Below are 48,530 nucleotides of genomic sequence, written 5' to 3'. Positions count from 1 at the left end.
GGAACGAATCAACACCCACTAGGAGCGCCCCTGTACGTGAGAGTCGTCACGGGTGCCGAACATGATCGATGACCCGTTCGTTAATCAAGATCGGCACCCAAGTGCGCATCTGGTTACGCTTAACACCACAAATAAGCGATACCGACAATGCACCGGACTCGACGTAAAACGCGAAATGGGATCACTGTGCGGATGACCGACCGGGATCCCAGACCGGAATGACGGGAACAGCGAAGGGAAGGACGGTGACAGCGATGACAACGAGAAACAGCACGACGCAGCGTGTTCACGCACTGCCGCCCAGACCCTTGACCTCCCTATTTCCGTCTCTACTCCCTACCTTGCTCTCGTTTATCGGTCTGACCGCAGTGATCGTCGGGATCCTCGCCATGCACGTATGGATGGGCGGTCACGGGTCTACGGCCCACCACAGCGCCGGCCCGACCACCTTCAGCTCTACAGTGAGCTCCACTGACGCGCGGACAGTGTCCGCAGCGACCACCGCTGACCAAGCCCCGGTATCTCACGCAGCAACCTCACCAGATCACGCCCATGCCGGGCCTACTGGGCAGGTCCTGGCTGCAATAACTTCTCCGGTCGGTGATTCATCCGATCACACAGTGGCTGCAGGGTGCGGTGAGAACTGCGCAGATGAGATGGCGCTGAGCATGTGCGTGCTGGCAGTGGTCCTCGTGGGCATCGCCTGGCTCCTCACCCCGACCGCACGAGGCCTGATATCTTCGCTGATCCGGCGTGGACCACCCGTGACGTACTGGGCATCCCGACCAGCGCCCACCCCTTCACTGACTAACCTCTGCATCAGTCGCACCTAGAATCCGCGGCCCACACCCATCACAACCGGTGGCAAGGGCCAGCTTTCTCGCGTGCCCGCTGCGTCGCCTCGACATATCCAACCTGGATCGACGGCACAGCCGGCACTTGCTGCCCGCCCCTCACCTTTTTCGGGCGGAAGCGACTGACAGCACACCCATCTGAGCTTTGAAGGATCTGACTGATATGAAGCATTACCTGTCCCTTGCCGCCCTGAGCCTCACAACGGCCCTCACCCTCTCCGCCTGCGGCACCGACTCCGGCGACACCACCAGCACCAGCACTGACACCACCAGCACCGAAGCTGCAGCCCCTGCCTCGAGCGCGGCCGCTGAAACGTCCCCGTCCACTGACGCGTCGACAAGCACCAGTTCGGCCGCTGTATCTGAGGAGCACAATGACGCGGACGTCATGTTCGCGCAGATGATGATTCCCCATCACAAGCAGGCCGTGGAGATGAGCGACATGATGCTCGCCAAGGACGGCATCAGCCCCGACATCACGGCTCTCGCGACGAAGATCAAGGACGCCCAAGGACCTGAGATCGAGACCATGACCGGCTGGCTGGAGGCCTGGGGTGAGCCCATGGAGCCCGAAGGCGGCTCAGAGGGCCACTCCATGAGCACCATGGGATCGGGAATGGGATCCGACTCCGAATCAGACACTGACTCTGACTCCGCGTCCATGGGAAGCATGGAGGGAATGATGAGCGAGGACCAGATGTCCGAACTTGACTCCGCCGAAGGCACCGAGGCATCCCGCATGTTCCTCGACTCCATGACAGCCCACCACGAGGGCGCAATCGGCATGGCCCAGACCGAGATCACTGACGGCGAGAACCCGGAAGCGATCGAGCTGGCCGAAACCATCGTCGACACCCAGCAAGCCGAAATCGACGAGATGAAAGAGCTCCTCGCGGGCCTCTGACCATACCAGCTCCACTTCGCAGTCCATCCCTTGATTCAGACCCGAGAGGATTTGATCCAAGGGATGTGATTGCCCTCTGACAGGTGCCGGTGTGGGTGTCCCCGTTCCATCCGCACCGGCACCGTTTCGACCACTCACCAACTAATGAGCTTCGACCCATATAAGGACTGCCCGTTGTCTTCGTCCCTGTCCCGCACCGCACGCCTTGGCCTGACCGCAGCCCTTGCCGTGCTGCTCAGCGCCTGCACCACCACTACGACCTCCACATCGACTTCTGCACCGGATTCGATGTCGGCGGGCCCGACGGCCACGGCCGGGTACCCGTCCGGGCACATCCACGGAATGAGCGTCGACCCGGGTACCAACCGCATCCTGCTCGCCACACACGACGGACTGTTCAACGTCACCCAGTCTCCCGCCCAGCAGGTCGGCCCGTCGATCGACCTTATGGGTTTCACCAGCACCGGCGATGGAACCCTCTACGCGTCAGGGCATCCCGGACCAGGCACCGAGCTTCCCAACCCGGTCGGTCTCATCACGAGCACCGATGACGGCCGCACCTGGAAGCCTGTGTCCCGCCAAGGCGAAACGGACTTCCACTCCCTCGCTGCAACCAACGACGGTCTCATCGGTCACGAAGGCCAGATCCTCACAAGCCCTGACGGACATCACTGGACTGTCACCACGGATGAGGTACCTGCCTATAACCTCGCCGCCGCCAGCAGCGGAACCGTACTCGCCACCACCGAACAAGGCCTGTACCGGTCAGAGGACAACGGAACAACCTGGGAAACCGTGCCGGACGCTCCCCTCATGATCTTCACGACCTTTGCCGGCAATACCGCCATCGGCGTCACCCCCGACGGAACAATCCACACCAGCGTCGATGCCGGCCTCACCTGGGCACAGCGAGGCTCCATCCAGGGAGAACCGGCAGCCATCGCCGCAGCACACACCAACGACGACACACATCGCATCTGGGTCGCCACCGCCGAAGGAATCGAAGTTTCCAGCGACAACGGAGCTACCTTTACACCCCTCGCCGCACCCTAGGACTGGCCCAACCACCGACAAACAGGTCCGCCGGATCACCACCGGGTCGAGGGTCGACGCGCCTCCTGACCACAGGGGCACGGCAAAAGCTCCCCCACGCTCCGCTGCTTTTCCCGCACCCAAATGGACAGCAGGAACCAAGGGACCTCCTGCACACACCCACCTAAGTCACCGACACGGGGAAGCTCACCTCAAGCGAATGGTGGACGTGCACAGCCTCCATGAGCGCGGGGTTAGGACAGAGAAGCCAGAGAAGTACGCCGACCTGATTGTCGGCGCAATCTCGTACTGTCCGTGCGTGGGCCAGAACAAAAATCACGCCGTCTACTACGCCAAGCGGATGGACGAGCGGATCGAGGAGTTCGTCATGCGTGAGGAACTGATCATGCTCACCGCGGCCGAGCTCGACGTCGAGAACTGCCGACCCATTGACTTCCCCGAGCCACGCAGGGTGTACGCGTGGATTCGCTACCCATCAAAGGCAATCCGTATACAAGCCCACGCAATCGCGTACACCCACACGGCTGTGAAGATTCGATTCCTCGAACCTCTCATCAAGATTCAGCGCGAGGGCTGGGTATGGCTTAGTGCGGTTACACCCGCGCCACCTGAGGAGTAGGACAACGCGCGCTGGACTGAACTGCCTTGTTAATGGGTGGAAGCGAGACCGCACCACACGGTCTCGCTTCCGGGTTTTCCTCGTGACAAGGAAATCTATAGGGCTCCAGTACCGCCGGGAGCCGTGCGTGCATCGTATCCACCAGGCCGTGATCCTCCCCCACTGGGTGGACCACACTGGCCCCCTGATGTGAAGAGATCCAAGTGCGATTTCCCTACTGGTTCGTGACCGGGGGCAGGAGGTCGACTGGATAAGCGGTCCACTGAACGTCTAGCAGAGGGCGCAGGGTCCGCGCAGAGGCGGCAGGGCCTCGTGCCTTGCCGCCTCTGTCCCCCGCTCCCCCGTTACTCGGCGGTCTTGGTGTCCTTCATGGCGTGCTCGGTGATCAGGGACTCGACTTCGCTGAGGGTGTACCCCCACTCCTCGAGCTGAAAAAGGTAGTAGGCGGCCTGTGGGCCGGGGCGTCGCCATGATTCGCGGCTGAGGTCCGCCTCGTGCGCGGCGAGCATCATCGCCAGGACCGCCTTGTCAGGATTCGTGGTCGGCTTCTCCACCAGGGCCCGGTACGCCCGGTAGTCGGGGTCGGTGACACCCGCGAGGCTGGCGGCGAGTTCGTGCTTCTGCGCCGTCGCCCGGGCGATGCTGTTGCCGTAGTTGGCGAGCGTCGTGGCTGTGAACTGCGCCCAGCCCTTCGGCGGGGTCTTCCGCCCCAGCAGGGTCGTCAGCCATCCCTGCCTGACCTCGGTCGCGGCGTCCCACTTCTTATTGTTCTGGATCACCGTGCGGCGCTCCTCCTTCTGCGCGTCCGTCATCGGCCCTGACTGGCCTGCCGTGGGGCTCATACCGAGTCCTTCGCGGATCGTGAACCCATGGTCCCGGAAGTTCGCGATCACCGCGGTCACCTGAACCTCGTTCCGGTAGGTCGTGCTAATAACCACGGCATTCGCGTCGTCCTTCGTCGCTTTCTCGCCGTCTGCTCGCAGCAGCATGTGGGGGTGCTGGTGCTCCGGCATTCCGTACCCGGCACCATCGACGACGGTGTTGCCGAGGGCTTCCTGCTCGGTCGTGGCCGCCGCGATGAGGCGGGCGGTGCTGCGCTCGGCGCGGAGGTAGGCGACCTGGTGGTCGAACTGCTCGGGCTGGACCTCGAGGATGTGCTGCAGGCGCTTCACGGTCGCCTCCTCGTCACTGAACTCCTCCAGCGCCGCTGACTGCTCCAACGTCCACCCGGCTGTAAGAGCTTCGGTGGCCGTGGTGTTGGCGCGGACCTTCAGCGCGGTTTCCACGGTGGTCTTCTTCGTGCCGGTCTTCTTGGCGATCTGCGCGGCCGTGATGCCCATGAGGGACAGCTGGTGGAACGCTTCGGTGCGGTCCCGGTCGTTCAGGGCCAGGCGCTGGTCGTTCTCGACCATCTGTTGCACCAACCGGTCTGCTTCCGTCAGTGAGGCGACGACGTAGACGGGCATGGTGGGTTGGGCGGTTTCGACGGCGGCAAGGGTGCGCCGCTGCCCGTACAGGACGTGCACACCGGCCTCGGTGCGGTGGGCGACGACGGGCTGGAGGACGCCGTGCTGCTTGATGGAGGCAAGGAACTCAGGATCGAGCCGGACGTCGGCGCGCACGTTGGCGTCGATGGTGAGCTGGGTTGGGTCGAGGTGTTCGAGGACAGCTGTGGTGCTGGTCATGGTTGGTGCTCCTTCGGTCACGAGGTGGGGAGAGAGCCTGTGGTGAGCCAGCTGGTACTTGGCCCTTCCCCCGTTGTTTTTTGCCTGCTGGCGAACTCGCTCGCTCGTCCCCGACGGAGCAGTGTTCAACCCCGAAGGGCGGAGGCGGGTAGAAACCTCGAAGGAAATAAGCGACGCAGGAGCGCCGGAGAGGCTTTGTGGCCGGTGACGTCGGCGTAGCCGATTGATGGTGTGGAGCGGGGGCGCACAATCGGAAGGACAGCAGACAAAAAACATCCCGGCTCGGATGCGACGAAGGAGCAGCCGGGACGGTGACAGGCCGAAGCGAAGCGAAGGACCATTGCCCTGGTTGGAGCCTTCGCGGAAACCAGGGAAGCACGACAACCGCCGGCCGTCTACGGGTGCCGGCATGAAGAAGGGCGGCACAACCGGTGGTTGTGCCGCCCTAAATGGGGCTTGGTGTTGCTCGGGCGTATCTACCCGAAGAGATCCTTGTCTGCTGCCGGCGTCCAGGTGAGGTCCACGCGCACTGGGTGGGAGAACGTGACGGGCTCGGCCTTCAGGCGGTCCTCGAGCAGGTCCTCGGCGGTGGGGGTTGCGAGCTTAGGTGTGTGGAGGCTCAGGCTCTCGCTGAACGGCTTCGTCATGGTGATGCTCGAGGCCGGTTGCGCGATGTAGTCCGTGGGTCCCATAGGTGCCTCTTCCTCGTTGGTGGCTTGGTTGTCACTGTACGGGCCGGCCCTGTCAGTCCCGGCGGTGGTTCCCGGTCAGTGTTGTGCGGTAGGTGCAGCTCGTGGCTGGGTGTGGTGGTCGCGTCAGCGTGTCCGGCGGCGGCCGGGGGAGATGTTCCTATAGACAACCCCTTTGCTTGTTTTACATAAGAGTGCGCCAGTTAGCCGATGGCATTTCTAAGTTGGGCAAGGCTCGGTGCGCCTGCTGGCCCGTCGTCGGTCATATACATGCGGCAGGCAAGTGCCGCTGGAGCAGACGCATCACCGAAAGGGTCGATGCCGTCGATGAGGATGGTTGGAGAGCCGGGGAATCCGGCGCGCTCTGCCGCCTCAATTGTGTCGACGACCTGGCATCTCACAACGATGTCCGGGTGGTCCGTAGCAAGCAGCTGTAACCGCTCGTCAGCGGTCATCCAGTTCGGGCAACCATCAAAGTACTGCAGGGTGATATTCATGCATTCACGGTAAACCTTGCATCGGGGTACAAGGTCAAGCCGTAGGATCGAATCATGCTCATCGGGGAGGTATCCGCCGCCACGGGCGTAGACAGTCAAACCATTCGCTTCTACGAACGCCAACGACTACTGCCCGAGCCTCACCGCGCCGCCAACGGGTACCGGACCTACGACACCGCAGCTATTGATCGGCTGCGCTTCATCCGCGCAGCCCAAACCGCGGGCCTCACATTGGCTGACATTGCGCAGGTCCTCAACCTTCGGGATGCCGGCCAAGCGCCCTGCAGTCACGTATCACTGGTCCTCGAACAGAAACTTGCTGAGGTCCGGGCACGGCAACAAGAACTCGCTGACCTGGCAGTCGAGCTCGAGCAGCTCATCGAGATCAGCCACACCATGGACCCCGAGGATTGCGGGCCACAAGACATTTGCCGCATCATCTCGAGCACGTGAGGCCCGGAGAACAAGCACCTATCGTGCATCTGGGTCGCACTTCTAAACTGACCTATGACTCGGACCAGTGAGGCCACGGCAGCTTGTTCATGTTGTGGCCGGCATCTCGCTCTCAAAAAACTGTATACTTTGGCCGACGGTGCAGCCTATATTTGCCGGCCATGCGGGCTTTGGGTTGCGATCCGACGTCCCTAACGACCGAGGTTACTCGCCACCACGAGCGGCGGCCCGGGGAAATGTTCCGTTAGACAAGCCCAGCTCGAAAAGTCATCGCTGTGTGAGCCGAGACTAGAGTTATCTACGGAGTAGTTTCCCTATTCAGACCCCGACGACGGTGAGCCAGCCAGCCAGGGCGAGGAGGGTGATGATCAGGACCGGGATGGTCAGGACAATGCCGGTGCGGAAGTACTGGCCCCAGCCGATGTGGATGCCCTTGCGATCCAGGACGTGCAGCCAGAGCAGGGTCGCGAGGCTGCCGATGGGGGTGATCTTCGGGCCGAGATCGGAGCCGATGACGTTGGCGTAGATCATGGCTTCCTGCGTCAGCCCTGTTGCTCCCGCTGCTCCGATGGCGAGGGAGGCGATCAGGACGGTTGGCATGTTGTTCATCAGAGACGCTAGGACCGCGACAATAACGCCGACACCGAGGGCGGTGATGAGTACACCGTTGTTGCTGATGGCCGAGAACACCCCGGCGAGTTCGTCGGTGATGCCCTGGTTCCGCAGCCCGTAGACGACCAGGTACATGCCGATGGAGAACAGGACGATCTGCCAGGGCGCTTCCCGCAGAATCCGGGGTACCGAGATCCGTCCATCCGGAAGGACCGGCGTACCGCCACCAGCTGAGGAGAGGGTTGCGTCGTCGCCGTCCGCAGTGGATGTCTTCATATCGGCGGTGGAATGAGTGCCGTTCGCGTTGCCGCCGGTGGAGCGGTGCGCCGCGCTGACGGTTTCGTAGTCGAGGTCGGCCGCCCTGCCAGCTACATCAGTGTCAGACGTTGATCCCTGCACTACGGAAGTCAGCACCGAGGCTGTTGCCGGGACTGCGCTCCGGAGGAAGAGGAAGGCTGGTTTGCGGGATGCGACGAGCATGAGGACCACGGCGCCGAGACCGGCCACGGCAGACAGTGGAATGTGCAGTGGTTCCGCGGCGAAGTAGCCGATGAGCAGGACCCCGAGGATCACCCAGCCGGTCTTGAACGTGAGGGGGTCCGCAATCGCTGACTTGGGTGTCTCGAGGACGCTCATGTCGTAGTGGCGTGGGATGACCTTGCGGAAGAACAGGAGGAGGACGCCGAGGCTCGCGGCGACGGACACTATGCCGACCGGAACCATGACGGCGGCGTAGCGGGCGAAGCTGATGTCGAAGAAGTCGGCGGTGACGATGTTGACGAGGTTCGAGACGACCAGGGGCAGGCTGCCGGCGTCGGCGATGAAGCCGCAGGCGATGACGAACCCGAGGGACGCTTTGGCCGGGAACTTCAGGGCCAAAAGCATCTGGATGACGATCGGGGTGAGGATCAGCGCTGCGCCGTCGTTCGCGAACACCGCCGCGATCGCGGCGCCGAGCAGCACGATGAGCGTGAACAGGAGCCGCCCGTTGCCTCTGCCCCAGCGGGCGACGTGCAGGGCCGCCCATTTGAAGAAACCCGATTCGTCGAGGATCAGCGAAATGATCACGATCGCGACGAAAGCGAAGGTCGCATTCCACACGATGTCCCACACCACCGGTATGTCCGACAGGCTCACCACCGTAGTGAGAAGCGCGAGGACAGCGCCGCCGAGGGCGGACCAGCCGATGCCAAGGCCCTTGGGTTGCCAGATGACCAGGGTCAGGGTGGCAAGGAAGATCAGAACAGCGACCACGGTCATGGCAGTCATAGCAGCAGGGCTCCTAACAGGAGGGCAGGAAGAAACGCACCGACGAACTCACCGGCGAAGAGGTGGGGTTGGGGTTAGCGGGTGGTGAGGGTGGTGTGAAGTGTGGTGACGCGGTCGAGGATGTCGTCGCGGACCAGGCGCATCCGTTCGATCCCGTCGATGCCGCGTTCGCTGGGCTCGTCTGTCTCCCACCGCTCATACAGGGTGCCTTCGACCTCGTCGACCTGCGCTTCGGCGCCGAGGATGACGACAAGGTCCGCCTGCTCCTGGTCCTTGGCTGTAATCTGCCGGGGGACATTCTGACTGATGTCTACCCCGACCTCGGCCAGGACCTCAGCTGAGAGGCCGTTGACCGCGGACCCGGGCTTGGACCCGGCAGAGGCTGTGGTCACGGAGTCCCCGGCGACCTTGTTCATCAGGCCGGCAGCCATCTGGGACTTGCCCCCGTTCTTGACACACACGAACAGGACAGCGGGCCTGTCGGCCTTGAAACTCACAGGGGCACTCACTTCTTCTGGTCTGACGGGAGGAAAGCAGGGGGCAGGAAGGAACCAAGCAGGAAACGGGTAGGAACCGGGCAGGAACCGGGCAGGAACCGGAAGGGCTGCTGGGGGTGTTACTTGGGCTCGGCGAGGACGCCGGCGAGAGCGTCCAGGGCACCGGGCACGATGGAGAAGTACGCCCACACGCCGCGCTTCTCGCGGTGCAGGATCCCGGCGTCGACGAGGATCTTCAGGTGATGAGACACCGTGGGCTGCCCGAGGTTCAGCGGTTCGGTGAGATCACACACGCACGCCTCGTTCTTGGCGCTGGCCGAGATGAGGGAGACCAGACGCAACCGGTTCGGATCGGCGATCGCCTTGAACTGTTTGGACAGCTCCTCGGCCCGCTGCGCGCTCATCGCCGGCATCCCGGATGGCACGCAGCACCGACCCTCATCAGCCACCTCAGTGGTCGCGAGGTCCGTGTCTGCAGCCAGGATCCGAGGCTCGGAGATCGTCGTCATGCCCCCAGCATACCTGCACATTGACAATCGTCGATATAGATCCGCATACTCAATATCGAAGCCAGTCAATCTCTTGTCGGATGCCTGCGGAGGCAGTATCTGAGGAGCTGTTCGACTCCTATCCATCATTCACAAGGCCTGTCCGGATCACCGGGACAGCGCAAAAACCGAAGGATTCCCCATGACCACCGAAACAGCAGAAACCACCTCTGAGACGGACCCGACAGACACCTCGACTGAGAAGAAGCCGTCGGTCCTGTTCGTCTGCGTTCACAACGCAGGGCGGTCGCAGATGGCGGCCGCGTACCTGAATCACCTCTCCGAGGGACGAATTGAGGTCCTGTCCGCCGGCTCCCAGCCCGCCGATCAGATCAACCCATCAGCCGTGGAAGCGATGAAGGAAGAGGGTATCGACATCACCGCCGAGACCCCGAAGATCCTCACCACTGAGGCCGTGAAGGCCTCCGACGTCGTCGTCACCATGGGCTGCGGGGACGAGTGCCCGTACTTCCCTGGCAAGCGGTACGAGGACTGGGTCCTCGAAGACCCAGCCGGTAAGGGTGTCGAGTCCGTCCGCCCGATTCGCGACGAGATCAAGGGCCGTATCCAGCAGCTCATCAAGGAACTCCTGCCCACCGGTGCTGGCACAGGTACGCAGAGCACCTGACCCTCAGCTCTCCCCGTTCGTCGCTTCCAGGATTGAAAGGCACTGTCATGACAGACCTGCAGCAGGAGAAAATCATCATCGTCGGCTCAGGCCCTGCCGGGTATACGGCTGCGATCTATGCCACCCGGGCGGGTCTGACTCCGAGGGTCATCGCCGGCGCGGTGACAGCTGGTGGTGCGCTGATGAACACGACGGAGGTCGAGAACTTCCCCGGCTTCACCGATGGCATTCAGGGACCGGAGCTGATGGAGAACCTTCGCGGGCAGGCCGAACGCTTCGGCGCGGTCATCGAGTTTGATGACGCAGCCACGGTCGAGCTCACCGGGAACCTGAAGACCATCACCACCCTGAGTGGTGTCGCGTACCAGGCGCCGGCAGTCATCCTCGCGACCGGCTCCGCCTACAAGGAACTCGGGTTACCCGACGAGAAGCGCCTCACCGGCCGGGGCGTGTCGTGGTGCGCGACCTGCGACGGGTTCTTCTTCCGCAACCAGGACATCATCGTCGTCGGCGGCGGAGATTCGGCGATGGAGGAAGCCCTGTTCCTCACTCGCTTCGCGGCCACCGTCACCGTCGTCGTCCGCGGTCCGGCGTTGCGGGCGTCGAAGATCATGGCGCAGCGGGCTATGGACAACGAGAAGATCCGCTTCGAGTACACCAGCGCGATCACCACGATTCACGGGAATGAGAACGTCACCGGGGTAACGCTCACCAACACCGTCACCGGAGACACCCGGCAGCTTGATGCCACGGGGGTTTTCGTGGCCATCGGGCACCTTCCCCGCACTGACCTCGTCCAGGACCAGGTCACCCTCGACGCCGAGGGTTACATCGTCGTCGACGCACCCACTACCCTGACGAACCTGTCCGGCGTCTTCGCGTGCGGCGACGCCGTCGACCACCGCTACCGGCAAGCCATCACAGCCGCAGGATCCGGGTGCGCCGCAGCCCTGGATGCCGAACGGTACCTCGCAGCACTCGAGGACGCCCCCAGCATCGCTACCGCTCTCATCGAAGAGAACGCCCATGTCTGACACGACCACCTCCACCCGATCAGCTGCCCTTAGTAGCTCCACCGAGCTCACTGATCTGCCGATCGCTGTCATCGGTGCCGGACCGATCGGGCTGTCGGCGGCCGCGCATCTCCTCGAGCAGGGCCTGACCCCGATCGTGTTCGAGCAGGGAGACAGCGTCGGAGCGGCCGTCCGTCAGTGGGCGCACATCCGCCTCTTCTCGCCCTGGCAGTACAACATCGACCCCGCAGCCCGACGCCTTCTGGAGACCACCGGCTGGTTCGAGCCGCGCCAGACCGCCCTCCCATATGGGCGGGAGCTGGTGGAGTCCTATCTCGAACCCCTCGCCGCCCTCCCCGCCATCAAGGAAACTCTGCACCTCGAAAGCCGTGTCACCGCGGTCACCCGCCTCGGAATGGACAAGACCCGCACCAAGGGCCGCGACACTACCCCCTTCCTCGTCCGCGTCAGCGGCCCCGAGGGCACCGTCGATCACCTTGTGCGCGCCGTCATCGACGCCTCCGGCACCTGGAGCCAACCAAACCCCCTCGGCCAAGCCGGGCTGAAGGCTTCGGGTGAAGGCAAGGCAGCCCGATTCATCACCAAGCCGTTGCCCGACGTTGTCGGCACCGAACGTGGCCGCTTCGCCGGAAAGACCGTCATGGTCGTCGGTGCCGGCCACTCGGCCGCGAACACCCTCATCAACCTCGGCCAGGTCGCAAAGAACGAACCCGGCACCCGCATCCTCTGGGCCGTCCGCGGTAGCGGATCCGCGCAGCGCCTTTACGGTGGTGGGGACCTCGACGGATTGCCCGCCCGTGGAGCCCTCGGCAGCCGACTGAAGACTCTCGTAACTGACGGCGTGATCGAACTGGTCACGAACTTCACCATCACCAACCTCGACGCGACCGACACGGGCCTAGCCGTAACCGCGTCGACACCCGACGGACCCCGCACCATCGACGTGGACGTCCTCGTACCAGCCACCGGTTTCCGACCGAACCTCGACATCCTCCGCGAACTCCGTCTGGAACTGGACCCCGCGGTGGAGGCACCACGCGCGCTCGGTCCCCTCATCGACCCCGAGTTCCACTCCTGCGGAACAGTCCCCGCCCACGGAGCGGACGTTCTCGCCCACCCGGAGAAGGATTTCTATCTTGTCGGGATGAAGTCCTACGGGCGGGCACCGACCTTCCTGCTCGCCACCGGGTACGAGCAGGTCCGCTCCGTGACTGCCGCGATCGCCGGCGACCTCGAGGCCGCGTCCCGCCTGCAGCTCGAGCTCCCCGAAACAGGGGTCTGCAGCACCGACCTCGGCGGTTCCTGCGACGCACCGGCTGCAGTATCAGCCGACTCCCAAAATGCTCCGTCGACCTGCGGGACCGGCACACCGGAGAGCAGTAACACCTGCGGTACCAGTGACGCCGGTGACGTCGTTGAGGCTAGTGACCCGGTGGAAGCCAGTAGTGCTGATGCGGGAGGCTGCTGCTCCGCCCCGCAGCTGGTCTCCGTCGGCATCCCCGTCGGTTTCCCCACCGGCACAGCTCACGGCCGATCGGGCGACCCAGACTACTGACCACCGCCTTCTTCGGTGGGTCGGCGCACGCACGTGAGGTAGGACCCGGTAGGCGGACCCGTCTGCCGGTCAGCGCACCAGGAAGGACCGGATCATGAGCACGTCACCGACCGCCGACGCCCCCACGGGCACGCAAGAGCACGTCCTGCACTGCATCTCCGAGGAACTGTCTGCGACCTTCGACGGGGTGTTCGGACCCGACATGGTCGAACGCTACGTTTTCGAGTCCTACGCAGCTCTTGCCCGTACAGCGAAGATCAAAACTTACCTTCCGATCATCACCCGCCGCTTCGCGGTCGACCGGCTCAACGCCCTCGCCCACGCACAGGGCAAACGCCCCAGTGGTGTCCCCGAGGTCCTCTTCGTCTGCGTCCAGAACGCAGGCCGCTCCCAGATGGCCGCAGCCCTCTTGAGAGACCTCACCCAGGGCGCAGTGAATGTCCGCTCCGCCGGGTCCATGCCGGCCGAGCACCTCGACGAGAACGTCGTCGCCGCGATGAGCGAGATAGGTCTGAGCCTCGACGAACAGTTCCCTAAGCCCCTCACCGACGACGTCGTCCGGGCCGCGGACGTCGTCATCACAATGGGCTGCGGAGACACCTGCCCCATCTACCCGGGGAAAAAGTACGAGGACTGGAACATCAGCGACCCCGCCACCATGGACCTCGAGGGCGTACGTACTGTCCGCCAGGTACTGAAAACCCGGGTCACGAACCTCGCTTCGCAGCTCGTGAGCTGACCCCCTAGTTCTCCATCGGACTGAGGTCTCGTTTCATGGCGTAGTACAACTCACGGGCGACATAGCGTTTGAGGCTTCTGATCGCATCGGAGGTGGAGTGACCGAGCGCCTTCTTCCGATCCCGGTAGATCTGCGACCGCAGGTCGTATCGGAGTCGACAGATGACGATGAGGTAGATGATCTTGTTCGCCTGCCTGTTACCTCCCCTATGCAGGCGCATACGGTTCGTCTTTCCGGAGGACACAGGGATAGGAGCGACGCCGCACAGTCTGGCGAATGCGGCTTCGCTGGGGAACCGGTCGATATTCTGACCGGCAGCGACAAGCAGTTGGGCTGCGCTGACCGGCCCGACCTGAGGCAGGGCCATGAGCGTGAGTGCAACATCGTTCGCGAGGCGCGTGAGGTGCTTATCGGTCGCGTTGATCTCCGCCGTAAGATCGTAAATCCTCCGGCCAAGGTCCCGCAGCGCGTACTTCACCGCCTGCTCCGGCTCATGAAGCCGCTCCATGTCCGGGCGAAAGGACTTCGCCTGCATCGCCTTGGCTTGGAGAGTCTTGGCCGTCAACCGCTGACGCAGCTCATCTGGCGCTGTCACGAGGACATCGCGTAACTGCACCAGGGCCGCTGTCCTAGACTTCACCGCGGAATCGCGCACTAGGTGCAGGTTCCTGATCGCCTCCACAGCCCCGCTGGTGTCCTTCGCCGGTGAGGAGCACTCCCTCCGACATGACTTTCCGCGCGGCAGCCTCAGCATCGATCACGTCGCTCTTCCCGGAGCGGCTCCGCACCAAGGCATGACCGCGGTTCACTTCGACGACGCCAACACCAGCTGCAAGTAGATGACGGGTGAGGCCGGCCCCGTAGGAGCCGGTACATTCGATGCCCACCGTGTTAATGATCCCGAAGCTTGCCACCCAGTCCAGCAGCTCCTGGTAGCCGTGAGCATCCGTGGTGAAACGCCGCTCCCCCAGCATCGCCCCGCGCTCATCGAGCACCGCGGCGTGATGAACCTTTGAGTGGGTGTCCACGCCGACGGTAATTGTCCTAACAGGCTGTTCCATCATTGTTGTCATTGCTGTTGTCGTCATTCCTGCTCCTAACGGTTAGGCACAAGCGGAAGGCGACCACGGTTGACCGGGCCGCGCGGACAAAGCACTGAACAGCGAAAGTCGCACGTCCCTATCAAGTCACAACCCCGTCCGGCCCGGTCGCCCACGGTAAGCGGCAGGAGACGGAACACCGACAGATCTCCCCGTGGACCGAACCAGCTACTGCTGGCCGTCAGCTAGCGGCAAAGTCAGGAATCCCGTCTCCTGCCATGCGCCTATTCTCCTCAGTGCTGGCGGCGAGGCCGCCGCCCGCGCACCTGGGAAACGGTGCCCCGTCCCCTTATCTTCGCGGAACCCTAAGAGGATCGGACTCCCGTGGGGGTGGGTGTCCGATCCTCGGTCTAGGGTTCAGCTGGCCCCGTTACCGGGTGTGCCTGCAAGTGGGGGTAGGCGGTGCGTTCGTTCTGCGCGGCCAGCGGGAGGACTCCGCGTCCGATCAGTTCGCGCATCAGCCGCGAGTACTGGTGTCCGCGGTCGGCCTCGATGGCCTTGTCGAAGTAGGCGGCGGCGATGGATGCCTGGCCGCGGTACCAGCGCAGCCAGCCGAGGAAGCAGAACAGCGGGGCGCGGTCCTCGGTTGGCGTGTAGGCGAGGATCTTGACCAGCAGCGTTTCGGTGGCTTCCACGCGGGACCAGTCGGGCTGTCCCTCGTACTGGCCGGTGAGGACCTGCAGGTAGGTGGCCTCGTCGTCGGCGGGGCTGATGGCGTCGGCCATGATCCGGTCCCTGATGGGCTTGATGAACAGCCATCCGGCGAGGTCGCAGGCCTCGTTCTCCTCGTAGATGTCCCCGCCCACTTCCTCGTTCCACTGTGCTCGGGCGATGCGCATGCTCGCGTGGTCGAAGTCCAGTGCGTCCGGCGTCCCTCCCCCAAGCACGAAGCGGGTGAATTCGGTGATCGTGGTGTGCGCCTCGTCGGAACCGATGAACGCGGGGTCGGCGGTGAGCTTCATGGGGTCCTCCTGGGTGTTGTAGCCCCGGTAGATCATTTCGGCGTTGATCGCGCTGTCGCGGATCTCGTCGGAGGGGTTGAGGTCGCAGCACCCAAGGTCCTCGCAGAAATAGGGCATCCATCCCCTGTCGGTGACGAGCCAGCCGTTGCGGAGGCTGATGCCCACGTTCTCCAGCTCAGCCTCGATCGCCTGCGCATAGGCCATGTAGGGCTTGGCGTCGGGGTTCTCGCCGGTCCGTGCGGCGTCGGCCACCTCGTTGGTGTAGACGAACATCAGGACGCCATCGACGGCGGTGTCCGCGAGAAGGTAGTGCAGGGCAACCTTGGCGAAGTCGGCAGCGGGCGTGGTGTCGGCGGGGATACCGATGCGCAATGTCGCGCCGGTGGTGTTGCCGCGCAGGGTGACGAACGCGAAAGACTCACGCGGCTGGAAGCCGAGCGCGTTCGGGATGAAGGCGAGCATGTCAGCGGCCGTCGTCGCGGTCAGCTGGTGGTCGTTCGGGGTGTTCTCGTTCATGGTTGTTGCTCCTTGGGTCACGAGGTGGGGAGAGGGCCTGTGGTGAGCCAGCTGGTCTTGGCCCTTCCCCCGTTGTTTTTTGCCTGCTGGCGAGCTCGCTCGCTCGTCCCCGACGGAGCAGTGTTCAACCCGTAGGGCGGAGGCGGGTAGAAACCTCGAAGGAAATAAGCGACGCAGGAGCGCCGCAGAGGTTTATGGCCGGCTTGCGTCGGCGCAGCCGATTGACGCTGTGGAGCGGGGGCGCATAATCCGCAGGACAGCAGCAAAAACGTCGTAGACACAACAAGGTTCGGGTGGGACGAAGGAACGCCCCGGGCCTTATCAGGCCGGAGCGAAGCGAGAGGACCATTGCCCTGGTTGGAGCGCCAGCGACAATCCCGGGAAGCACTAAACCGCCGGCCACCCACGGCTAGCGGTACCCACATGGATCTTCACCTGCGAAGCGACAGCTGGAAGCGTGCTCGCCTTGAGGTGAGCTGCATGCGTGACCTCGCCGATTTCCTCGTGCAGCTCGGCCTCTTAGTCGGCCTGGCCTTGGTGGTCACGCTGGTCTTTGATCTGGGCACAGGCGGCCTGCTGGCTGGCTGCGGGGCGAGGTTGGGCCGCCGTCGCTTAGTACGTGAGGACCCGGAGGGATAGGCGGGCAACCGTTCACGGTGTCGGCAACCGGCTACCGGAGGGGGTTAAAGGGTGGAAGCGGGAGCTGCACCACCAGCTCCCGCTTCCGTTTCTTGCATTCCCCTGCATCGAGGAAATCTAAAGGGCCCGGTTCTTCTCTTCCTCGAGAGTCCGTCGGCCTGGCCGGAGGGCTCCCGGTGCTACCGGGTCCCACTTCCTGCCTTGGTTGTGCTTGCGCTGCAGGCGCTTTACTTCACGCATCACGGCTGCTTCGATCAAGTCTGTCACAGACCGGTACCCCTCGGCCTGCCCTGCGGCGAGGAACGCGGCCCGCACCTGGTCGGCGTCGGTTTGCGTGAAGTAGGGCGTGAATGACGCCGGTTTGTGCTTGCTCACCTGCTACTCCTCGTCGTCGAAAGCTCCTGCTGGTGGCGGCGGCTTGGGGTCCCCGGCCAACTCGCCCTTCTTGTAGATCCTGATGACGTCGCGCCAACCGTCGGGCATCCGCGGCCGGTGCAGCGGGCAGAGGGTGATTCCTGCGTCCGCGAGGTACGCCCAGCCTTCCGGCGTCCCGTCCCCGGTGAACGTCAGCGGAGACGTCGGGCCGCACTCGGCGCATTCGGCCACCTGGTCACGTGCTGGTCGATTCGCGGGCATCCGTTCAGTCTGTCAGGCACGGTGTCAGGGTCACGCTCTAGGCTTCCTATCGGCGTCCTGTCCTCAGATGCCCGTCGTACTCGACCTACCGTGCACCCTGGGCAGGACTTCATGCGTACTCCCCTGGCTTACCGGTAGCCCTGTCCGCTGATGGCGTTTTGCGCCTGTGCGAGCTCGGCTCCGAGCTGCTTGGCGAGATTGGCTGCGCGGGTCAGGTGATCGGTCGCTGTGGCGACCGACTAAACCGGGTCAAGGCCCTCGAACTCGTAGACGTCATGGGTGTCCAGGGACTTCCCGAGGCCGGCGGCGAGCTGGTTGAGCGCCTGCGCCAGCATGAACTCCACGCCTTTGAGGTTTCCCAGCACCTTGTAGGCGACCGGGGCCGGGATGGAGCTACCGGGCAGGCTGTGATGGCAGAGCGTGCGCAGCTCCTCATAAATCGTGTCTGCGGCCTCGACAATCACCGGTGTTTCGTCGTCCGTCATGTCGTCGCCTGTCATGTCGTCGTCTGTCATGCTGTGGTCCTTTCGCTCCGGTGCATCGAACGTACTCGGTCAATGGTTCGGGATGAAACGCTGGCGGCACCATAGGCCGACTACTGACATTCGTCAGGTGGTGCGGGACGGGTGGTCGGCTCTAGCCGGACACCCGTCCCACGCTTAGAACGGGGGTTCGCTCTCGGGGCCGTTCCCCCACCCGCCGGCACTGCCCGGACCAGCCGCTGCCGGGGTCCCGGCAGGCGCTCCCCACGGATCATCGGCGGGCTGCTGCTGCCATGCGGTGGCGCCCTGGTTGCTCTGTCCGCCTTGCTGCGCTCCCCCACCCTGGCCATTCGCACCGCTGCCTGAGCTGACACGCTGGGTGCGGGTGATCTTCGCGGAGGCGTAGCGCAGGCTCGGTCCGACCTCGTCGACCTCGAGTTCCATGACGGTGCGCTTCTCGCCTTCCTTGGTGTCGTAGCTGCGGGACTTCAAGCGTCCCTGGGCGATGACGCGGGTTCCCTTGGTCAGGGTTTCGGCGACGTTCTCTGCCGACTCGCGCCACACACTCGCGCGGAGGAACAGGGTTTCCCCGTCCTTCCAGTCGTTGGTCTGCCGGTCGAACGTGCGCGGCGTGCTCGCGATGGTGAAGTTCGCGACCGCTGACCCGCTGGGGGTGAAGCGGAGTTCGGGATCTGCGGTGAGGTTTCCGATGACGGTGATGACGGTTTCTCCGGCCATGATGCTCAACTGCCTTATCTATGGGTGCTGGTGTTGTCGTTGATTGCAGTACTTCTGTGTTTCCGTTTCTCCGTGTCCACGTACTTACAGACCTCGGTACTTCCGTGCTTACACGAGCGTTATTGCTGCGGTGTCGAAGGCGATCACCTGACTGATCTTGGTGGGGTTCAGGCCCGACCAGTGGTCCTCGCTGCCGTCCTTCTCGTACACCACGACGGGTGCCTGGCTGTAGCCGAGCTCGCCGGTGACGTAGGCCAGGGCCTGGTCGTTGGTGGTGATGTCCACGGCGGTGAACTGGACGCCCGCGGCGTCGAACAGTTCCTTGGTCTTCTTGCATCCGAAACAGCCCGACGGCTTCTCGTAAACGGTGATGGTCATTGCACTCAGTCCTTGGTTACGTATCGGTTCTAGTAAGAGTCAACTGCTGTGCTGCTGGTACCAATACTACCTTTTATTCATCTGAATAAACAGGATAAAACCGCATTGATAAGGGATTATTTGACTATGAATTGCTTGTGCCCTGCCTGCTGCGAGACAAGGTACAAACGGTAAATCCTCAGCAATTCCTCGTCGGGCGTAGGGCTGGTCTAGCGGTGGATGCACCCGTAGGGCTTGGTGTATTGCTCGGTCAGCTCCTCGGCCGATGCGGGGAGGTTGCTGGGGCCGTCGGCCTGTCCGTGCTTCCAGTACCAGAAGACCTCGGCGGTGATCGCCCGGTGGCAGGCATCTTCGGCGCGGTACCAGTGCGCGTAGGTGTCGCCTTCGACGTAGGTCCCGTACCCGTACAGGGTGCCTATCTCGTTTCGGTGGATGGCGGTGGCGAAGAAGACGTAGGGCCAGGACTCAGCGTCCCATCCATCGATCCCCCACGCGCCCATGACCTTCCACGGGCTACCGGTGAGATTGTCGAGCCAGTCGTACCCGTCGCCGGTGCGGTCATCGACCGGCAGGACCAGGGCGCCGACGGTCTCCTCGGTGTCCTTCGTGGTGGTGCCGACCAAAACTGCGGTATCAGTATTTAGAGAGTTCACGGTGGTGCTCCTTCAATGCAGGTGGTGAGGTCTGGAGGCCTTGGGTGACCAGCAGTGGCCCCTCTCCCCCGTTGTTTTTTGCCTGCTGGCGAGCTCGCTCGCTCGTCCCCGACTCAAGCAGCGCTCAACGCCGTAGGTGCGAGGGTGCGTCAGTCCTGGAAGGAAAAAAGCGACGCTAGGAGCGCCGGACAGGATTGGTGCGCCCGATGCCGGCGAAGCCGGTTGACGCTGCGGAGCGGGGACGCACAATCCGCAGGACAGCAGCAAAAACGGCGTAAACAGATCAGGACTGGATGCGACGAAGGAGCAGCCGTGCCTATTCAGGCCGAAGCGAAGCGAGAGGACCATTTCCATGGTTTGAGCGCCAGCGACAACCCTGGGCAAGCTTTGTATGTGAGTCACCAGTGGTGCCGGCATCATTAGCCGGTGGTTGCGGGGTTTTCCGGGTCGGTTCTAGGTGGTTCGAGCTGGTTCTACTGGGCTTTGACGACGGGTAGGTCGGTCCACTTGGTGGTGTAGTGGGGTGAGAGCATGTCGCGTTTCATGGTCCATTCCGACCCTGCCTTCAAGCCGGCGTGGCCGAGGCCGATGGATGAGCGCCCGAATTTCTGGCCGATCTCGTGCAGGAGTGGACCGGCATCCTTGCCGGGGGTTTGCCCGGTGTTCGCGCCGGAATCCAGGTCAAGGGTCAGAAGGGCGTCCTGTGTTCCGACGGGTTGAAGGTCGGTGATTATGACACCGGCCCGGATATAGGGCACGCCTTCTTCGATGAGTGGCAGGAGCTTGTGCGCGGCCCGGGTGAGATCCAGTGGGTTCGCTGTGTGCGCCGGGAGCGGGATGCAGATGCTGGGCGAGCTTTTGGTGCCGGTACTGAAGGGTGAGGTGCCGGCGAACGCGGTGAGCACCCTTCCCTGGAGGTTTTTGCGGGCCAGGCGTGAGGCAGCGCCCTGGGCGTAGACGCTCAAGGCTTGCTGCATTGCGTCCCTGCTATTGACGGGGTTGGCGAAGGAGCGGGAGAAGAAGACCTGTTCATTGCCGGTGGATTCGATCGAGGTAATGCAGGGTGTGCCCTGCAGTTCCAGAACGGTGCGCATAAGGACGACGGAGAACCGTTTCCGGATAAGCACAGGATCAGCAGCAGCCAGATCCCAGGCGGTATCGATGCCTATGGCGTTCAAGCGTGCCCCGTTCCTGGTGCCAACACCCCAGATATCGGTGACTTTCAGCCTGTGCAGCAGGGATTGCCGCTGGTCTTCCGGGACAAGATCCCAGTGGCAGACCCCGTCGAAGTTCGGGTTGCCCTTCGCCCACCGGTTGGCGAGTTTCGCCAGAGTCTTCGTCGGGGCGATGCCCACACACACGGGAAGCCCGGTGTTGCGCCGCACGGAGGCCTTGATGATCCTGCCCGTGACGTGCTGTTCCCCGTGGGTGCCGTCCAGGGTGAGGAACGCTTCGTCGATGCTGTAGATCTCGAGGTCGGTGGTGTATCGGCCGAGGACTTCCATGACGCGGGCGCTCATATCCCCGTACAGCTCATAGTTGCTCGAGCGGACCTGCAACCCCCAGGCCTTGGCTTGCTCGGCGATCTGGAACCAGGGTGCCCCCATCGGTATCCCGAGAGCTTTCGCCTCGGCGCTGCGGGTGATCACGCATCCGTCGTTGTTCGACAACACCACCAACGGGCGTCCCTCCAATGATGGGTCGAAGGCCCGCTCTGAGGAGACATAGAAGTTGTTGACGTCGACCAAAGCAACACCCGAGCTGAGAGGACTGGCTGCAGAACCGGGACCAGGCTGGGTAGGAGGTGCGGGGTCAGACATGGTGGAGGCATCGGGTGGCCACGCCCCAAATGACCAGGTCATCAGGATCCGGCACGGGGATGGGCGGGTAGGCGGAGCTGGCCGCGATCAGCGCGACGCTAGTACCTGTGCCTTCACCAGTACCCGCGGTGTTGGTGCTGGGGTCGGCGTTGGTGATGCGGAGTCGCCGGATGATGAGCTCACCGTCGAGGACCGCGATGACCACGGATCCGTCCCTGGGTTGCAGGGCTCGGTCGACGATCAGTTCGTCCCCGTCGGAAATACCCGCACCGTCCATGGCGTGTCCGGACACCCGCACGATGTAGGTGCTGGTGATGTCCTTGATGAGGTGTCGGTTCAGGTCGATGCGATCCTCGAACCAGTCCTGGGCAGGGGACGCGAATCCTGACGGCATGAGCCCCGCCCTGACAGCAGCTGGAGCAGGCCTGCCCAGAGCCGTACCGGATGCACCGAACTCGTCCATGACCTTCCGTTCCCTTCCGTCCTGGGTCGTTACGGCCCAAGCTATCGATCGTAGTCTGCACCGCCGACACGAAAGGGTGCCCGCCTTCCGAGCAACCACGGGGGCGGATCCTTCCGATGTCGCGAGCATTAGGTCATCCTCGAAACAACCCTGCGGTCGGAGTTGGGCCGATTGCGTCAGAAGAGGGTTGGTGCCTGAGGGTCGATGCCGGCCAGCAGGGGTCGAATAATCGGCTCGTTCCATCCGTACTCGAGGAGGGCCGAACGCAGCTCGACGGACTGGGCGCGGAACTGGGCGCGGCCCACGCCTCGCCATCGGAAGGTTGAGGCGTTCGCGTGCCGACCCTTTTGAGACCTGTCCAACATGTTCAATGCTTGGGTGCCGGGCAGCAGGTGGGTCTCTCCTCCTGCACTGGCGTGCACGCACAGCGGGACGTCGCAGACGTGCATGAGAGCTACGCCCGAGTGCAGGGTTTCCCCGGTGAAATGTTCATAGGCGTAGCGTTGCGGCCGCAGGGCGCGCTGCTCGCCGTCCCTTGCGACCCAAAATCGTCCGTATCCGTCATCGGCGACGGCACCGGTCCAAATCCAGCAGTCCTGCGGCCGCGGGCCCTTGACGACTTTCTCCCAGAACCGGTCAGCCTCTCCCCTGCGCAGCCTCATCGCCTGCTACTTCCGCCAGGACGTCATTGGGCCCGAGCAGACCGGCGGACGATCGGGCGGCGTCCCTCCATCTGCACGACACCGACGATGATCAGCGCGGCCATAGCAACGACCATGAGCTGTCCCCACCACAGGACGTCGGACACAACGACCAGAACGAACAAGCCAAGGAACCAGAACGCGACCGCCAGGGCGCCGGCGATCTGGTTATGGACGCGTGATGGGATGGGTAGCAGCATCAACGGCAGCCGGAGGATGGCGCGCACAAACAGATAGCTGTACCGAATGCTCGAGGTGAGCCACCAGCGAATAAGTCCGATCATGATGCGCTCCTGATCAACAGCGGTGTGGTCGAGTAAGTTTTGCCCTCATCATTTCAAGCATGATGGCAGATCACTCTGACGGTTTCACTCTCGGCCTTCGGCCCTTTGGTGGAGTCACCTGATTGCACTGGTGTCGACCAACACGCGATAACACCCGGCAGCGTTCAAGGCGTCGACCTGCAGAGCGGCGTCCTGATCGGTCGTTGACACTCGCGCATAACCAAAAGATGTCCTATGCCTTCGCTGTAGCGGAACTCACCTGCAAGGAGCAGAAGTGAAACATAGATTGTGGCACTGAGTATTGCTACAGGAAACGACCTGTTACGAGGGAATCGGTGGCTCCGGCGAATGGTGTAGCGAATACGTTCGTATTCGGCATACTGGTCCAGGACAACCAATACGTCCGAGACCAGCGGAGCCTGTACCAGTTAGGGCACCCCGGATTCTGTTGGTCGAAGCAACACCCATCTGAGGGGTTTCTTCGATGCATCAACAGTTCACTTCGCCTACGGGCGTCAGGTTTCTCGCTCTTATGCGGGAGGGCAAAGGTCTCAAACCTTCCGCCCGCGCGGTCGGGATCGATAAAGGGGTCGGGTACCGGTGGTTACGCGATGAATACCTTCGATTCCGCTCCGAAGGCCTAGACCATGGACAGGCTCAGGCCCAGCTCGGGTTCGCCTCGAGCAAAGCCGAGGAATGGAAAGAATGGTTCCTCACCCATGACGGACGGCATCATCTGCAATTAGATCTAACGGTAGAAGAACAGTTTTGGGCTTCGTATTCGACCGGTATGAGTCTCAAGGGCGCAGGGGCTTCAGTAGGGCTGAAGCATACGACCGTGTATCGGTGGGTCTACCGGCGGTTCGTGGAGCTACGGCGGCACTCTGCCTTGGGGCAGGTAACGAAGGATCTGCGCTTGTCCTTCAATACAGCCGCCAGGTGGGAGGCGCAGAACAAGAAGGAGATCGAGGCTGAGAAGGCCCGGGTGCAGCAGCTCGACAGGGACGCAATCCGCGCGGCTAGGGTCATCGCCGAACGAGTGGCAGCCCCATTGTCGCCGGCGCAGAAACGACGCGTTCTGCGCGAGGTGCGGTACTGGGATTTGGTGGGCTCTGGTGCTTCCAACGCTGCAGCTTGCAGGATGTTGGGCGTGAGCAGAACGATCGGGACAAGGTACCGGAGCCAAAGAGCAGCACGACCACGCGCTAGCACTAAACCACCGTCCGGGCGGTATCTGTGTTTGCGGGAGAGGCTGCAGATGGCGGACCTGCTGCGCATGGGGTGCTCTTTGCGGGCTATTGGGCGGGAGCTGGGCCGGCATCCCTCGACGATCAAGCGTGAGCTCGACCGGCATCGTGACATCAAGGGCCGGTACCTCCCCCACGTGGCTAATCATGATGCCAGCCGGCAACGTTTACGGCCAAGGGAACGCAAACTCTCCGCGAGTCCCCACCTTCGCTCCCTGGTGCAGGCCAAGCTCACCAGTCACTGGTCGCCGGAGCAGATCTGCGGGTGGCTCTCCCTTCGTTTCCCTACCAATCCGGGTCTGCGGCTGTGTCCGGAGACCATCTACCAGGCACTGCTGTTCCATGATCACGGCGGATTGCAGATGGAGGGTAAGCCGCGGCTGCGCACGGGGCGGAAGATCCGCAAACACCGATGGAGAACCGGCCCGGGCCGCGACCCAGTGGTGCAAAACATGACCATGATCAGCGACAGACCAGCGGTCGTCGAGACCAGAACGGAAGCTGGGCACTGGGAGGGCGACCTCATCATCGGACCCGGTTCAATATCGGCGATGGTGACGCTGCGTGAGCGGAAGACCCACTACGGAATCGTCATCAACCTCCCGTATGGACACACCGCGGCCCTGACCAACCACGCCATCATCACCGCCTTGGCGGGTTTACCCGCCCACTTGAAGCGGACCCTGACGTGGGACCAGGGCGTGGAAATGGCAAGGCATCAGGAACTAGCTCAAGCGACCGGACTGCAGATCTACTTCGCTGAACGCTCCAGCCCTTGGCAACGCGGCGCGAACGAGAATTTCAATGGACTGGTTCGCCAATTCTTTCCGAAGGGCACGGACCTCTCCGTCCACTCCGCCGACCGAGTTCGAGAGGTCTGCGGCGAGCTGAACACTCGTCCTCGTAAAAGCCTTGGTTACCGCACGCCCGCAGCCGTCCTGCACGCCGAGATGGAAGGTGTCAGTAGACTCCGAAGAGTGTGATCCTGAGGCTCTTCGAGCCCGACCTGCCGACTTCGAACCCAGAGAGCACCTGAGAAAGGGACATCATCGAGCAGGAAGCACCGCGCAAGAAACCATCAGCTATCCCCGCCATCCTTCCGGTGCCTATCCTCTTGGCGGGTCTGGCGGTCCTAATGCTCACCGATTATGAGGCACCCTGGGTATGGATCGTCTTAATCATTCAGGCTCTGGTACTCGTTGTTCTTATCGTCAACCTGCGTCGGTTCGTTCAGGGCCAACGTGATGACTATTGGAAAGAACGCGGACGCGACCCACGACACCCAGATCGACCTCTGTGACGACGACTGCCTGATTCCAAAAACCGCCTAAACAAGTCGCCTTCTGAGCGCTCCAGCACACGCTCGGTAGACTTAGATAGGACGTTCAACAGGTCCATAACAAGCTCACTGTTGCGTCGACCGCTCGAATCCGCCGCACCATCACCGGGCATCATCTCGGGCAGGTCATACGGGAATCGACCTCATCAGCATCCGTATGGGCTGTCCCTCCTCGCTCAGGCCGGCGAGAGATGTCCTAGCGGAGGACCGGCTTGCGGGCGGGTCTTCATTGAGGTTCTTGGTTAGGATCGCGGAATGTCGTTGAACCGAGATGCCCGCGTAGTGGTGCTGAACGGAGGTTCAAGCTCTGGGAAATCTTTTATCACTCGGGCTCGGCAGGAAGTGCTTCCAGGCATATGGCTGACCTTCGGTGTGGACACGTTCATCGAAGCCCTTCCTAGTCGGGGCAACAGTCCGCGGGCGGGAATTACTTACGAGCAAGATGGCACGATCACCTTCAGCACCGAGCATCGAGCCCTAGAACACAGTTGGTACACCGGACTAAGTGGTATGGCGAAGGCTGGGGCACACATGATTCTCGATGAGGTGCTTCTCTCCGGGGGTGCCGGACAAAAGCGTCTACAGTCCACGTTTAGCGGGTGGAACTGGTGTGGATCGGGGTGCATTGCGACCCTGATGTCGCCGCATCACGTGAAGCTCAACGCGCTGATCGTGTGGAAGGAATGGCTCGGCAACAAGCTTTGAGCGTGCACCGTGGCACAACTTACGATTTCGAGGTCAACACCACGAATCGTTCGACCGAAGACTGCGCGACTGACATCGCGAGCTGGCTCTCACTCGGCGAACCCGCCCCCTGACGGATCGCTACTGATAGTTGTCTTTTGATGCATCCTGATGAGATGCAATTGAGCAAGCACGAACAGAAGAGCATCACTGAAAGCATCACGGTGCTGCTCAACCGATTGGACCCAAGCGGGGTTGAACCCGGCGGCCATGACGGTGCCCCGTGGGACGAGTACGCGAACGAGGCGCATTCGATGGCAAGCCTGCTCATCAACAAGGGGTCAATCACTGCCGATCAGATAGACACGATTTGGCAGAAGTGGTTCTCGGAACCACTTAGCGTCGTTGTCGGTGCTACGCAGACCGAGCAGTTCGCCGTTAGCCCCAACTCGCTAGTCGGTCCAGCGGAGCAGCTGGGGAGCCTTCAGTGATAACGCCTTTGCGGGTCCCGAAGATTTAGGGCAGCGATTATGACTAATGACGACATGTCCAAGCTGACATTGGAGCGCGGTGTCTCCATCCGCCAACGCTGGGGTCGTGCCGCCGTTCAGGTGGGAGGGCTGCAATGGTCCATCGACGGTAGACCTTTAGCGCTCATCCTGCAGGAGGCTAGGTCGTCGCTGCCGAAGGAAGGGCGCCACCTCACCGCTGACCTCTACTATTCTGTTTTGCAGCGAAGCAACGATGATTACGGGGACGCCGGCCGCGACGCACTACGGTTCCTGCTCGGCGAGGACGAGTGGGAGGAATTTCCCGGACGTGTTCCGCTCCTCATCGGGCAATGTCTGCATGTCGAGTGCGCCGTGACCAGTGCCATCATCGAACGTCACGACGGCGCTGTGACCTGGAGCCAGTTCCAAGCCCACCAACCTGGGCCAGAGGTGGAGGGATTCCCGTTTCCTTCCGCCATCACCTATACGTTTGACCGCGAGCAACACGATTCCGTTTTACGCGAGGCCCAAGCCCAGATCTAGGTCACCGGATAGCGTTCGGTGAGGATCCCTCAGCGGGACGGTGAGGACTGACCGCTTACTGCTGGGGCAGACAGGGTCGACGGCAGTTTTACCTTCTTCCCCCGATCGTCCTTCTTGGGAACTGCCTCTGGCATTGGACCAGCCGTGGCCGAGACGGCTCGTTCGTACATCCCGCCGAAGCCGATCCTTGTGATGTCCCGCAAACGGAATCGGTCCAGAAACGCCTCCCACTGCCCGTGTTCGTTAATTGTGAAGAGCCATAGATGCTTCTTGCTCCACCTGACTGGGATGCCAATGAGGAGTTGTTCGGGGTGCTTATCTTCTCGGTACAGCGAGATGACACCTGCTGTGTCCAGGGCTGCCCGTATGAGCGGTTGAGGATCACTGAGGTCAGCGGTGAGGAACGGGCTGTGCGGGGGCCACTGATTGTTGTCCCGGACGAAGCCTATAAAGACGAAGCCTATAAAGGTGTCAAAGACCCGAACCCGCTTGATCGAACTGGTCCGAAAGGCCACATAGCCATCTCGAAGTACCCCCTCGCGGAGTTCAGCCAGAACCACCCATTCCTTGGACAGGCCAACCACGACACCGAACTCGGTTCTCGAGCCGCCTGCGTCACGAAGAATGCGCAACGGAAGGGCTTGTTCCTGAGCGAGGACTAGGAGCTTCTTGATCTGCGTCCGGCCCTTGGCTGCTGTACCCATGTGCTGAATCTAGATCACCTTCGATCCGCTTCACCCCTGAGTCGACGAGTTGCCCCGGATCAACAGTGCAATTCGAACCAGCGCGCATATAAATGCGTGGCTCGACAGCACACGAAGGAGCATCGCTGCGAATGCCGGTCCTGGTGATTGGGGCTATTTCGCCCAATGCGTACACCGGCTAGTCCATCGATGTGTTGAACCGAGGACACCTGGTGCAACAGCGTCCGTAGGGAGTGCGTCCTGCGCTGACTGGCCCGGGTCTGAAGCGTTCCGCTAGTCTGTCTAACCATCAGTAGACTTCGGGCATGTCCTTCGACGCTACCCGCTCCCGGATCCCGGGTTGCCCGTGATTCCTACCAGTGTCCCCTCGCGCCGGGAGGACATGACTGGCCGTCAGGCCGAGCGAGTGCTGCAGGGCCTCACTGAAAAGGCCGAGGATGCGCGGGGTTCCCTTCCGCGGGCTCTTGCGTTATCGGCAGCACTTGGTAGCGAAGCCCCATTACCCGGGCACGGCAGCACGGCTGTTATGTGGCAGCTCCTGACTACCCTTGCGACCACCGACCTCACAGTGGCGCGCGTCGTCGAACCTCATCTCGACGCCCTCGCCATCCTCGATCAAGCCGGGGTCGCAGGTCAGGGCGGCGCCTGGGGTGTCTTCGCGGCGGAGGGTCCCGAGGTTGTCCTCGAGGCGTCCGCTCTGCCTGACGGCACCTGGACCCTTGCTGGTACCAAACCGTGGTGCTCGCTGGCGGACCACCTCGATTCCGCAATCGTGACCGCACACGTGAGCGACGGTCGACGGCAGGCTTTCGCCGTCAATCTCCGCGCACTGGGTGTCACCGCGGAAACACCGGAAGCCTGGGTCAGCCGCGGCCTTCCCCTGATCACGAGCTGCGCCGTCCGTTTCGAGGCGGTACAGGCAACTCCGGTCGGCGGCCCCGGCTGGTATCTGGACCGGGACGGGTTCGGGTGGGGCGGCATCGGCGTCGCGGCCTGCTGGTTCGGGGGCGCACTCGGAATCGCCCGAACGCTGCTCGCCGCCGCGCAGGCCCGCACCCCGGACCAGCTTGCCCTCATGCATCTGGGACGCGTCGATTCGGCCCTGCACGAGACCCGCACCCTCCTGGCACATGCGGCCGCTAGAGTCGATGCCGGGCTGGCCGGCGGGCAAGACGGAGCTCTTCTTGCGGCACGTGTGCGCACCACGGCCTTCCGCTGCGCTGAACTGGTCCTTGAGGCGGCCGCACACGGTCTCGGCCCCGCGCCCCTGGCCTTTGACGAGCAGCACGCCGCCCGCGTCGCGGACCTGCATCTTTACCTGCGCCAACACCACGCCGAACGCGACGACGCCGCCCTCGGTCGCCGCGTCCTCGAGCGCTCCATACAGGGAAGAACAGCGTGGTGAGCTTCACGCACGACGGCGACGGCACACCCGAGAGCCACTGGCGCACGTGGGAGCAAGACCGCGAGCCCGGCGGTGACCTCCAGGTCGAGGCACTCTTCGACGGACGGCTGCCCGAGCGCTTCATTCTTTTGGCGGCGCACCCCGACGACGAGACCCTCGGCGCCGGCGGACTGCTGGCCCGGCTCGCCCGCAACGGCGTGCGGTGCGACGTCGTCGTCCTCACCGACGGCGAAGGATCCCACCCGTCCTCCCCCACGCATACGCCACGGCAGCTCGCCGAACGCCGACGCCAGGAAGTGGCACATGCCGTCCAGTTCCTGGCTCCTGCGGCGCAGCTGACCTTCGAAGGATTCCCCGACGGCGCCCTCGCCGAGGATGCTGTGGCGGCCGTGCTGCTACGTGAACTCGGTCCGGGTGAGGCGACCCGTACCCTCGTGGCGGCACCCTGGCGCAGGGACGGTCACAGTGATCACGACACCGCGGGTCGGGCCGCCGCCGAAGTGTGCGGTGAGCGGGACATCGTCCTATTGGAGTATCCGATCTGGTTCTGGCACTGGGGGAACGCCGAGAACCAGGCCGCGGACCTCGACGGCCTCTCGCTCCTTCGCCTCGATACCGACGACCACGCCCGGAAAGAGTCAGCCCTCGCCACACACCTCTCCCAGACGCTCCCCTTGTCGGATGCGCCGGGCGACGAGGTGCTGCTGACCCCTGGCGTCCTGGAGCACTTCAGCCGGAACGTCGAAGCCTTTTTCGTCACCGGCGGCTCCTCGACGTTCGAGCGACTGCACCGCGACCGGGCGGACCCGTGGGAGGTCGCCGATCGGTTCTACGAGCAGCGCAAGCGCGCCCTCACCGTCGCCAGCCTGCCGCGGCGTAGATTCCGCCGCACTCTCGAGATCGGATGCTCCGTCGGCGCCCTGACAAAGGAATTGGCGGACGTCTCGGACCTGCTCCTGGCGCTCGATACCAGCGAGACAGCGGTACGCCGGACGAATGAGGCCCTTCTCCAGCACGACGCGGCGAACGCGAGGCTCGCGACGGTCCCCGCCGACTGGCCAACGAACGACGCGCCCTTTGATTTGGTGGTCCTCTCCGAGACGGGCTACTTCCTGTCCTCCGATCAGCTCGACGATGTCATCCGCCTCACACGCGCTTCCCTGGACGACGACGGGGTCCTGCTGCTATGCCACTGGCGCCACCCCATCAAGGGGTGGGAACTCGACGGCGACGCCGTGCACGAGCGGGTCCGCCGGACGTCCGGACTGGCCGCCCTCGCACTGCATACGGAGGAGGACTTCCTGCTGGAGGTATTCGTGCCCGCCCCGGCGGTATCCGTGGCCCGCCGCGAGAACCTTCTGTGATCCTGGGCCAGGTAGCCGTCGTCGTACCCGCCCGCAACGAGGAGGACTGGCTGCCCGCGTGCCTCACCGCCCTCGATGCCGCCCGGGCCCATTTCCTGGACACCGTCCCGCAAGTCCTCGTCTCGGTGACCGTGGTTTTGGACCGCTGCACCGACCGTTCCTTGAGCGCAGCGCAAAGCGTTCCGGGTATCTCGATCATTGCCGGTACCTTCGGCTCGGTTGGAGCCGCGCGCGACGCCGGTGTCCGTTTCGCCCTAAGCCGTTCCCGGAGCCTGCCAGAGCGGACGTGGGTCGCCAACACCGACGCCGATACCCTCGTACCGCGCGACTGGCTCATCCGGCACTATCGCCTCGGTAGCGAGTACCAGCTCGTCCTCGGTACCGTCCGCCCCACAGCGACCGCCGACAACGCCCACCTTCTACGAAGCTGGTACCAGGCCTATACTCCCGGTAACGGACACCCCCACGTGCACGGCGCGAACCTCGGCATCGGGGGGAAGACCTACCTTGACCTCGGCGGTTTCCACCCGCTGACGCAGAACGAGGATGTGGACCTCGTGGATCGGGCAAAAGCCAAAGGCGTGCAATGGACGGCCTCGGGCAGCATCAGGGTAACGACATCCTCGCGCACCGAAGGCCGCGTCCCTTCCGGATTCTCCACGTATCTACGCACGCTGACCTGAGGAGCGCAGCAGGACCTAAGTGATGCATCCGCCCGCGTCCGGCCGACAGCTTGCTCCATGGACGCTGCTAGTACCTAGTTCGTCGAGGTCTGGGCCACGCTTTCAGGGGATCCAGGTCAACGGTAAGACCATGGTGTGCTCGATCGGATCCTCGCACACCAGATCATGGATCAGGTTCAGCCACTGTCCCGCGGTCTGCTTGTCGGTGAAGTACTGCGCCGGGTAGACAGCGTCCTCGTACGGGGCTGACAGCATCCGGTCCATGGTGGCTCTGTCAACCTAAACGGAACCCACGGGGCGGTCTAAGCGGGAACCACTTCTAAGAATGCGAACGCGGGCAAAGACCACATCCGCAGCCAGATGTGAGCCCACCCTCCTCTCGCGAAGAGTTGCTTGGTGAACGAACCGCAATCTCACTAGTTCTCCACCTGAGCGAGTGCTGAAACGAGTGATGAGCGCGACGTATTGCTCTAATGGTTGAAGTGGGTGGCTGGTCGCTGACGGATCCGACGACCGCTGCGAGGTCGATTATGGTCCTTGAGCGCATCGCTTCTTTGAGGTGTCCTTGGGCATCTGTGAGCTGAGCGATTCGCACCGCTAGGCGTAGAGTGACCGAGGTTTCCTGGGCAAAGCGTTCAGCGTCCCGGACCGCCTCATCAGTAAATGCTCTAGTTGATGGCGAGTAGAGGTTAAGGGCGCACCGCGAGTCACCTTCCAGTGGGATCGGCACGGCAAGGATAGATCGGACACCGGTTTCAGCGATCGCTTGGAGGTATTGGGGCCACCGTGAGTCCGAGGTGACGTCGTGGACCTGTGTGATCTGGCCGGTTCGTGCCGCGGTGAGGCAGGGTCCTTCATCGAACTGGTACTGAACCTCATCCATGGTCCTGGCCAGGTTATCGCTGCTGGCTACTGTTTCCGCAGCTCGGGGGCGTAGCAGCGTGATTCCGCAGCGGACTTCATGATCCCGACCGGAGAGTTGATCGGCGGCGTGCTGTGACAGCGTCGTCAGGAACCCCTGAACGTCATCACTGTCCAAGACCATGTTCTGCAGCACACCAGCAGCACCAGCAGCACCGTCATCACTGGCGCCCTCATCACCAGCCCTGCTATCCGCGTCGATGCCGGTAGCAGTCGAGTACTCGTCGGAGTTCAGCGCGGAGATCGCTGCAGAAGACATGCCAGCATCACTGTTGGGCCCTTGATCATCCAAGGGGTGATCACGTTGGTCGTTGGATGGTCGTGGTTGCTCATGGTGCTCCCATCGAAGGGTTACATGCGGCAATTCCTACCTGGGAGGCGGGAAGCGGCGCACCGAAAGATCTTTTGCATTGCTCACACGCAGATCGCACAGCGGAAGCTCGATGAGGCTAAGCTCAAGTTCGAGCGCGCCCTTCCCGGTGACTTCAACGAGTCCGACGAGACCGAGGACGGTGAGCTTGAGGGGCAGGCTGACGCCCTCACCGAGTTAACCTAGACCGAGACCGACAAAATGGAGGCACTGAAGATGGAACGCGAGACTGACAACAAGTTCGACAATGCCACGGCTGAGGACAAGCCCGCCACTGCGCAGTTGAAGGATGCCGACGGCCCGGACGTGCCGAACTTGGCCAAGGCCGATGAGGCCCCCAAGGCAGATGAGGCCCCCAAGGCTTAACATCGGGGCCAAGGTTACCGCCACCCCGGCCACCGCTGACATGGAATTGGCAGACATCGACGCGATGTTCGGACCAACAACGACGAAGTAGCCGATCTCCATCCGGACGATAGGTCCCACCCCGCCGAAGGGGTCGGACCTATCGTCCGTTTCGACAGAAAAACCCGCACCGCCCGCGCGGAGCAAGGACAAGCCTTCAGCCACGGAACTTCTCAAGAACCCCGTCGCTTTATCCCTCACGGAAGCAGCCAAAAGACCCTTAACCGGGGTGAACCCTTCCCCCGTTGTGAGCTGAACGAGCGTTTGAGTGCGGGAACTTAGAGCTCCGAAAGCTCTAATTGTCAAAACCCTGAAGCTGTCGCTTACCCGAGTGGTAAGCCGACTTGCGATCGTATTTCCTACGACGTAGCGTCTACGCGGTAGAGCGTCCCGTGGAGCACAGTACGGACCGTCCCGCTCTGCCACCTCGCTAAGCGGCTCACCTCGAGCGCCTCTTCATCTTCGACATCGGCCGACGAACGGCACCCCACGGTCCCAACACTGTGTCCCTCTGAAGTTTTTATCGGTGCTTCCACTGCCCGATCATCGCCACCACCCCACGTTCAGCTTCTGAGGATCATTATCAATAGCAGGCTCGGCCCGACAGAGTCCTTCCCGGAGGATCTCACCGCCCTCGACGACATCGACGTCCAGATCCTTCACAGTCGCGTTCAACGGCAGCTCGACCACGAGTACGCCACCGATTGTGAAGCTCACCCGGAAACGGAGTACCGCCACGCTGAACTCCTCGGAGAATTCAGCCGCCGAACCGTCGAGGCCTCCGCCTGGCGTGCCCTTCTGCGCATTATCGTGGAAGAAAATACGGCCAGCACTCAAGCCCTTCACATCGGCACACCCGATCTCGCACTCGACCCAGCGATCTTCGCGGAACTCGTCGATGACCTTGCCTCACCTACTGCTGCGTTCAGCTTCATCACCTCCTTCGAATCACTACTCGATCAGCGCATCAGCGCGATACGTCAGGCGCTGGAAAACCAGGACAAAGAAGCCGTCATAACGACGATGCTGAGCCTGCAGGCCAGCGCCGCTATCACGGGCGCCGGCCAGCTCCACGGATGCATTACCCAAGCACTGGCACGCGCATCGGTCGAGAAGACACCATACGGGCCGCTCATCCAGCGACTCGAAGTACAAGCCGACCTCTTCAGACAAGCCTTTGTCGAGCTGAAGGATCACTACCCCATGGGCTACACAGAGCTCCCTCTAGGAGAACCCTTCGGCTCCGCACCGGGCACGGCGCGGTGGGTAGCGTCCACTTGATGTGTGTCACTCGAAGCAGCAGTCTTTTGGAGGTGTTGCGTCGTAATGTTGGGTGGTCATGGAGCTCGGCTGGTTGTTGAACTGCCCCGGTATGGGATACCGGGAAGGAAGTGGGTTGTGGTGCTCGATAAGTACGTGCAGCAGTGGAGCGCCATCCAAACCATTCGTGCAGCACATCTGCATACCGAGGACCTGTTCATGGCGTACTTCGAAATCACCGGCAACGCCGATGAGCTTTCCATTGAAGGGTATTTCGCCGGACTGATCATGCTTCCCAGGGATCAGCGGGACGTGATCGCGCACGCAATCAACGAGTCCCTGGACGCTACTGGTTCCACCGCCGACGGTGCGCACTACAGTGACCAGGACGCGGCCGAGAACTCGGGCTACGAGGAATACCTGCGAACCCTGACACTCACACCCGACGGGTACGACTTCACTGCCCCACCGGTTGGGGACCATAGCACCAGTGCCGTCGCCGCCGGCAGCCATGGAACCAGCATCGCCAGCACTGGGTCCGATGGACCCAGTGACCGTGACATGTTGGATGAGGTCGAGTTTCGTCGACTCCGCGCTCTCCACGAATCCCGGTTGCTTGAGACCGGGGCTGAGGAGCGCTTTGACAAGATCACCCGGCAGGCACGGGATCACTTCGGGGTCAGTTCCTCTTCCATCGCCCTGATCACTGAAGACTCGCAGGTCATCAAATCCGTCACTGGCCCCCTAGGTCAGGACCTTCCCCGGGATCTTTCCCTCTGCGCGACAACCTTCAAGGACGACCGGACACTGGTCATCACCGACGCCAGCATCCACCCGCAGTGGCAGCGTCATCCCCTCGTCGCTGGTGGCCCCAAAGTGCGGTTCTACGCCGGCCATCCCGTCAGTACCGCCGACGGGTGGCGCATCGGTACTCTCTGCCTGATGGATGACCAGCCCCGAACCTTCACCGATGAGGACGTTCAGGTCCTCCGCAGGCTCGCCGCGCAAGTACAGATGCAGCTGTGGGTCTAACAACGACTGAGTTCGGCGCCCATCGGACGCAGCCCAGCTCTGATCTGTCACCTGGTTGTAACCCGGCTTCGCTTGTTTCTGAGTGGGCTGCCGATATCGTCGTGGGAGACACCGGGGTCTAGACACGGGCCTGATTTCTGACAAACACAGGAGCGGTAATGACTGAACTCTTGCAGGCGCCCCAGACCGAGCCCACATCCTTCGCTGGTCCCGATTCTGGTGAGATGTCCGGAGCCTTCGTATCGGTCACCGAACCTAGTCCCGGCTTCCAATAGCCAGAGTCGCCCGAGTTTCCCGAGTTTCCCGAGTCGCCCGAGTCGCCCGAGTCGCCCGAGTCGCCCGAGTCGCCCGAGTCGCCCGAGTCGCCCGAGTCGCAACCTTCCTCACCGGAGCATGACAGCACTGTGGTCGAGGAGGAACTGACTGCTCAGGACATCGCGGCACTGTCGATGAGGCACCTAAGGGTCCTGGTGAACCAGGCCTACAAGTTGATGGATACCGATTATCCGCCCGCCGCCGCCATGGACCGTTACGACATGATTGTCGATGAACTCGAGCACCGCGCCCAGCAGACCGCGACACGCATCCTTCCCGCGAACCCGGCCAGGGAATCGTTTCGCGACAATCCCCTGTACTGCAGGTTCGAGCTCTTCGTTGATGGAAGCCTCGCGGCGTACCTGAAGTACACGATGAACGGCGGCCATATCGTTCTCACTGATGGAGTGGAACAGCCCGAATTCCGGGACGAGGGCATGGATGTGACCCTTATGCGCCATGTTGTGCTCAACGCTCACAAACGGCGTCTGAGCCTTAGGCCGCAATGCCCCATGGCGTTCTCCTTCCTCGCTGACCACCCCCAATACCAAACCCTCACCGCCCTCGCGCAGCGTTAAAACCCAACCAGACGACCAGATCGGAACGCCGACGGCAGCCCGGCGCCGATATCGCCTGCACCTCTGGATGCGCACACGTGGAAAGCAAAACCTTGAGGGCTAGCGGGTCATCCACCTGGGGCTGACAAGAAGTAATCAACCTAAAAAACTTTCAATCTGCCGCGAAGCCGAGGAGAACTCGAAAGAAATGACGGGCTAGGCGACCTAGAGCAGCGGTGGTGACGATGATGGACAGCGCAACTGCGGCGAGCATTACGTAGAGCCCCCGAGCATAGCCATTGGCGATGACGCGTCGTGCAGGTAGCTGACGCCTCCGATGAGGGCAATCAGCGACGGAATCTTTTCGCGGTGTCTGGTTACCGTGCCGCGCGTCCCTCTAAGCCAGTCATGCTGATTTTGCAGGAATGGAACTTGATTAAGGGCATTGGTTCTTGGGGAGGTGACGGCCTCATCCGGCCTTCAATCACTTCGCTTGGAGTTGAAGCGACGGACGACCTTCGAACACCTAGCGATTTCATGCGGAACGGAGGCACGACCATCTTTGATAACAGCAAGAACCTGACAAACAAAACGGGTGCTAGTCAATGCAAGCTGGAATGATGTTTTAGCGACTTTCTCCCATATTTTCCTCGCAACCTATGAGTTGCAACACGGGCGCAGGAGGATGCGAAGAAGGTGTACGACATCACCACGGAAGCCATCTGGTGGAAGTACTTCGGCATGACTGGCAACGTACGTGAGTTTGAGCTCGACGCGTACCTGCACGGCATGTATCAACTACCAGCCATGGACCGGGACCTCATCGCCATGGCCCTGAACGAACTGATCGACGACCTGCCCCAACCCCCCAGAGCGGCCTGCTCCTACGACACCCCGCGAATCTAGCGAACCTAGCGAACCTAGCGAACCTAGGGAAACCGTTTCTCGGACAGTCCCGGACCGACAGCGGGTGGAATGTTGATGAGTACCTGCGTGGGTTAGTGCCCTTGCTTGCAGGGGAGCCGGGTCTGTTCGAGGACACGCCGCGGGAGATGCGTGGTGGCTATCCGGCGCTGTGCGGTGCTGTCACCTGGTAGATGATGGCGGTTGCGACGTCCTTCAGCTTGACGTGGGTGTCGTTGGACATTTTCTGCAGCCGGAGGAACGCCTCTGCGCTGGTGCAGTGGTGCTGAGCCATGAGAATGCCCTTGGCCTGCTCGATGCCAGCCCGGGAGCTCATGGCTTCCTGCAGTTGCTCCACCTCTTTGCGCGCGGAGCGATAGAGACTGGACGTCACCATGGTCGCCGCCGAGTACTCCGTGAAGCGCCGTTTCCGGTCCGCGTCGGATACGTCCGGATCAGCACCGAGGTAGGCCAGAAGACGGACGAGATCCTCGCGGTGCTCGGTGACGTCGTGCACCTCCTGCAAAAGAGCGACCACGTGACCCTCGTCGTCCAGGACAGGGCTATTGACCGGGCTCCAATACCGCTCCAGAAACGCGCCGGGGTGCCCAGGGTCAGGGATGTCGAAACGGTGGAGGAGCAGGCTGTCCCTCTGCCCGGTCTTCTTCACGCGTTCGAGCGATTCGCGCATAACCCTGGCCGGTTCCTGCTCCGCCTGTGACGGGTTCTCGGCGAACACCTCGAACGCCTGGCTGCCAACGAGATCAGTAGCGGAAATCCCCACGAGCTCGACGAACGCCGGATTCACGTCGAGGATCACGTACTCGGGATCCATCAGCGAGTACGCCACCGCCGTCGCCTTAAAGATGCCCCGAGCATAGGCCTTGATCCGATCAACCGCGTCTGCCGCGCCTCCACTGTCGTGCTGTTCCACGTCGCCTCCGCCTCCCTTGCCAGTACCTCAGCATGCTTCGCGCGATTTGGAAACAGAAGCGTGGCCATCATGTCAACGGCGAGGTCCGCAGTGAACCCTTCTCGACGGATGGGGCTGCTGCGGTGAACCTCACCTCCACACCCCCTCACCCTCCCATACCCAACGGTGGGGGTGGCTCAAGTGACACTGCGAATGATCCACCGGTAAGTCGGTGCGAGAGCGGTGGGTGGACTTAAACCAGGCTTCGGAAGTGATCTCCACTCAAGCTCCCGATCACTCTGCAAAGTGGGTCTCGCTTAGACCGCCCTCGTGGGTCCCCACCTGCGTTGACATAGCCATAGAGGTCTCATTCCTTTTGAATTACGCTGAGCAGTTCGATCAGGCAGGGATCTATCTTCACGTCTCGGAATCCGTGTGGATCAAAGCCGGTGTAGAGGTGTCCGACGGCATCCCACAGGTTGGGGCAGTCGTCACACATGGAGTCTCTGACTGGTCGGTAGCACCCGTCCCTGAGTGGATCAATCGGGAAGTCACAGTGCGGCTTAGCAGGGCCGGTAACGTCGTCACCATCAGAGCCCGCGCTGGAGATGAGCCCTTCCAGCTCATCCGCGTCGCCCCTCTGAACGAAACCGCAAGTGCCGAAGCCGACCCATTCTGCGCCTCTCCCACTCGGGCTCACCTCACGACCACCTTCACCCGGTGGGTTGAAACCGATGCAGATGCGACGCTGCGCCCTGAACACGACTAGAGTCGCCACCCCCAACCGTGGGCGTACGAAGCCTACTGAGTTGAACAAATATTGAACGCTGTGCGTAAGTAGATCCGCATGCGGGACGTTGCGTTGGAGCTATTAGATCCCGCCACCCATCCTTTAAAAGCCCGCCATCCTGACGAAAAGTCACACGCCTGTCTCGGCGTGTGACTTTTTCTGAACGTGGCGGGATTCCTACGCCACGTTCAGCGGGGTAATCCCCTATTGGGGCGGTCGGAGATCGATGACGTCTCATCCCGTGAGGGCTGTTATGGGCAAGGACGTTTTCATCCTGCGGAGTGCCGGAGGGCTTGTTTAGGCTTGTGGTGTCACCCAGCTACTTTCGAGGAGGACAAGTTGGTGTACATCGATGAGTCACGACGACTCAGATGAGGCTTTGCGGGCCCTGATCACCGATGTCATGAAGCAGGGGTACATCAGCACCCATGGGTTGTGGGTCTACTACTTCACTATCGGCGGCGACATCGACGAGGTGGAGGTCGACGCGTACCTGCACGGGCTGATGCCCTTGCCGGTACTGGATGAGGATCTGCTCGCTGTCGCCGTGGCGGAGATGTACGCGGACACCTGAGAATCGTTATCTCATGCACCTGGAGTCCGTTGGATTATGCGGTGAGGGATTGTTGGTCGAAGTGGGTGGTTGGGGGTTCGTCGCTGGCGGTTGATACGACGCGCGCTGCAATATCGCGGAGTTTCATGTTCCGGCTGTTCGAGGCGGCCCAGAGGATACTCATGGCCGTTGTCTGGCTGCACCTGTTCTGGCCCATGACGATGCCCGCGGCAAGATTGATGACAGTTCTTGATTCCAGGACCGAGGTGAGGTGCGCTGCCTGATCCGACAGACGAGCGGTGCGTACCGCCAGGCGCAGCGACGTGGAGGCATCGCAGACGAAGGCTTCTGCAGCATGGTTGGGAACCGCGGAAGCGGCGAAGGCTTTTCTCCGGTTGGCTTGTGTTCCGTCCTGTAGCTTTTGGGTCAGTTCAGCCGTTCGGTGAGGTGGACTTCGACGTCGTCACCGTCGTCTTTGCCGATGGCCCTGCGGATCGCTGCAGCTACCGGGAGCTTGTGGGTTCCATCTCCCAGGGCCATGAACGCTCCGGTGAACGGGTGACCGTCGATAGTGCCTGCAACCTTGACCAGACCTCGGGTACCGAAAATCAGTGCCGAGTCGGGAAGCTGAACGCAGGTCCATGTGTCTCCAGGACGTGCCTTGCCTAGACGCGCGGTGAAGATGAGATTCAAATGTTGGGAGTCCGCCATGCTCGTAGTTCTTTCTGCTGTTCAGTGGCGCGTTGCGGAGCTCACGCGGGACCGTGGTGATCGGTATTTTCTAGGAATACCAACCCGTTGCCGTCTGGATTGGTGAACGAGAACATCGCTGGCGCTCCTTCCATCCGGATGAGCTCCTGGTTGTGCAGGGCAACGCCTGCTCTTCGGATTGCGTCATGAGCCTGTTGGGCGTCCGGGGTTCCCAATCGGATTGCGACAGGAATTTCACTGTCGAGTGGAAGGAGTACAAGGCCGGCACTGGATCCTGGCGGCACGACCTCGACCAGTCGCGTTCCCTGCCACACTTGTACGTTTGTGCGCAGTTCGCATCCGAGCACTTCGGTGTAGAACGTCAGCGCAGCGTCTTGATCGGCCACCGGAACAGAGACGCTGAGCACTCTGGTCGTCATCGCCATACCGTATTAGACCGCGCGGCCACTGAAGACTCAACAGCTATCCATGAAGTACGTCAGCCAATCGGCCGACGGGCATTTTTTTGCCTCGAGCAGGGTGCCGGGTTGTGAACTTTGGGGTGTCAGTGCGCGGTGGGGGTGGTCCTGTCAGCCGATGATGGGGCGTTCTTCGGGCAGGCGGTAGAGGACGGGTTTGTTGGTCAGTGCCAGGGCGGCGGCGACGGTTATGGTGCCGATGCGTCCGATGAACATCAGGGCCATGAGGACGAATTGGGCGCTGTGAGGCAAATGGTAAGTAATGCCTGTGCTGAGTCCGACGGTGGCGAAGGCGGAGACGGATTCGAAGAGGACTTGTTCAAATCCGTAGTCCGTGGAAACCAGGAGCAGCACGGTACCCAGAATGACGGCGCCGATCCCGAGGAGTGCCACGGAGAGGGCTTGGCGTTGAACGGAGGAGGCAATGGACCGGTTATTGATGCTGACTTGCTCACGTCCACGGATTTCGTTCCAAATCGCGAAGCCCAGGACGAGGAAGGTGGTGATCTTGATGCCGCCGGCGGTTCCGGCGCTGCCGCCGCCGATGAACATGAGGATGTTCGTGATCAGCAGTGTTTCGGGGGCGGCCACACCGTAGTTGATGCTGTTGAACCCTGCCGTGCGGGGGAAAACCCCGCCGCCGATTGCTGCGACGAGTTTCCCTCCGGCGCTCAAGGGTCCAAGGGTTTCGGGTCTGTTCCATTCGAAGGCCGCGAACAAGGTGATGCCCAGCGCCAGGAGCAGCAGGGTGCCGTAGATGGTGAGGCGGGTGTGAATGGTCCAGGTCTTTTTGTATGGGCTCTTGCGGAGCAGTTCGATGATGACCGGGAACCCGATCGCTCCGAGGATGATGGCGGTGCTGATGGGAACGATGATCCATGGATCGTCGACGAATGGGATGAGGTTATCGCTGAAGAGGGAGAACCCGGCGTTGTTGAACGCTGAGATGGAGTGGAACGCTCCGTGCCAGAGGGCGGTGGGCAGGTCGTCGTCGTACGCGATGCGGAACCGGGCGGTGAGGATGATGGCGGTGACGCCTTCGACGACGGCCATGATCGCGGCGACCCTGGTGAGGACCCGGCGGACGTCGCCGAAGTTCACGGTGTGGCTTTCGGACTGGGCTACCAGTTGGCTGCGGATGCCGAGGCGCTTGCGGACCAGTAATGCCAGGAGGGTCGCCAGCGTCATGATTCCGAACCCGCCGACCTGGATGAGGGCAAGAATTACTCCCTGCCCGAACGGGCTCCAGAACGTCGCGGTGTCGACGGTGATGAGGCCTGTGACGCAGACCGCTGATACTGCGGTGAACAGTGCTGGCATCTGGTCGGTGTTGTCCGAGGCGCGTGATGCCGGGAGCATGAGGAGGCTGGCGCCGATGAGGATCGTGACAGCGAACGCTAGTGGTACCAGGCGAACCGGGGTGAGGGCTTTACTGCTGAAGTCCGTGATGTCTCGGCGCATCCTTGTCAGTCGTTCTGCGCCAGTTACCCGTTCGGTCACTTTGACCCGGGTCGATCGTTCTGCCACCAGTGAATCTCTCCGTCATTGTGTGATGCCCGTGTGATGACCGCACCTTGTATGGAAGGGCGTTCGGCAGGCTCTTGCCTGGGGCAGGTAACTACGCCACCGTGTGGGTCGTGGTTGTCTGCTTGTCAGCCGACATGCACCCGTGGCCGGAGGGTGGGATCGGGTTCCTGCTGCCGGATGACCTCCCGCACGACGGGTGCTGTGTCGCCTCGGCCGAGGAGGAGGTATCGCATCAGGTGGGCCAGGGGGTTGCCTTCGGCCCATTCGAAGTGGGCGTGCGGGTTGACGCCGGTGGAATCGCGCAGGGCGAGCAGGACCGCGGCCATCGCGTTCGGGGCTGCCGGGCTTTCTGCGCGCAGGATCCGGTGATCGCCGACGGTGATACCCCGGACCCGCAATTTGTTGCTGAACTCGGACGGGTCGACGACGTCGATCTCGAGGAAGACGATGTCCGCGCTGCCCGGTACCGGGTTCAAGTCCCGTTGGTCCGCTTCCTTTGCCGCATATTCTGCGACATCTCCTGCTTGCCGGCGGTGCGCGACGAGGTTCAGGCGGCCGTCGAAGGTGATGGAGTCGGTGACGAAGGACCGCGCCATGTCGTCGAACTCGATGACATCCGCTCGGAGTTCGGTGGTCCGGGTGATGCGGGAGATGAGGGACACCACGACGATGCCGGCGATAAAGAAACCGGAGATCACGATGCCGTCGGGCTTTTCGATGATATTGGCGACCAATGCGTAGAGCAGCACCAGGGTGAGAACAGCGAAAGCGATTGACGCCGGCCGCTGGCGACGGCGGATGGCACTGATGGTGACGGCGATGGACCCGGAAACCATCATGGCCAGGATCCCGGTGGCGTAGGCGCCCGCCTGAGCGTTGACGTCGGCGTTGAAGCCGATAGTGATGAGAATGCTCAACGCCGTGTAGACGAGGACGACCGGGCGGACCGCCCGGCCCCACTCCGGTGCCATCCCGTAGGAGGGCAGATATCTGGGCACGATGTTGATCAAACCTGCCATCGCCGACGCGCCCGCAAACCAGAGGATCAGGATGCTGCTGATGTCATAGGCGGTACCAAAACCGTCGCCGAGCCGCTCATGCGCCAGATACGCCAGAGCGCGGCCGCTGGCCTCCCCACCTTCTTCAAAGGCTTCGGCTGGGATGAGCACCGTGGTGATGAAACTGCTCGCCAGCAGGTACACGCTCATAATCAGGGCTGCGACGGTCAGCAGCTTCTTCGTGTTCCGGATCCGGGACGCCAGGCGTTCCTCGTCCGTGGCACCCTTCGCCGCGACGAGCGGCATCATGCTCACCCCGGTCTCGAAACCGGACAAGCCCAGGACCAGCAGCGGAAACGCGATGAGGGCCGGCCCGACGACGTCACCGATGCTGCCGGCCCGGGTCAGGGCGTCCGTCCACGCGGTCAGCGCTCCGGGTTCGGTGAGAACTGCCTGCACTCCGACGACGATGATCACCGCGTTCAGAACCAGGAACACCGCGACCAGCGGAATCGCGACGATCACCGCTTCACTGAAGCCCAGCAGGAACACGCCTCCCAGGATCAGCAGGAACACCACCGTGATCAGGACCGCCTGCCCGTCGAGGAAGGAGGGCAGGAACGGGTTCTCCAGCAGGTGCACCGTCGCATCCGCCGAGGACAAGGTGATGGTGATGATCCACGACGTTGCGACGAAGCCCAGCAGTATCAGCACGAAGACTTTGCCCCGCCAGAACGGCAGAAGCCGCTCCAGCATTGCCACCGAGCCTTGCCCGTTCGGGCTCTCCCGGGCCACCCGCCGATACATCGGCAGCATGCCCAGCAGGGTCAGCACAACGATCAACAGGGTCGCCAACGGCGACAATGCACCCGCGGCCAGGGCCGCGATGCCTGGCAGGTAGGACAGAGTGGAGAAGTAGTCCACCCCGGTCAGACACATGACCTTCCACCAAGCACTGGGCTTGGCGTGGCTTTCCTCGGACGCCGGCCCCACGGGTTGCACCCGGTTCGCGAGCAACCACTGACGCACACGCCCCGTCGGCGCTGATCTTTTCGAAGAGACTGGAACGGTCGCGGGAACGGCGTACTCCACAGGAGCAGTCATCAACATCCTTCAGGCCTGCAGCATGCACAGGGTGCACGGGACAACGCACATGGCCGAGCCACGCACATAACCAAGCGAGCCTATCCACCGAAAAACACCCGACAGCGGGTCTTAACGCATCCTTAACACCCCGCGCACACCACCGCCTCTACGGCGCTCAGACTGGCACTCCATTTCCAGGGAGTTAGGAGTCTGCTATCGCCTCGCAAGGTCGCGCCCTCGATGTAATCCTCCGGTTCATCCGTGTCAGCACCAAGAGCGCGTTCTTGTGGAACGAAGACCTCGACCCGGCGGCCTGCCTGCCTGCAATTACGCTCCGACGGCGAAGCAGATCTATGCCAGCACAACCAGCGCCGGTTAGAACGAATCACCTCACCAGGTACAGGGGGTGTCGAACTGTTGCTTTGAAGGATCTGGCCTACACCACCAGTAGCACATCGGATCGCTGTGGATCGAGGACCTGGGGGTGCCGCCCCCGCTTCTATCTTTTCCTTGTGGTGTCAGGGTGAGCGGTAAAGGGTGAGTGAGGTGGTTCTTTGCCGCTCGCTTCGAGGAGATCCTAATATTCTTCCACGTCCAGCAAGGGCTTTCGATAGTCGAATTATCAGGTGCTAGGCCTCGACGATTTAAGTGGCCTAGCACCTATGATGCTGCAAATGTGTCGTTGATATTGATTCCCGAGGACCCCTTACTAGATGCTGGGTACCTGACGGACCGGGCTGGGTCGCCATGCCCGGTCCGTCAGGTATGGGGCTTCCGTTACCTTGGGTTTGTCAGTTCCCAGTCTTTGACATCTGCCAAGGGCGCGAATACGGACGGGTCTAGTTCGCGAAATTCCAGGCCGTGCCGGACGAGGTGCGGCCAGTTTCGGTTGGCCAGGGCGCCCTTGCCGAGCGCGATAACGTCCGCTGCACCATGGTTCAACATGGACGCCGCCGTTTCCGGGTCATCGAGCTTGCCGTTGGCGATTACGGTCACCTCCGAATACTGCTTGGCAAGCGCAGCCAACGATTCCTCGGAGTCATCGAATGCGGGCTCCGTCGCCTGGTACTCGGTGGTGTGGATGTAGTCGATCCCGGTGGCGCCCAGCGTTGAGAAAATTACTCTCGCTTCGTCGACGGTCCCGCTCCATCGGTGGTCATTGTCGCTGACCTTGCCTTGCGAGATGCGGATGCCCACGGTCATGTCCGGGCCTACAGCTGCTCGAACGTCCCGGCAGATCTCCGCGGCAAAGCGGACCCTGTTTTCGGGTGAGCCACCGTAGGTGTCGGTGCGCTGGTTCATGTAGTCGGTGAGGAACTGATCAAGCAGGTACCCGTTGGCACCATGGATTTCGACACCGTCGAAGCCGGCCTCTTTCGCGTGCAGAGCGGCTGTCACGAAGCCTTCACGGACCTGGGCCATCTGATCCGGGGTGATCTCCGAGGGAACAGGGTAGGGGCCTTCACCGCGGTAGAACCCTAGTTGCTCGCCCTTGGGCGCTACCGCTGATGGTCCTACCGCCGAGTTCACGAAACGGTTGCCCTGGCTTTGAGCTCCTGCGTGCATCAGCTGAGCGAAGATTCGTGCCCCCGCAGCGTGGACGCCGTCGACGACTTTCACCCAGGATTGGGCCTGCTCCTTCGTGGCGATACCTGGCTGGAAGTGGTAGCCCTGACTGTGCGCCGTGTCGGGATAGATCCCTTCCGTGATCAGCAGCCCGAAGCCTCCGTGGGCAAATCGCTCATAGTATGAAGCCATTTTCTCTGTGGCATGTCCGTCTTCGGTTGCGCTGATCCGGGTCATGGGAGCCAGTGCAATGCGGTTGTCCAGTTCAGTGGAACCGATCCGAATGGGTGACCAGAGCGGGGTGACATCAGTCATGTAAATCTCCTGTGGAGTGAAAGACGGAATTGGGGAAACATTGGAGGCTGGCCTTTACGACCGCTCTCACTCGTCGATCCGACCTTTGCGAGTGGTTGTATGATGGTTATCGTAGTACGGCAAAACTCGTACTAGCAAGCATTCGTTTTATGGGAGGGTTGAGGCTGTGCGCACCCTTGAACACCCCCATCGCGAGGACATTCAGCTGGACAATGTCCTGGGAGCGGCCGCTGATCCGATCCGCCGGCGAATCATCGGTCAGCTCGCTCGTGACCATAGAGCTCAGGCCTGCAGCGCCTTCGAGCTACCAGTGACGAAATCCACCTCCACGCATCACTTTCGCGTACTACGTGAAGCGGGCGTGATCGAACAGCGCTATCAGGGGACGTCGATCGTGAGTGTGCTTCGGACTGAAGACCTTAATGCCCGCTTCCCCGGCTTGATTGATGCGCTAATCAATGCAGAACTCCTCAACGAAAAACCGCTTGTGAGTACTCCGGCCGCCACACTGTAAGAACACTCGGAAGACGATCAGTCAAGGCAACTGCCCTCCGTCCGCCCCCGTGCACTGAAGCGGTGGCCTGGTCGAAAAGCTGACATAGCAAAAACTAACGGCTTGTTCGAAGAACGACCGCCCCTCGAGCGCACCTCAAGTACGAGCAGGAGAACGGCGCATCGTGTTCCGTACCTCGTGTCCGAGACCTTTGTCCTGTCACCGACCGGTTGGGACTCAACGGCAGGGCTCTCTCGCATCCGATGGGATATAAGACAGCCAAGGCGAAACACTGTCCGTTCTCATGCCGCTACGGCCCCTATCTGTAGGAGCTAGTGCTTTGAACTTCCTGATTAGGCTGCAAAGCCCTGACCTTTTAGTGGTCAGGACTTCGCTTGACGCTCTGCGTGGTTTAAGCCGGTTTGAGTTCTGCTTTTAGGTCGGCGAGTTCCTGCACGAGAGCAGTTTCCTCAATCACGGGGCGGACGTCGATACTCCGGCAACATCAGGCTGGGTTGCGCCGTTCGTGGCTGCTGGCCAACCGATGGCTTCATCGGCGCCTCGAAGGTTGCGGAGCCACCAGGCCCAATCCTCGGGAACGAGGCCAAAGGAGTCCTGGTAGCCCAGCAGCCGAACCCCGCAGACAGGCCAGCGCGCGTTGCCGAGGACAGGACGGTCCAGATACATAAGGTCGAGCAGCTCTTCCTCGATCACCTTATTGCAAGTTCAGGCTGGCCCAGGTTCCAGCTCGTAGCGATAGGGATACCTACTTTGTCTCGTACACGGGTGGCGTTCTTTACCATCCCACCAAAAGTGCCTACTTCGTGCTCGGACGGTAGCATATGGCCACGCTCCCATGGCATGACGAGGCTTCCCTTGCAACCGGTGTGACCAAGCTGGACTCCAGCCACGCCGCCCATCGACTTGATCATGTCGGCGCCGATGCCCCATCCTCGGTGGGCTTGATCCCACGCTCCGCTCCGGGCCTCTACGACAGATCATCGGTGATGAAACTATCCGATAATTTCCAAGCCTATTTCCGACAGTAATTGATTACCCAGCAAAGAGTCCCGGGTATTGCGGGGACCCGCGCGCTGTGCGGCTCCTGGCTGAGGAAGGTCAGGAACAGGTTGCCGTTGCCTATTGCGCGGGGCGGCCTCCTGTTGACCGATCCAGGTGGCTTGCGGTCGTCCTGGCCCCTGCGAGCAGATCGGCGGAAGAACGGGAATCCCGGAGCGAGTACCGCAAGTGAGTAGTCCGATGACGAGGCGCGTAGTCACCACTCTTGTTCGCTTCTTCATTCACCTCTTCGATGGGACACAGGCAGGACGGTCTCAATGAAAGAGGGATTTCGTGATCACCTTGGATGGACCAAGAGTTGCAGGCGGTGCAGTTCTCCTTGGGGAAAAGATGCTTCAGGCACCGACGCTGCAGATTTCCGTTCTCGGTCCGNCCAGGTACTCGAAATCCTGCTCCTCGATTTCGGTGCGGCAGTGTCGAAGACCCGGATGGTCGATCTGCTGTGGGGCGGTAAGCATCCGGCTGTCGCCCTTCCCACTCTCGAGAGTTATGTCAGCGTCCTGCGCCGCCATCTGCAGCCCGGCACCGGCCGAACTGGCCCCCTTCGCACGGTCACCGGTGGCTACGCAATCGACCCGGCCCTGGTCGACCTGGATCTGCATCGCTTCGCGACGCTGACGGGGCGGGCAGGCCTAGCGGCGCCGCCCGCCGCCCTGGCGTTGCTCACAGAAGCACTCGAACTCGGATCAGCCCCGCTGCTCGGTGGCGAATTACTCCCGGTATGGGCTGAGGACGAGCGCGCGCTGCACGCAGTACGCGTCAACCTGGCTCGGGTTCTGGCCGCGGAGGCCGCGCTGACCGTGGGAGAG

At 62.2% G+C, this 48,530-nt stretch carries 57 protein-coding genes and 1 pseudogene; 26 read left to right on the top strand and 32 right to left on the bottom strand.

Going from position 1 to position 48,530, the window contains the following annotated elements; all coding sequences use genetic code 11:
• The first annotated feature begins 1,017 nt into the window (after window positions 1-1,017).
• From D6T63_RS18025 to D6T63_RS18015, 3 genes are all read left to right on the top strand, one after another.
• Window positions 1,018-1,758, top strand: a complete 741-nt coding sequence (locus D6T63_RS18025) for a DUF305 domain-containing protein (protein ID WP_120150665.1) — start codon at window positions 1,018-1,020, stop codon at window positions 1,756-1,758.
• Window positions 1,759-1,932: 174 nt separating this feature from the next.
• Window positions 1,933-2,811 (top strand): F510_1955 family glycosylhydrolase, encoded by an 879-nt coding sequence (locus D6T63_RS18020; RefSeq protein WP_235830854.1) that lies wholly within the window; start codon window positions 1,933-1,935, stop codon window positions 2,809-2,811.
• 199 nt (window positions 2,812-3,010) lie between these two features.
• Window positions 3,011-3,430, top strand: a complete 420-nt coding sequence (locus D6T63_RS18015; RefSeq protein WP_120150663.1) for a hypothetical protein — start codon at window positions 3,011-3,013, stop codon at window positions 3,428-3,430.
• A 344-nt stretch (window positions 3,431-3,774) separates the two neighbouring features.
• On the opposite strand, the gene D6T63_RS18010 is transcribed toward D6T63_RS18015, so the two are convergent.
• The 3 genes from D6T63_RS18010 to D6T63_RS18000 form a co-directional block, all read right to left on the bottom strand.
• Window positions 3,775-5,115 carry a ParB/RepB/Spo0J family partition protein gene (locus D6T63_RS18010; RefSeq protein WP_182977108.1) on the bottom strand — a complete coding sequence of 447 codons (1,341 nt, stop codon included), beginning with the start codon at window positions 5,113-5,115 and terminating at the stop codon, window positions 3,775-3,777.
• 476 nt (window positions 5,116-5,591) lie between these two features.
• Entirely contained in the window at window positions 5,592-5,807 is a 216-nt protein-coding gene (locus tag D6T63_RS18005) for a hypothetical protein (protein WP_120150659.1), read from the bottom strand.
• A gap of 200 nt (window positions 5,808-6,007) precedes the next feature.
• Window positions 6,008-6,301: a thioredoxin family protein gene (locus D6T63_RS18000; RefSeq protein ID WP_120150657.1), complete on the bottom strand. Its 294-nt coding sequence runs from the start codon at window positions 6,299-6,301 to the stop codon at window positions 6,008-6,010.
• Between the two features lie 54 nt (window positions 6,302-6,355).
• Here D6T63_RS18000 and D6T63_RS17995 point away from each other — a divergent pair, with 54 nt between their 5' ends.
• Entirely contained in the window at window positions 6,356-6,754 is a 399-nt protein-coding gene (locus D6T63_RS17995) for a heavy metal-responsive transcriptional regulator (protein WP_120150655.1), read from the top strand.
• Window positions 6,755-7,072: 318 nt separating this feature from the next.
• Here D6T63_RS17995 and D6T63_RS17990 read toward each other — a convergent pair whose 3' ends face one another.
• From D6T63_RS17990 to D6T63_RS17980, 3 genes are all read right to left on the bottom strand, one after another.
• A complete protein-coding gene (locus D6T63_RS17990) occupies window positions 7,073-8,635 on the bottom strand; it encodes an arsenic transporter (protein ID WP_220725976.1) in 1,563 nt (520 codons plus the stop codon).
• A 74-nt stretch (window positions 8,636-8,709) separates the two neighbouring features.
• Entirely contained in the window at window positions 8,710-9,132 is a 423-nt protein-coding gene (locus D6T63_RS17985; protein ID WP_220725975.1) for an arsenate-mycothiol transferase ArsC, read from the bottom strand.
• 119 nt (window positions 9,133-9,251) lie between these two features.
• Window positions 9,252-9,641 carry an ArsR/SmtB family transcription factor gene (locus D6T63_RS17980; protein ID WP_120150653.1) on the bottom strand — a complete coding sequence of 130 codons (390 nt, stop codon included), beginning with the start codon at window positions 9,639-9,641 and terminating at the stop codon, window positions 9,252-9,254.
• A 181-nt stretch (window positions 9,642-9,822) separates the two neighbouring features.
• Here D6T63_RS17980 and D6T63_RS17975 point away from each other — a divergent pair, with 181 nt between their 5' ends.
• The 4 genes from D6T63_RS17975 to D6T63_RS17960 all read left to right on the top strand — a co-directional run bounded on the left by D6T63_RS17975 (window position 9,823) and on the right by D6T63_RS17960 (window position 13,636).
• The gene (locus D6T63_RS17975; RefSeq protein WP_120150651.1) at window positions 9,823-10,308 is read left to right on the top strand and encodes an arsenate reductase ArsC; all 486 of its coding nucleotides are present in this window, start codon (window positions 9,823-9,825) and stop codon (window positions 10,306-10,308) included.
• A 47-nt stretch (window positions 10,309-10,355) separates the two neighbouring features.
• A complete protein-coding gene (gene trxB, locus D6T63_RS17970; protein ID WP_407923760.1) occupies window positions 10,356-11,342 on the top strand; it encodes a thioredoxin-disulfide reductase in 987 nt (328 codons plus the stop codon).
• Window positions 11,335-12,897 carry an FAD-dependent oxidoreductase gene (locus D6T63_RS17965; RefSeq protein ID WP_120150649.1) on the top strand — a complete coding sequence of 521 codons (1,563 nt, stop codon included), beginning with the start codon at window positions 11,335-11,337 and terminating at the stop codon, window positions 12,895-12,897. Before trxB ends, D6T63_RS17965 begins: the two co-directional genes overlap by 8 nt.
• A 94-nt stretch (window positions 12,898-12,991) precedes the next feature.
• Window positions 12,992-13,636 carry an arsenate-mycothiol transferase ArsC gene (locus D6T63_RS17960; protein ID WP_120150647.1) on the top strand — a complete coding sequence of 215 codons (645 nt, stop codon included), beginning with the start codon at window positions 12,992-12,994 and terminating at the stop codon, window positions 13,634-13,636.
• Window positions 13,637-13,640: 4 nt separating this feature from the next.
• On the opposite strand, the gene D6T63_RS19945 is transcribed toward D6T63_RS17960, so the two are convergent.
• From D6T63_RS19945 to D6T63_RS17950, 3 genes are all read right to left on the bottom strand, one after another.
• Entirely contained in the window at window positions 13,641-14,252 is a 612-nt protein-coding gene (locus D6T63_RS19945) for a transposase (RefSeq protein WP_235830853.1), read from the bottom strand.
• A gap of 13 nt (window positions 14,253-14,265) precedes the next feature.
• Window positions 14,266-14,724, bottom strand: a complete 459-nt coding sequence (locus tag D6T63_RS19940) for an IS110 family transposase (RefSeq protein WP_235830852.1) — start codon at window positions 14,722-14,724, stop codon at window positions 14,266-14,268.
• A 362-nt stretch (window positions 14,725-15,086) separates the two neighbouring features.
• Window positions 15,087-16,214 (bottom strand): DUF4192 domain-containing protein, encoded by a 1,128-nt coding sequence (locus D6T63_RS17950; RefSeq protein ID WP_120150645.1) that lies wholly within the window; start codon window positions 16,212-16,214, stop codon window positions 15,087-15,089.
• A 480-nt stretch (window positions 16,215-16,694) separates the two neighbouring features.
• Between D6T63_RS17950 and D6T63_RS19420 the strand changes: the two genes are divergently transcribed.
• The gene (locus D6T63_RS19420; RefSeq protein ID WP_182977107.1) at window positions 16,695-16,853 is read left to right on the top strand and encodes a hypothetical protein; all 159 of its coding nucleotides are present in this window, start codon (window positions 16,695-16,697) and stop codon (window positions 16,851-16,853) included.
• 117 nt (window positions 16,854-16,970) lie between these two features.
• Here D6T63_RS19420 and D6T63_RS17945 read toward each other — a convergent pair whose 3' ends face one another.
• The 11 genes from D6T63_RS17945 to D6T63_RS17895 all read right to left on the bottom strand — a co-directional run bounded on the left by D6T63_RS17945 (window position 16,971) and on the right by D6T63_RS17895 (window position 23,218).
• Window positions 16,971-17,228, bottom strand: a complete 258-nt coding sequence (locus tag D6T63_RS17945; RefSeq protein WP_120150643.1) for a ParB family protein — start codon at window positions 17,226-17,228, stop codon at window positions 16,971-16,973.
• Window positions 17,229-17,231: 3 nt separating this feature from the next.
• Window positions 17,232-17,489, bottom strand: coding sequence for a hypothetical protein (locus D6T63_RS17940; RefSeq protein WP_120150641.1), 258 nt, complete (start codon window positions 17,487-17,489; stop codon window positions 17,232-17,234).
• Window positions 17,490-17,728: 239 nt separating this feature from the next.
• Entirely contained in the window at window positions 17,729-18,004 is a 276-nt protein-coding gene (locus D6T63_RS17935; RefSeq protein ID WP_120150639.1) for a hypothetical protein, read from the bottom strand.
• Window positions 18,005-18,148: 144 nt separating this feature from the next.
• Window positions 18,149-18,709 carry a single-stranded DNA-binding protein gene (locus tag D6T63_RS17930; protein WP_120150637.1) on the bottom strand — a complete coding sequence of 187 codons (561 nt, stop codon included), beginning with the start codon at window positions 18,707-18,709 and terminating at the stop codon, window positions 18,149-18,151.
• Between the two features lie 108 nt (window positions 18,710-18,817).
• Window positions 18,818-19,087: a glutaredoxin family protein gene (locus D6T63_RS17925; RefSeq protein ID WP_120150635.1), complete on the bottom strand. Its 270-nt coding sequence runs from the start codon at window positions 19,085-19,087 to the stop codon at window positions 18,818-18,820.
• Between the two features lie 209 nt (window positions 19,088-19,296).
• Window positions 19,297-19,740: a hypothetical protein gene (locus tag D6T63_RS17920; RefSeq protein ID WP_147394437.1), complete on the bottom strand. Its 444-nt coding sequence runs from the start codon at window positions 19,738-19,740 to the stop codon at window positions 19,297-19,299.
• A 473-nt stretch (window positions 19,741-20,213) separates the two neighbouring features.
• Complete coding sequence (locus D6T63_RS17915) at window positions 20,214-21,488, bottom strand: Y-family DNA polymerase (protein ID WP_235830851.1); 1,275 nt, start codon at window positions 21,486-21,488, stop codon at window positions 20,214-20,216.
• 64 nt (window positions 21,489-21,552) lie between these two features.
• Window positions 21,553-22,023, bottom strand: coding sequence for a translesion error-prone DNA polymerase V autoproteolytic subunit (gene umuD / locus D6T63_RS17910; RefSeq protein WP_120150629.1), 471 nt, complete (start codon window positions 22,021-22,023; stop codon window positions 21,553-21,555).
• A 176-nt stretch (window positions 22,024-22,199) separates the two neighbouring features.
• Window positions 22,200-22,685: a hypothetical protein gene (locus D6T63_RS17905; RefSeq protein ID WP_235830850.1), complete on the bottom strand. Its 486-nt coding sequence runs from the start codon at window positions 22,683-22,685 to the stop codon at window positions 22,200-22,202.
• Window positions 22,686-22,708: 23 nt separating this feature from the next.
• Window positions 22,709-23,008, bottom strand: coding sequence for a hypothetical protein (locus D6T63_RS17900; protein WP_120150627.1), 300 nt, complete (start codon window positions 23,006-23,008; stop codon window positions 22,709-22,711).
• Window positions 23,009-23,122: 114 nt separating this feature from the next.
• The gene (locus tag D6T63_RS17895; RefSeq protein WP_235830849.1) at window positions 23,123-23,218 is read right to left on the bottom strand and encodes a recombinase family protein; all 96 of its coding nucleotides are present in this window, start codon (window positions 23,216-23,218) and stop codon (window positions 23,123-23,125) included.
• A gap of 274 nt (window positions 23,219-23,492) precedes the next feature.
• Between D6T63_RS17895 and D6T63_RS20150 the strand changes: the two genes are divergently transcribed.
• The 4 genes and pseudogenes from D6T63_RS20150 (at window position 23,493) to D6T63_RS17875 (ending at window position 27,312) form a co-directional block, all read left to right on the top strand.
• Complete coding sequence (locus tag D6T63_RS20150) at window positions 23,493-25,238, top strand: IS30 family transposase (protein WP_120150625.1); 1,746 nt, start codon at window positions 23,493-23,495, stop codon at window positions 25,236-25,238.
• Window positions 25,239-25,849: 611 nt separating this feature from the next.
• A pseudogene (locus tag D6T63_RS17885) lies at window positions 25,850-26,412 on the top strand (chloramphenicol phosphotransferase CPT family protein).
• Between the two features lie 27 nt (window positions 26,413-26,439).
• Window positions 26,440-26,769: a hypothetical protein gene (locus tag D6T63_RS17880; protein ID WP_120150623.1), complete on the top strand. Its 330-nt coding sequence runs from the start codon at window positions 26,440-26,442 to the stop codon at window positions 26,767-26,769.
• A gap of 39 nt (window positions 26,770-26,808) precedes the next feature.
• Complete coding sequence (locus D6T63_RS17875) at window positions 26,809-27,312, top strand: hypothetical protein (protein WP_147394435.1); 504 nt, start codon at window positions 26,809-26,811, stop codon at window positions 27,310-27,312.
• 29 nt (window positions 27,313-27,341) lie between these two features.
• On the opposite strand, the gene D6T63_RS17870 is transcribed toward D6T63_RS17875, so the two are convergent.
• Complete coding sequence (locus tag D6T63_RS17870; RefSeq protein ID WP_120150619.1) at window positions 27,342-28,016, bottom strand: hypothetical protein; 675 nt, start codon at window positions 28,014-28,016, stop codon at window positions 27,342-27,344.
• A gap of 526 nt (window positions 28,017-28,542) precedes the next feature.
• On the opposite strand from D6T63_RS17870, the gene D6T63_RS17865 reads away from it, so the two are divergent.
• From D6T63_RS17865 to D6T63_RS17855, 3 genes are read left to right on the top strand one after another with little or no spacing between them, the layout of a single operon-like run.
• Entirely contained in the window at window positions 28,543-29,421 is an 879-nt protein-coding gene (locus D6T63_RS17865) for an acyl-CoA dehydrogenase family protein (RefSeq protein ID WP_235830847.1), read from the top strand.
• Window positions 29,418-30,785 carry a bifunctional PIG-L family deacetylase/class I SAM-dependent methyltransferase gene (locus tag D6T63_RS17860; RefSeq protein ID WP_235830846.1) on the top strand — a complete coding sequence of 456 codons (1,368 nt, stop codon included), beginning with the start codon at window positions 29,418-29,420 and terminating at the stop codon, window positions 30,783-30,785. Before D6T63_RS17865 ends, D6T63_RS17860 begins: the two co-directional genes overlap by 4 nt.
• The gene (locus D6T63_RS17855; protein ID WP_182977106.1) at window positions 30,782-31,468 is read left to right on the top strand and encodes a glycosyltransferase; all 687 of its coding nucleotides are present in this window, start codon (window positions 30,782-30,784) and stop codon (window positions 31,466-31,468) included. The genes D6T63_RS17860 and D6T63_RS17855 overlap by 4 nt, the downstream gene beginning before the upstream one ends.
• A 102-nt stretch (window positions 31,469-31,570) precedes the next feature.
• Here D6T63_RS17855 and D6T63_RS19415 read toward each other — a convergent pair whose 3' ends face one another.
• Both D6T63_RS19415 and D6T63_RS20290 read right to left on the bottom strand, forming a co-directional pair.
• The gene (locus D6T63_RS19415) at window positions 31,571-31,723 is read right to left on the bottom strand and encodes a hypothetical protein (RefSeq protein WP_182977105.1); all 153 of its coding nucleotides are present in this window, start codon (window positions 31,721-31,723) and stop codon (window positions 31,571-31,573) included.
• Window positions 31,724-31,787: 64 nt separating this feature from the next.
• The gene (locus D6T63_RS20290) at window positions 31,788-32,513 is read right to left on the bottom strand and encodes a GAF domain-containing protein (protein ID WP_407923761.1); all 726 of its coding nucleotides are present in this window, start codon (window positions 32,511-32,513) and stop codon (window positions 31,788-31,790) included.
• A 171-nt stretch (window positions 32,514-32,684) separates the two neighbouring features.
• On the opposite strand from D6T63_RS20290, the gene D6T63_RS17845 reads away from it, so the two are divergent.
• Window positions 32,685-32,945 carry a hypothetical protein gene (locus tag D6T63_RS17845; RefSeq protein ID WP_147394434.1) on the top strand — a complete coding sequence of 87 codons (261 nt, stop codon included), beginning with the start codon at window positions 32,685-32,687 and terminating at the stop codon, window positions 32,943-32,945.
• A 15-nt stretch (window positions 32,946-32,960) separates the two neighbouring features.
• On the top strand, window positions 32,961-33,125 hold the full coding sequence (locus D6T63_RS19410) for a hypothetical protein (RefSeq protein WP_182977104.1): 165 nt from the start codon (window positions 32,961-32,963) through the stop codon (window positions 33,123-33,125).
• Window positions 33,126-33,707: 582 nt separating this feature from the next.
• On the opposite strand, the gene D6T63_RS19405 is transcribed toward D6T63_RS19410, so the two are convergent.
• Entirely contained in the window at window positions 33,708-33,902 is a 195-nt protein-coding gene (locus tag D6T63_RS19405) for a hypothetical protein (protein WP_182977103.1), read from the bottom strand.
• 72 nt (window positions 33,903-33,974) lie between these two features.
• Between D6T63_RS19405 and D6T63_RS17835 the strand changes: the two genes are divergently transcribed.
• From D6T63_RS17835 to D6T63_RS17815, 4 genes are all read left to right on the top strand, one after another.
• The gene (locus D6T63_RS17835) at window positions 33,975-34,445 is read left to right on the top strand and encodes a hypothetical protein (protein WP_120150607.1); all 471 of its coding nucleotides are present in this window, start codon (window positions 33,975-33,977) and stop codon (window positions 34,443-34,445) included.
• A gap of 117 nt (window positions 34,446-34,562) precedes the next feature.
• Window positions 34,563-35,456, top strand: a complete 894-nt coding sequence (locus D6T63_RS17830; protein WP_182977102.1) for a GAF domain-containing protein — start codon at window positions 34,563-34,565, stop codon at window positions 35,454-35,456.
• Window positions 35,457-35,860: 404 nt separating this feature from the next.
• The gene (locus D6T63_RS17820; protein WP_120150601.1) at window positions 35,861-36,349 is read left to right on the top strand and encodes a GNAT family N-acetyltransferase; all 489 of its coding nucleotides are present in this window, start codon (window positions 35,861-35,863) and stop codon (window positions 36,347-36,349) included.
• Window positions 36,350-37,024: 675 nt separating this feature from the next.
• Entirely contained in the window at window positions 37,025-37,234 is a 210-nt protein-coding gene (locus D6T63_RS17815; RefSeq protein ID WP_120150599.1) for a hypothetical protein, read from the top strand.
• A gap of 157 nt (window positions 37,235-37,391) precedes the next feature.
• On the opposite strand, the gene D6T63_RS17810 is transcribed toward D6T63_RS17815, so the two are convergent.
• Window positions 37,392-38,165 carry an ANTAR domain-containing protein gene (locus D6T63_RS17810; RefSeq protein WP_120150597.1) on the bottom strand — a complete coding sequence of 258 codons (774 nt, stop codon included), beginning with the start codon at window positions 38,163-38,165 and terminating at the stop codon, window positions 37,392-37,394.
• A 250-nt stretch (window positions 38,166-38,415) separates the two neighbouring features.
• Here D6T63_RS17810 and D6T63_RS17805 point away from each other — a divergent pair, with 250 nt between their 5' ends.
• Both D6T63_RS17805 and D6T63_RS17800 read left to right on the top strand, forming a co-directional pair.
• Complete coding sequence (locus D6T63_RS17805) at window positions 38,416-38,913, top strand: DUF1349 domain-containing protein (protein WP_235830845.1); 498 nt, start codon at window positions 38,416-38,418, stop codon at window positions 38,911-38,913.
• 373 nt (window positions 38,914-39,286) lie between these two features.
• Window positions 39,287-39,508 carry a hypothetical protein gene (locus D6T63_RS17800; protein ID WP_120150593.1) on the top strand — a complete coding sequence of 74 codons (222 nt, stop codon included), beginning with the start codon at window positions 39,287-39,289 and terminating at the stop codon, window positions 39,506-39,508.
• Window positions 39,509-39,542: 34 nt separating this feature from the next.
• On the opposite strand, the gene D6T63_RS19930 is transcribed toward D6T63_RS17800, so the two are convergent.
• The 6 genes from D6T63_RS19930 to D6T63_RS17770 all read right to left on the bottom strand — a co-directional run bounded on the left by D6T63_RS19930 (window position 39,543) and on the right by D6T63_RS17770 (window position 46,148).
• The gene (locus D6T63_RS19930; protein WP_268878036.1) at window positions 39,543-39,779 is read right to left on the bottom strand and encodes an ANTAR domain-containing protein; all 237 of its coding nucleotides are present in this window, start codon (window positions 39,777-39,779) and stop codon (window positions 39,543-39,545) included.
• A gap of 134 nt (window positions 39,780-39,913) precedes the next feature.
• Complete coding sequence (locus D6T63_RS17790) at window positions 39,914-40,198, bottom strand: DUF1905 domain-containing protein (RefSeq protein WP_120150589.1); 285 nt, start codon at window positions 40,196-40,198, stop codon at window positions 39,914-39,916.
• Between the two features lie 41 nt (window positions 40,199-40,239).
• Window positions 40,240-40,617: a VOC family protein gene (locus tag D6T63_RS17785; protein WP_235830843.1), complete on the bottom strand. Its 378-nt coding sequence runs from the start codon at window positions 40,615-40,617 to the stop codon at window positions 40,240-40,242.
• Between the two features lie 150 nt (window positions 40,618-40,767).
• Complete coding sequence (locus D6T63_RS17780) at window positions 40,768-42,117, bottom strand: TrkH family potassium uptake protein (RefSeq protein ID WP_120150585.1); 1,350 nt, start codon at window positions 42,115-42,117, stop codon at window positions 40,768-40,770.
• Window positions 42,118-42,308: 191 nt separating this feature from the next.
• A complete protein-coding gene (locus D6T63_RS17775; protein WP_120150583.1) occupies window positions 42,309-44,285 on the bottom strand; it encodes an APC family permease in 1,977 nt (658 codons plus the stop codon).
• A gap of 759 nt (window positions 44,286-45,044) precedes the next feature.
• Window positions 45,045-46,148: an oxidoreductase gene (locus D6T63_RS17770; RefSeq protein ID WP_120150581.1), complete on the bottom strand. Its 1,104-nt coding sequence runs from the start codon at window positions 46,146-46,148 to the stop codon at window positions 45,045-45,047.
• Between the two features lie 166 nt (window positions 46,149-46,314).
• On the opposite strand from D6T63_RS17770, the gene D6T63_RS17765 reads away from it, so the two are divergent.
• Complete coding sequence (locus tag D6T63_RS17765) at window positions 46,315-46,662, top strand: ArsR/SmtB family transcription factor (protein WP_120150579.1); 348 nt, start codon at window positions 46,315-46,317, stop codon at window positions 46,660-46,662.
• Between the two features lie 453 nt (window positions 46,663-47,115).
• Here D6T63_RS17765 and D6T63_RS17760 read toward each other — a convergent pair whose 3' ends face one another.
• Complete coding sequence (locus D6T63_RS17760) at window positions 47,116-47,355, bottom strand: hypothetical protein (protein WP_120150577.1); 240 nt, start codon at window positions 47,353-47,355, stop codon at window positions 47,116-47,118.
• A gap of 623 nt (window positions 47,356-47,978) precedes the next feature.
• On the opposite strand from D6T63_RS17760, the gene D6T63_RS17755 reads away from it, so the two are divergent.
• Window positions 47,979-48,530 (top strand): AfsR/SARP family transcriptional regulator (locus D6T63_RS17755; RefSeq protein ID WP_147394433.1); only part of this gene is annotated, 552 nt, incomplete at its 3' end.

The sequence above is a fragment of the Arthrobacter cheniae genome (genome assembly GCF_003602275.1).
GTDB lineage: Bacteria > Actinomycetota > Actinomycetes > Actinomycetales > Micrococcaceae > Arthrobacter_D > Arthrobacter_D cheniae.
Note: the sequence above shows the minus strand (reverse complement) of the source record. Positions and strands in the feature narration are given on the sequence as shown.

Bases quoted from the DNA above. Each gene is read 5' to 3' on its own strand.
- D6T63_RS19940 (WP_235830852.1), bottom strand. From the start codon at position 14,724: ATGACGACAACAGCAATGACAACAATGATGGAACAGCCTGTTAGGACA.
- D6T63_RS17960 (WP_120150647.1), top strand. From the start codon at position 12,992: ATGAGCACGTCACCGACCGCCGACGCCCCCACGGGCACGCAAGAGCAC.
- D6T63_RS17790 (WP_120150589.1), bottom strand. From the start codon at position 40,198: ATGGCGGACTCCCAACATTTGAATCTCATCTTCACCGCGCGTCTAGGC.
- D6T63_RS17900 (WP_120150627.1), bottom strand. From the start codon at position 23,008: ATGATCGGACTTATTCGCTGGTGGCTCACCTCGAGCATTCGGTACAGC.
- D6T63_RS17785 (WP_235830843.1), bottom strand. From the start codon at position 40,617: ATGACGACCAGAGTGCTCAGCGTCTCTGTTCCGGTGGCCGATCAAGAC.
- D6T63_RS17980 (WP_120150653.1), bottom strand. From the start codon at position 9,641: ATGACGACGATCTCCGAGCCTCGGATCCTGGCTGCAGACACGGACCTC.
- D6T63_RS17865 (WP_235830847.1), top strand. From the start codon at position 28,543: ATGTGGCAGCTCCTGACTACCCTTGCGACCACCGACCTCACAGTGGCG.
- D6T63_RS17965 (WP_120150649.1), top strand. From the start codon at position 11,335: ATGTCTGACACGACCACCTCCACCCGATCAGCTGCCCTTAGTAGCTCC.
- D6T63_RS17950 (WP_120150645.1), bottom strand. From the start codon at position 16,214: ATGAACGAGAACACCCCGAACGACCACCAGCTGACCGCGACGACGGCC.
- D6T63_RS18010 (WP_182977108.1), bottom strand. From the start codon at position 5,115: ATGACCAGCACCACAGCTGTCCTCGAACACCTCGACCCAACCCAGCTC.
- D6T63_RS17930 (WP_120150637.1), bottom strand. From the start codon at position 18,709: ATGGCCGGAGAAACCGTCATCACCGTCATCGGAAACCTCACCGCAGAT.
- D6T63_RS17925 (WP_120150635.1), bottom strand. From the start codon at position 19,087: ATGACCATCACCGTTTACGAGAAGCCGTCGGGCTGTTTCGGATGCAAG.
- D6T63_RS19420 (WP_182977107.1), top strand. From the start codon at position 16,695: ATGCGTGACCTCGCCGATTTCCTCGTGCAGCTCGGCCTCTTAGTCGGC.
- D6T63_RS19410 (WP_182977104.1), top strand. From the start codon at position 32,961: ATGGAGGCACTGAAGATGGAACGCGAGACTGACAACAAGTTCGACAAT.
- D6T63_RS17780 (WP_120150585.1), bottom strand. From the start codon at position 42,117: ATGCGCCGAGACATCACGGACTTCAGCAGTAAAGCCCTCACCCCGGTT.
- trxB (WP_407923760.1), top strand. From the start codon at position 10,356: ATGACAGACCTGCAGCAGGAGAAAATCATCATCGTCGGCTCAGGCCCT.
- D6T63_RS17975 (WP_120150651.1), top strand. From the start codon at position 9,823: ATGACCACCGAAACAGCAGAAACCACCTCTGAGACGGACCCGACAGAC.
- umuD (WP_120150629.1), bottom strand. From the start codon at position 22,023: ATGGACGAGTTCGGTGCATCCGGTACGGCTCTGGGCAGGCCTGCTCCA.
- D6T63_RS17905 (WP_235830850.1), bottom strand. From the start codon at position 22,685: ATGAGGCTGCGCAGGGGAGAGGCTGACCGGTTCTGGGAGAAAGTCGTC.
- D6T63_RS17870 (WP_120150619.1), bottom strand. From the start codon at position 28,016: ATGGGTACAGCAGCCAAGGGCCGGACGCAGATCAAGAAGCTCCTAGTC.
- D6T63_RS18000 (WP_120150657.1), bottom strand. From the start codon at position 6,301: ATGAATATCACCCTGCAGTACTTTGATGGTTGCCCGAACTGGATGACC.
- D6T63_RS17875 (WP_147394435.1), top strand. From the start codon at position 26,809: ATGACTAATGACGACATGTCCAAGCTGACATTGGAGCGCGGTGTCTCC.
- D6T63_RS17800 (WP_120150593.1), top strand. From the start codon at position 39,287: ATGAGTCACGACGACTCAGATGAGGCTTTGCGGGCCCTGATCACCGAT.
- D6T63_RS17775 (WP_120150583.1), bottom strand. From the start codon at position 44,285: ATGACTGCTCCTGTGGAGTACGCCGTTCCCGCGACCGTTCCAGTCTCT.
- D6T63_RS20150 (WP_120150625.1), top strand. From the start codon at position 23,493: ATGCATCAACAGTTCACTTCGCCTACGGGCGTCAGGTTTCTCGCTCTT.
- D6T63_RS20290 (WP_407923761.1), bottom strand. From the start codon at position 32,513: ATGGTCTTGGACAGTGATGACGTTCAGGGGTTCCTGACGACGCTGTCA.
- D6T63_RS17935 (WP_120150639.1), bottom strand. From the start codon at position 18,004: ATGACAGACGACGACATGACAGGCGACGACATGACGGACGACGAAACA.
- D6T63_RS18005 (WP_120150659.1), bottom strand. From the start codon at position 5,807: ATGGGACCCACGGACTACATCGCGCAACCGGCCTCGAGCATCACCATG.
- D6T63_RS19415 (WP_182977105.1), bottom strand. From the start codon at position 31,723: ATGCTGTCAGCCCCGTACGAGGACGCTGTCTACCCGGCGCAGTACTTC.
- D6T63_RS17770 (WP_120150581.1), bottom strand. From the start codon at position 46,148: ATGACTGATGTCACCCCGCTCTGGTCACCCATTCGGATCGGTTCCACT.
- D6T63_RS17940 (WP_120150641.1), bottom strand. From the start codon at position 17,489: ATGCCCGCGAATCGACCAGCACGTGACCAGGTGGCCGAATGCGCCGAG.
- D6T63_RS17880 (WP_120150623.1), top strand. From the start codon at position 26,440: ATGCATCCTGATGAGATGCAATTGAGCAAGCACGAACAGAAGAGCATC.
- D6T63_RS17990 (WP_220725976.1), bottom strand. From the start codon at position 8,635: ATGACTGCCATGACCGTGGTCGCTGTTCTGATCTTCCTTGCCACCCTG.
- D6T63_RS18025 (WP_120150665.1), top strand. From the start codon at position 1,018: ATGAAGCATTACCTGTCCCTTGCCGCCCTGAGCCTCACAACGGCCCTC.
- D6T63_RS17995 (WP_120150655.1), top strand. From the start codon at position 6,356: ATGCTCATCGGGGAGGTATCCGCCGCCACGGGCGTAGACAGTCAAACC.
- D6T63_RS18015 (WP_120150663.1), top strand. From the start codon at position 3,011: ATGGTGGACGTGCACAGCCTCCATGAGCGCGGGGTTAGGACAGAGAAG.